56 protein-coding genes and 4 pseudogenes (2 of these 60 cut by a window edge) are annotated in these 54299 nt (G+C 74.4%); 28 read left to right on the forward strand and 32 right to left on the reverse strand.

Annotated features, from left to right (window positions below):
- Both ABT263_RS05550 and pip read left to right on the forward strand, forming a co-directional pair.
- Positions 1 to 736: the 3' portion of a phosphatase PAP2 family protein gene (locus ABT263_RS05550; protein WP_352287882.1), read on the forward strand. The gene continues 1148 nt to the left of window position 1, outside the view; 736 of the gene's 1884 nt are visible here — the last part of the coding sequence; the start codon falls outside the window, past its left edge; its stop codon occupies positions 734 to 736.
- A gap of 116 nt (positions 737 to 852) precedes the next feature.
- Positions 853 to 1811 (forward strand): annotated as a pseudogene (gene pip, locus ABT263_RS05555) (prolyl aminopeptidase).
- 96 nt (positions 1812 to 1907) lie between these two features.
- Here the strand turns inward: pip and ABT263_RS05560 are convergent.
- Positions 1908 to 2555, reverse strand: coding sequence for an NADPH-dependent F420 reductase (locus tag ABT263_RS05560; protein WP_352287885.1), 648 nt, complete (start codon positions 2553 to 2555; stop codon positions 1908 to 1910).
- 78 nt (positions 2556 to 2633) lie between these two features.
- Here ABT263_RS05560 and ABT263_RS05565 point away from each other — a divergent pair, with 78 nt between their 5' ends.
- A complete protein-coding gene (locus ABT263_RS05565; protein WP_352287887.1) occupies positions 2634 to 3005 on the forward strand; it encodes a winged helix-turn-helix transcriptional regulator in 372 nt (123 codons plus the stop codon).
- A 23-nt stretch (positions 3006 to 3028) separates the two neighbouring features.
- On the opposite strand, the gene ABT263_RS05570 is transcribed toward ABT263_RS05565, so the two are convergent.
- Positions 3029 to 4159: an FAD-dependent oxidoreductase gene (locus ABT263_RS05570; protein ID WP_352287890.1), complete on the reverse strand. Its 1131-nt coding sequence runs from the start codon at positions 4157 to 4159 to the stop codon at positions 3029 to 3031.
- A 459-nt stretch (positions 4160 to 4618) separates the two neighbouring features.
- Here ABT263_RS05570 and ABT263_RS05575 point away from each other — a divergent pair, with 459 nt between their 5' ends.
- Positions 4619 to 6466 (forward strand): RICIN domain-containing protein, encoded by a 1848-nt coding sequence (locus ABT263_RS05575; protein ID WP_352287893.1) that lies wholly within the window; start codon positions 4619 to 4621, stop codon positions 6464 to 6466.
- A 57-nt stretch (positions 6467 to 6523) separates the two neighbouring features.
- Here the strand turns inward: ABT263_RS05575 and ABT263_RS05580 are convergent, their stop codons facing one another.
- From ABT263_RS05580 to ABT263_RS05590, 3 genes are read right to left on the reverse strand one after another with little or no spacing between them, the layout of a single operon-like run.
- On the reverse strand, positions 6524 to 6913 hold the full coding sequence (locus ABT263_RS05580; protein ID WP_352287895.1) for a roadblock/LC7 domain-containing protein: 390 nt from the start codon (positions 6911 to 6913) through the stop codon (positions 6524 to 6526).
- Positions 6910 to 7878 carry a hypothetical protein gene (locus ABT263_RS05585; RefSeq protein WP_352287898.1) on the reverse strand — a complete coding sequence of 323 codons (969 nt, stop codon included), beginning with the start codon at positions 7876 to 7878 and terminating at the stop codon, positions 6910 to 6912. Before ABT263_RS05585 ends, ABT263_RS05580 begins: the two co-directional genes overlap by 4 nt.
- Before the next feature lie 41 nt (positions 7879 to 7919).
- On the reverse strand, positions 7920 to 8279 hold the full coding sequence (locus tag ABT263_RS05590) for a hypothetical protein (RefSeq protein ID WP_352287900.1): 360 nt from the start codon (positions 8277 to 8279) through the stop codon (positions 7920 to 7922).
- Between the two features lie 144 nt (positions 8280 to 8423).
- Between ABT263_RS05590 and ABT263_RS05595 the strand changes: the two genes are divergently transcribed.
- On the forward strand, positions 8424 to 8789 hold the full coding sequence (locus ABT263_RS05595; protein WP_329485690.1) for a hypothetical protein: 366 nt from the start codon (positions 8424 to 8426) through the stop codon (positions 8787 to 8789).
- A 323-nt stretch (positions 8790 to 9112) separates the two neighbouring features.
- Here the strand turns inward: ABT263_RS05595 and ABT263_RS05600 are convergent, their stop codons facing one another.
- Both ABT263_RS05600 and ABT263_RS05605 read right to left on the reverse strand, forming a co-directional pair.
- Positions 9113 to 10438, reverse strand: coding sequence for a hypothetical protein (locus ABT263_RS05600; protein WP_352287903.1), 1326 nt, complete (start codon positions 10436 to 10438; stop codon positions 9113 to 9115).
- 63 nt (positions 10439 to 10501) lie between these two features.
- A complete protein-coding gene (locus ABT263_RS05605) occupies positions 10502 to 11272 on the reverse strand; it encodes a TetR/AcrR family transcriptional regulator (RefSeq protein ID WP_502885759.1) in 771 nt (256 codons plus the stop codon).
- A gap of 162 nt (positions 11273 to 11434) precedes the next feature.
- Between ABT263_RS05605 and ABT263_RS05610 the strand changes: the two genes are divergently transcribed.
- Entirely contained in the window at positions 11435 to 12136 is a 702-nt protein-coding gene (locus tag ABT263_RS05610) for an NAD(P)-dependent oxidoreductase (RefSeq protein ID WP_352287906.1), read from the forward strand.
- Positions 12137 to 12215: 79 nt separating this feature from the next.
- Here ABT263_RS05610 and ABT263_RS05615 read toward each other — a convergent pair whose 3' ends face one another.
- Entirely contained in the window at positions 12216 to 12806 is a 591-nt protein-coding gene (locus ABT263_RS05615; protein WP_352287909.1) for a TetR/AcrR family transcriptional regulator, read from the reverse strand.
- A gap of 374 nt (positions 12807 to 13180) precedes the next feature.
- Between ABT263_RS05615 and ABT263_RS05620 the strand changes: the two genes are divergently transcribed.
- Complete coding sequence (locus ABT263_RS05620) at positions 13181 to 14104, forward strand: alpha/beta hydrolase family protein (RefSeq protein ID WP_352287912.1); 924 nt, start codon at positions 13181 to 13183, stop codon at positions 14102 to 14104.
- A gap of 21 nt (positions 14105 to 14125) precedes the next feature.
- On the opposite strand, the gene ABT263_RS05625 is transcribed toward ABT263_RS05620, so the two are convergent.
- The 3 genes from ABT263_RS05625 to ABT263_RS05635 form a co-directional block, all read right to left on the reverse strand.
- Complete coding sequence (locus ABT263_RS05625; protein WP_352287915.1) at positions 14126 to 15496, reverse strand: erythromycin esterase family protein; 1371 nt, start codon at positions 15494 to 15496, stop codon at positions 14126 to 14128.
- Between the two features lie 172 nt (positions 15497 to 15668).
- Positions 15669 to 15965: a hypothetical protein gene (locus tag ABT263_RS05630; protein WP_352287918.1), complete on the reverse strand. Its 297-nt coding sequence runs from the start codon at positions 15963 to 15965 to the stop codon at positions 15669 to 15671.
- Positions 15966 to 16081: 116 nt separating this feature from the next.
- Positions 16082 to 16642, reverse strand: a complete 561-nt coding sequence (locus ABT263_RS05635; protein WP_352287921.1) for a DinB family protein — start codon at positions 16640 to 16642, stop codon at positions 16082 to 16084.
- A gap of 285 nt (positions 16643 to 16927) precedes the next feature.
- Between ABT263_RS05635 and ABT263_RS05640 the strand changes: the two genes are divergently transcribed.
- From ABT263_RS05640 to ABT263_RS05650, 3 genes are all read left to right on the forward strand, one after another.
- On the forward strand, positions 16928 to 18499 hold the full coding sequence (locus tag ABT263_RS05640; RefSeq protein ID WP_352287923.1) for a threonine/serine exporter family protein: 1572 nt from the start codon (positions 16928 to 16930) through the stop codon (positions 18497 to 18499).
- A 179-nt stretch (positions 18500 to 18678) separates the two neighbouring features.
- Entirely contained in the window at positions 18679 to 19158 is a 480-nt protein-coding gene (locus tag ABT263_RS05645; protein WP_352287926.1) for a flavin reductase family protein, read from the forward strand.
- Positions 19159 to 19304: 146 nt separating this feature from the next.
- Complete coding sequence (locus ABT263_RS05650; RefSeq protein WP_352287928.1) at positions 19305 to 20522, forward strand: PP2C family protein-serine/threonine phosphatase; 1218 nt, start codon at positions 19305 to 19307, stop codon at positions 20520 to 20522.
- A gap of 112 nt (positions 20523 to 20634) precedes the next feature.
- On the opposite strand, the pseudogene ABT263_RS38875 reads toward ABT263_RS05650, so the two are convergent.
- The 3 genes and pseudogenes from ABT263_RS38875 to ABT263_RS05660 form a co-directional block, all read right to left on the reverse strand.
- A pseudogene (locus tag ABT263_RS38875) lies at positions 20635 to 21003 on the reverse strand (NPCBM/NEW2 domain-containing protein); the annotation flags it as partial.
- An 84-nt stretch (positions 21004 to 21087) separates the two neighbouring features.
- Positions 21088 to 22728 (reverse strand): annotated as a pseudogene (locus tag ABT263_RS05655) (NPCBM/NEW2 domain-containing protein); the annotation flags it as partial.
- 164 nt (positions 22729 to 22892) lie between these two features.
- Positions 22893 to 24995, reverse strand: coding sequence for an alpha-galactosidase (locus ABT263_RS05660; RefSeq protein ID WP_352287932.1), 2103 nt, complete (start codon positions 24993 to 24995; stop codon positions 22893 to 22895).
- A 581-nt stretch (positions 24996 to 25576) separates the two neighbouring features.
- On the opposite strand from ABT263_RS05660, the gene ABT263_RS05665 reads away from it, so the two are divergent.
- Positions 25577 to 26428 carry an SAM-dependent methyltransferase gene (locus ABT263_RS05665; RefSeq protein WP_352287934.1) on the forward strand — a complete coding sequence of 284 codons (852 nt, stop codon included), beginning with the start codon at positions 25577 to 25579 and terminating at the stop codon, positions 26426 to 26428.
- A 79-nt stretch (positions 26429 to 26507) separates the two neighbouring features.
- On the opposite strand, the gene ABT263_RS05670 is transcribed toward ABT263_RS05665, so the two are convergent.
- The 5 genes from ABT263_RS05670 to ABT263_RS05690 all read right to left on the reverse strand — a co-directional run bounded on the left by ABT263_RS05670 (position 26508) and on the right by ABT263_RS05690 (position 29340).
- Complete coding sequence (locus ABT263_RS05670) at positions 26508 to 27068, reverse strand: DinB family protein (protein ID WP_352287936.1); 561 nt, start codon at positions 27066 to 27068, stop codon at positions 26508 to 26510.
- Positions 27069 to 27343: 275 nt separating this feature from the next.
- A complete protein-coding gene (locus tag ABT263_RS05675; RefSeq protein WP_352287939.1) occupies positions 27344 to 27535 on the reverse strand; it encodes a hypothetical protein in 192 nt (63 codons plus the stop codon).
- A gap of 175 nt (positions 27536 to 27710) precedes the next feature.
- The gene (locus tag ABT263_RS05680) at positions 27711 to 28346 is read right to left on the reverse strand and encodes a TetR/AcrR family transcriptional regulator (protein ID WP_352287941.1); all 636 of its coding nucleotides are present in this window, start codon (positions 28344 to 28346) and stop codon (positions 27711 to 27713) included.
- Positions 28347 to 28520: 174 nt separating this feature from the next.
- Complete coding sequence (locus tag ABT263_RS05685) at positions 28521 to 28724, reverse strand: cold-shock protein (RefSeq protein ID WP_329485672.1); 204 nt, start codon at positions 28722 to 28724, stop codon at positions 28521 to 28523.
- Between the two features lie 118 nt (positions 28725 to 28842).
- The gene (locus ABT263_RS05690) at positions 28843 to 29340 is read right to left on the reverse strand and encodes a pyridoxamine 5'-phosphate oxidase family protein (RefSeq protein ID WP_352287943.1); all 498 of its coding nucleotides are present in this window, start codon (positions 29338 to 29340) and stop codon (positions 28843 to 28845) included.
- A 146-nt stretch (positions 29341 to 29486) separates the two neighbouring features.
- On the opposite strand from ABT263_RS05690, the gene ABT263_RS05695 reads away from it, so the two are divergent.
- From ABT263_RS05695 to ABT263_RS05710, 4 genes are read left to right on the forward strand one after another with little or no spacing between them, the layout of a single operon-like run.
- Entirely contained in the window at positions 29487 to 30083 is a 597-nt protein-coding gene (locus tag ABT263_RS05695; protein ID WP_352287945.1) for a TetR/AcrR family transcriptional regulator, read from the forward strand.
- The gene (locus ABT263_RS05700; RefSeq protein ID WP_352287948.1) at positions 30080 to 30940 is read left to right on the forward strand and encodes an SDR family NAD(P)-dependent oxidoreductase; all 861 of its coding nucleotides are present in this window, start codon (positions 30080 to 30082) and stop codon (positions 30938 to 30940) included. The genes ABT263_RS05695 and ABT263_RS05700 overlap by 4 nt, the downstream gene beginning before the upstream one ends.
- Positions 30941 to 31000: 60 nt before the next feature.
- Positions 31001 to 31753 (forward strand): hypothetical protein, encoded by a 753-nt coding sequence (locus tag ABT263_RS05705; RefSeq protein WP_352287950.1) that lies wholly within the window; start codon positions 31001 to 31003, stop codon positions 31751 to 31753.
- The gene (locus ABT263_RS05710) at positions 31684 to 32043 is read left to right on the forward strand and encodes a hypothetical protein (protein WP_352287952.1); all 360 of its coding nucleotides are present in this window, start codon (positions 31684 to 31686) and stop codon (positions 32041 to 32043) included. Before ABT263_RS05705 ends, ABT263_RS05710 begins: the two co-directional genes overlap by 70 nt.
- Positions 32044 to 32096: 53 nt before the next feature.
- Here ABT263_RS05710 and ABT263_RS05715 read toward each other — a convergent pair whose 3' ends face one another.
- Both ABT263_RS05715 and ABT263_RS05720 read right to left on the reverse strand, forming a co-directional pair.
- Entirely contained in the window at positions 32097 to 32885 is a 789-nt protein-coding gene (locus ABT263_RS05715; protein ID WP_352287955.1) for a DUF4230 domain-containing protein, read from the reverse strand.
- 256 nt (positions 32886 to 33141) lie between these two features.
- Positions 33142 to 33909: an SDR family NAD(P)-dependent oxidoreductase gene (locus ABT263_RS05720; RefSeq protein ID WP_352287957.1), complete on the reverse strand. Its 768-nt coding sequence runs from the start codon at positions 33907 to 33909 to the stop codon at positions 33142 to 33144.
- Positions 33910 to 34133: 224 nt separating this feature from the next.
- Here ABT263_RS05720 and ABT263_RS05725 point away from each other — a divergent pair, with 224 nt between their 5' ends.
- On the forward strand, positions 34134 to 34844 hold the full coding sequence (locus tag ABT263_RS05725; protein ID WP_329485665.1) for a DsbA family oxidoreductase: 711 nt from the start codon (positions 34134 to 34136) through the stop codon (positions 34842 to 34844).
- Between the two features lie 75 nt (positions 34845 to 34919).
- On the opposite strand, the gene ABT263_RS05730 is transcribed toward ABT263_RS05725, so the two are convergent.
- Positions 34920 to 35531, reverse strand: coding sequence for a TIGR03086 family metal-binding protein (locus ABT263_RS05730; protein ID WP_352287960.1), 612 nt, complete (start codon positions 35529 to 35531; stop codon positions 34920 to 34922).
- A 647-nt stretch (positions 35532 to 36178) separates the two neighbouring features.
- Here ABT263_RS05730 and ABT263_RS05735 point away from each other — a divergent pair.
- A complete protein-coding gene (locus ABT263_RS05735) occupies positions 36179 to 37408 on the forward strand; it encodes a phophatidylserine decarboxylase associated domain-containing protein (RefSeq protein ID WP_352287962.1) in 1230 nt (409 codons plus the stop codon).
- A gap of 124 nt (positions 37409 to 37532) precedes the next feature.
- Positions 37533 to 38075, forward strand: a complete 543-nt coding sequence (locus ABT263_RS05740; RefSeq protein WP_352287964.1) for an ATP-binding protein — start codon at positions 37533 to 37535, stop codon at positions 38073 to 38075.
- Between the two features lie 18 nt (positions 38076 to 38093).
- Here the strand turns inward: ABT263_RS05740 and ABT263_RS05745 are convergent, their stop codons facing one another.
- Together ABT263_RS05745 and ABT263_RS05750 are read right to left on the reverse strand one after the other, a co-directional pair.
- Positions 38094 to 38732, reverse strand: a complete 639-nt coding sequence (locus ABT263_RS05745; protein ID WP_352287965.1) for an endonuclease — start codon at positions 38730 to 38732, stop codon at positions 38094 to 38096.
- 190 nt (positions 38733 to 38922) lie between these two features.
- Complete coding sequence (locus ABT263_RS05750) at positions 38923 to 40026, reverse strand: carboxylate-amine ligase (RefSeq protein WP_352287967.1); 1104 nt, start codon at positions 40024 to 40026, stop codon at positions 38923 to 38925.
- A gap of 235 nt (positions 40027 to 40261) precedes the next feature.
- Here ABT263_RS05750 and ABT263_RS05755 point away from each other — a divergent pair, with 235 nt between their 5' ends.
- The 4 genes from ABT263_RS05755 (at position 40262) to ABT263_RS05770 (ending at position 42150) form a co-directional block, all read left to right on the forward strand.
- On the forward strand, positions 40262 to 40735 hold the full coding sequence (locus tag ABT263_RS05755) for a hypothetical protein (protein ID WP_352287969.1): 474 nt from the start codon (positions 40262 to 40264) through the stop codon (positions 40733 to 40735).
- Positions 40736 to 40901: 166 nt separating this feature from the next.
- Positions 40902 to 41498: a TetR/AcrR family transcriptional regulator gene (locus ABT263_RS05760; protein ID WP_352287971.1), complete on the forward strand. Its 597-nt coding sequence runs from the start codon at positions 40902 to 40904 to the stop codon at positions 41496 to 41498.
- Positions 41495 to 41842, forward strand: coding sequence for a nuclear transport factor 2 family protein (locus tag ABT263_RS05765; RefSeq protein WP_352287973.1), 348 nt, complete (start codon positions 41495 to 41497; stop codon positions 41840 to 41842). Before ABT263_RS05760 ends, ABT263_RS05765 begins: the two co-directional genes overlap by 4 nt.
- Positions 41839 to 42150, forward strand: a complete 312-nt coding sequence (locus tag ABT263_RS05770) for a TfoX/Sxy family protein (protein ID WP_352287974.1) — start codon at positions 41839 to 41841, stop codon at positions 42148 to 42150. Before ABT263_RS05765 ends, ABT263_RS05770 begins: the two co-directional genes overlap by 4 nt.
- Positions 42151 to 42310: 160 nt before the next feature.
- On the opposite strand, the gene ABT263_RS05775 is transcribed toward ABT263_RS05770, so the two are convergent.
- Entirely contained in the window at positions 42311 to 42709 is a 399-nt protein-coding gene (locus tag ABT263_RS05775) for a hypothetical protein (RefSeq protein WP_352287976.1), read from the reverse strand.
- A 324-nt stretch (positions 42710 to 43033) separates the two neighbouring features.
- On the opposite strand from ABT263_RS05775, the gene ABT263_RS05780 reads away from it, so the two are divergent.
- Positions 43034 to 43570, forward strand: coding sequence for a hypothetical protein (locus tag ABT263_RS05780; protein WP_352287979.1), 537 nt, complete (start codon positions 43034 to 43036; stop codon positions 43568 to 43570).
- Between the two features lie 46 nt (positions 43571 to 43616).
- Here the strand turns inward: ABT263_RS05780 and ABT263_RS05785 are convergent, their stop codons facing one another.
- Together ABT263_RS05785 and ABT263_RS05790 are read right to left on the reverse strand one after the other, a co-directional pair.
- Entirely contained in the window at positions 43617 to 43979 is a 363-nt protein-coding gene (locus ABT263_RS05785) for a DoxX family protein (protein WP_352287981.1), read from the reverse strand.
- Positions 43980 to 44051: 72 nt separating this feature from the next.
- Positions 44052 to 44546 carry a cupin domain-containing protein gene (locus ABT263_RS05790; protein WP_352287983.1) on the reverse strand — a complete coding sequence of 165 codons (495 nt, stop codon included), beginning with the start codon at positions 44544 to 44546 and terminating at the stop codon, positions 44052 to 44054.
- Positions 44547 to 44626: 80 nt separating this feature from the next.
- Between ABT263_RS05790 and ABT263_RS05795 the strand changes: the two genes are divergently transcribed.
- From ABT263_RS05795 to ABT263_RS05805, 3 genes and pseudogenes are all read left to right on the forward strand, one after another.
- The gene (locus tag ABT263_RS05795; protein WP_352287986.1) at positions 44627 to 45478 is read left to right on the forward strand and encodes a LysR family transcriptional regulator; all 852 of its coding nucleotides are present in this window, start codon (positions 44627 to 44629) and stop codon (positions 45476 to 45478) included.
- Positions 45479 to 45614: 136 nt separating this feature from the next.
- The gene (locus tag ABT263_RS05800; RefSeq protein ID WP_352287988.1) at positions 45615 to 46505 is read left to right on the forward strand and encodes a S41 family peptidase; all 891 of its coding nucleotides are present in this window, start codon (positions 45615 to 45617) and stop codon (positions 46503 to 46505) included.
- Positions 46506 to 46559: 54 nt separating this feature from the next.
- A pseudogene (locus ABT263_RS05805) lies at positions 46560 to 46796 on the forward strand (MmyB family transcriptional regulator); the annotation flags it as partial.
- A 48-nt stretch (positions 46797 to 46844) separates the two neighbouring features.
- Here the strand turns inward: ABT263_RS05805 and ABT263_RS05810 are convergent.
- The 5 genes from ABT263_RS05810 to eccB form a co-directional block, all read right to left on the reverse strand.
- Complete coding sequence (locus tag ABT263_RS05810) at positions 46845 to 48008, reverse strand: AI-2E family transporter (protein WP_352287994.1); 1164 nt, start codon at positions 48006 to 48008, stop codon at positions 46845 to 46847.
- Positions 48009 to 48241: 233 nt separating this feature from the next.
- Complete coding sequence (gene mycP, locus ABT263_RS05815; protein WP_329487700.1) at positions 48242 to 49468, reverse strand: type VII secretion-associated serine protease mycosin; 1227 nt, start codon at positions 49466 to 49468, stop codon at positions 48242 to 48244.
- Positions 49469 to 49580: 112 nt separating this feature from the next.
- Entirely contained in the window at positions 49581 to 49871 is a 291-nt protein-coding gene (locus ABT263_RS05820; RefSeq protein WP_329487701.1) for a WXG100 family type VII secretion target, read from the reverse strand.
- Between the two features lie 73 nt (positions 49872 to 49944).
- Positions 49945 to 50244, reverse strand: coding sequence for a WXG100 family type VII secretion target (locus ABT263_RS05825; protein ID WP_329487702.1), 300 nt, complete (start codon positions 50242 to 50244; stop codon positions 49945 to 49947).
- Between the two features lie 181 nt (positions 50245 to 50425).
- A complete protein-coding gene (gene eccB / locus ABT263_RS05830; RefSeq protein WP_352287997.1) occupies positions 50426 to 52114 on the reverse strand; it encodes a type VII secretion protein EccB in 1689 nt (562 codons plus the stop codon).
- A 170-nt stretch (positions 52115 to 52284) separates the two neighbouring features.
- On the opposite strand from eccB, the gene eccE reads away from it, so the two are divergent.
- Both eccE and ABT263_RS05840 read left to right on the forward strand, forming a co-directional pair.
- Positions 52285 to 53682 (forward strand): type VII secretion protein EccE, encoded by a 1398-nt coding sequence (eccE, locus tag ABT263_RS05835; protein ID WP_352288000.1) that lies wholly within the window; start codon positions 52285 to 52287, stop codon positions 53680 to 53682.
- Positions 53682 to 54299: the 5' portion of a hypothetical protein gene (locus ABT263_RS05840; protein WP_329487705.1), read on the forward strand. It continues 153 nt past the right edge of the window; the window shows 618 of its 771 coding nt (coding positions 1-618); it begins with the start codon at positions 53682 to 53684; the stop codon falls past the right edge of the window. Before eccE ends, ABT263_RS05840 begins: the two co-directional genes overlap by 1 nt.

The raw sequence follows: 54299 nt of genomic DNA on the forward strand, positions 1-54299 counted from the left end.
CCCGAACCCGGTGCTGGAGCTGCTCTTCGTCCAGGTCGGCTACGGCGTCTACTCCTACATCCGCAACGTCGCGCCCGAGCGCGTCGCCACCGCCACCGGCCACGCCCGCAGCGTCTTCCGGCTGGAACAGCTGCTGCACGTGGACATCGAGCCGGTCGTCAACGCCTGGGCCCTGCGGACCGGTGACTGGCTGCTGGACGCGGCCCAGGGGTACTACAAGGTGCTGCACTTCGTGGTGCCGCTCGGCGTGCTGGTCTGGCTCTACGTCTGGCACCCGGACCGCTACCGCACGGCCCGGACCGTCCTGTTCGCCGCGACCGGCCTGGCGCTGGTCGGCTTCTGGGGCTACCCGCTCGCCCCGCCCCGGCTCGTCCCGGGGCTCAACCTGCGGGAGGACCCGTCCGGCATCCCCGGCGAAGCCCCGCTCGGCGTGCTCACCTCGCTCTCCAACCAGTACGCGGCGATGCCGTCGCTGCACATCGCCTGGTCCTGCTGGTGCGCCCTGGTCGTCATCACCACCGCCGGCCACCGCCGGCTGGCACCCCTGGCGGCGGTCTACCCGCTGCTCACCTTCCTCGTGGTGGTGGCCACCGCCAACCACTGGGTGCTGGACGCCGTCGGCGGCGTCGCCGTCCTGCTCGCCGGCGCCCTCACCCAGTACGCCCTCACCGCCCGACTCCTCACCGACCCCGCCCCGGCGCCCCCGCCCGCCGTCCTGACCCGGGAGGGCGCGTAGCGGGACGGGGCCCCTGGCGGCTCCGCCGAACGTCCTGCCGCCGTGCCGCGGAGCCGCCCAACCGGCCTCCGTCACGGCCTGGTTCGAGCACGACCGCTCCCGTAGGATCGGCGGCCATGGTCGACCTCTACGCTCCCACCCACCCGTACAGCCACGGCTTCCTCGACACCGGGACGGCAACCGGATCTACTACGAGGAGCTCGGCAACCCCGAAGGCAAGCCCGCCCTCTCCGTCCACGGCGGCCCGGGGGCGGGTGCCCCGCGCCGGCCGACGCGGGCCTGGGACCCGGAGCGCTACCGGCTCATCCGCTTCGACCAGCGCAACTGCGGCCGCAGCACCCCGCACGCGAGCGACCCGGCGGCGGACATGCGCCTGAACACCACCCGGCACCTCATCGACGACATCGAGCGACTGCGCGAACACCTCGGTGTCGAACGGTGGTTGCTGAGCGGCGCGTCCTGGGGCTCCACGCTCGCGCTGGCCTACGCGCAGCGACACCCGGAGCGGGTCACCGGGATCGTCATCCAGGCGGTGACGATGACCCGCCCCGCCGAGACCGACTGGCTCTACCGGGGCGCCGGGCGGTTCCAGCCCGAGGCCTGGGACCGGTTCCGCGACGGCGTCCCGGAGGGCGAGCGGGACGGCGACCTGCTCGCGGCCTACGCCCGGCTGATGGAGAACCCCGACCGGGCCGTCCGCGCGAAGGCCGCCGCCGACTGGCTCGCCTGGGAGGACGCCGTCGTCTCGAACGAGCCCAGCGGCATCCCGGGGATGTACAGCGACCGCGAGGTCGACGAGCAGATCGCCTTCGTACGGATCTGCGCCCACTACTTCAGCAACGGTGCCTGGCTGGAGGAGGACCAACTGCTGCGCGACGCCCACCGGCTGGCCGGGATCCCGGGGGTGCTGGTGCACGGCCGGCACGACATGGGGAGCCCGGTGGAGACGGCGTGGGCGCTGGCGAAGGTGTGGCCGGACGCGCGGTTCCACATCTTCGAGGACTCCGGGCACGTCGGGAGCGAGGCGATGGCCGAGGCCTCCCGGGCGGCCATCGAGGAGTTCAAGGACCGGTGACCCGCGCGGGGTCCGAGCACCCGGCCACCACGTGGTCACCGAGGGCGGGCACGTCCCCCGGCGACCACGTGGCGGCCGGTCCGGCCCGCGCGCGGATCAGGAGGGCCGGCCCCCCGCGTACGCCAGCGGTGGGGCGATCGCCTGGGCGTCCGCGCCCTCGCCGACCCACAGGCCGATCAGGAACGCCGCCGTCGCCTCCAGCAGGCCCGCCCGGTCGAGGCCGCCCCCGTCGACCGGTGTGCAGCCGAGGTCGCGGACGAGGCCCCGTACGGTCTCCAGGGCCGACGCGTCGTCACCGCAGAGCGGCACCGCGAGCGGGCGTCCGTCGAAGACCGGCGGCGTCCTGCGCCACACGCTCTCGTGGCAGAGGTTGAACGCCTTGACCACGGAGGCGCCGGACGCCGCGGCCGCGATGCGCTCGGCGGCCGAGGGGCCGCCCCGGGTTTCGAGGACGAAGCCCGGGGCCACCGGGTTGGTGCAGTCGATCAGTGCCCTGCCCCGCAGAGCGCCGGCCAGACCGGACACCACGCCGACCGCCGCCGCGTACGGCACGGCCAGCAGCACCGCGTCCCGGCCGTGCTCGGCCGCCTCCCGCGCGGTCCCCGCCCGTGCGCCGATCCGGTCGGCGAGGGCGCCGGCGCGGTCCGCGTCCCGCCCGCCCACCAGCACCTCGTGGCCGACCCGCGCCCACTGCTCACCCAGCGCCCGCGCCATCGTTCCGGTGCCGACGATCCCGATCCTCATCGTGCTCAACCCCTCTGTCGCGACCCGTCCTTCAGAATCGGGACGACACTACGAAACCGCTGGGGCACCATCTGGTAAGTGACCACCGACCACGGCTTCCTCGCCGACTGCCGAGCCCGGCTCGCCTTCGATCTGCTCGCCAACACCTGGAACGCCGTCGTGGTGTGGGCGCTGCGCGATGGGCCCGCCCGGCCCGGCGAACTGCGCGAGCGGATCGGCGGCATCAGCCCCAAGGTCCTCACGGAGACGCTGCGCCGGCTCCACTTCAACGGGCTGGTGGAGCGCCGCGCGTACGCCGGGTCGCCGCCGCACGTGGAGTACACCCTCACCGGGCTGGGGCGGACGCTGCTGGAGCCGGTCGAGGCGTTCGGCGCCTGGGCCTTCGAGCACGGCGAGGACGTGATGGCGGCCCGGGAGCGGGCGGAGGCGGCCGAGGACGGCCGCGGCTGAGTCGGCCGCTCCGGTGCGGGCGGTCAGCGCCCCCGGCCGGCCCCGAGGGCGAAGCGGCGCGCGGCCGGGCGGCCCTCGACCAGGTCCGCGGCGAGGGCGCCGAGCACCGACGCGAACTTGAACCCGTGCCCGGAGAAGCCGGCCAGGACCGTCACCGGGCCCCGCCGGTCGACCACGAAGTCGTGGTCCGGGGTGGTGGTGTACAGGCAGGTGGTGGCGGTCGGCGCGGTGTGGTCGACGCCCGGCAGCCAGCGCCGCGCGTACGCCCGCACCCGCTCCACCGCGCGCGGGTCGGGGCCGTCCGCGCGGTGGTCCGGGTCGACGACCGGGCCGACGCCGTGGAAGCCGACCTTGATGCCGTCGACGCTCCCGAGGCCGTACACGCCGACGTCCGAGACCAGTTGCGCCCCGCCGTGGTGGATGAAGCTCGGCCAGTCCAGCGGTGCGGCGGCCGGGAAGTGCACCGGCCGCTCCTCGGTGACCCGCATCGGCGGCAGCCCGGGCACGAGCCCCGACAGCAGGCCCGGCGCCCACCCGCCGACCGCCACCACGACCTGCTCGGCGAAGATCACCTCCTCCTCGGTGGTCACCAGCTCGACGCCTGCGCCGCCGTTGCCCCTGCCGTTGCCCCCGCCGCCGCGTACGGCGATCCGGGCGATCCGGACGCCGTGCCGGACCTCGGCCCCGTGCGCCGCGGCCGCCCGCTGGAACGCCGCCACCGCGTGGTCGGCGTGCAGCCGCCCGGCCTCGGGGTGGAACAGCGCGGAGGTGTCGGCCCGCAATCCCGGCCACCGCTCGGCCACCCGCGCCGGGTCGAGCAGCTCGGCGGGTCGCCCGGCGGCGGCCAGCGCGGCGTGCAGGGCCGAGGTCGCGGCGGCCGGGCCGTGGTCCACCGCCCCGGTGAGCTCCAGGAGGGCGGTGCCCGTCTCCTCCTCCAGCCGCCGCCACAGCGGCAGCGCCCGTACGGCGAGGGCGACGTACTCGGGCTCCGGGTAGGCCAGCCGGAAGATCCGTGAACTGCCGTGCGAGCTGCCGCGGTCGTGCCCCGGGGCGAACCGCTCCAGGAGCGTCACCCGCCGGCCCCGCGCCGCCAGGTGCCAGGCCGCCGACGACCCCATGACCCCGCCACCGACGACTACGACCTCACCGGTCATGCCCACTCCGTACGTTGTCGCCACGGTCCGCCTCCCGGCCGCGCCGCGCCCGGCCGTTGACAGCGGAGACTACCGGAGGATCTGCGGCCCGGGTGGAGGGGGCGACGGTGCCGGTCGCCATCGACGGAGAGCTGCGCGGGAGCGGTCGGCCTCCACCTGTCGGGTGCTCAGGGAGTGTCTTGCCGACAGAAGTTCAGTCTTCGCACCCGGCCCGGTGGTGTACTGACGGAACCGGGAAGTTGTCCGAAGAACCGGTGGAGGTCCCACGGCGCGCCATGTTGGATTGTCCGGCTACGAGGAATCGGCCGAGGGCCGACCGAGCGGCGGACAGCCCGGATCGTCCGCGTACACGGGAGGGGGCAAGAGGTGGGTAGTGCTGGACGCCCGCAGGGGCGCCTGAAGGGGGAGACCGAACAGGCGGACGCCCTGGCACGGTTCGTGCGGGAGGTGACCTCGGGGGTGACCCTCCGCAGGCTCGCCCAGCGCTACCCCGCCGGTCGGACGAGCTGGAGCGCGTACCGCTCCGCGGAGAAGGACATCCCGTGGCACCTGCTCCAACGGCTGGTCCACGACCAGGTGGAGGACCCGCGGGCCCGGGCGGCGCTGCTGGCCCGGGCCGCCCAGCTGCACGAGCAGGCCACCCGGGCGGCCGAGGGGATCCAGCCGCCCGCGGCCCGGCGGTCGGCCGCGCAGCAGGCGCTGGACCGGGCCCGGGACGCGCAGCGGCAGGCCGAGGAGGGCATGGCGGAGGCGGAGGACCTGATCCGTGTGCTGGTCGCGATCGTGGCCGAGCTGCGGAGTGAGCTGGCCGGTGGTGCCGGTGGTGCAGATGGTGGCGGTGGTGCAGATGGTGGCGGCGGTACCGGCGGTACCGGCGGTACCGACGACCCGGAAGGTGCCACGACCGACCCGGTGGCAGCGCCGCGCCGGCAAGACCGGCAGGTCCGGCAGGTCCGGCTGCGGGAGGCGACCTGGTGTCTGGCCGAGGTACGGCGCATCAGGGAGAGCGCCCGTGAGGCGCGGCACACGGCCGGCCGGGAGCAGGAGGCCGTCGGGCTCCTGGTCGACCAGGAGCGGTCACGGGTCGGGGCGGAGCCGGCGAGCCACGGGGTGGACGCGCACCTGCCGGTGCTGCGGCGGCTGGAGGCCGACCTCGTGGGGGTGCGGGAGGCGCTGGCCGACCAGTACCGGGAGGTGCGCGGGATGGCTCTCGTCCCGGCCGGGCCCCGGATCGTCCGGGGGGAGCTGGTCCGGGTTGTGGACCACGGCCGGCGCGGCCCGACCGACCCCACCCGCGAGGTCGCGATCGGTGCGACCGTCCTGGGCCCGCCGCGCGGCGGGCCCACGGGTGCGCGATGGCGCCGTACGGCCGGGGCGGGGGCGGTCGTCGGGGCGACGGGGGCGGTGCTGGCCGGGATCCTGGTGCTGGCCGGGGTGTTGGTGGGCGTCCGCCTGGGCGCGGCGGCGCACGGACCCTTCGACGCCGTCCCGCAGGCGGCCGGCGCCTGGGGCAGGCCGGGCTCCGGCGCCCCCTCACCGGCGGCCGGGAGCCCCTCGGCACCGGCTCCGGGTACGGGGCCGGTCTCGTCGACCCCCTCCGCTCCTGCCACCCCGAGCAGTGCGCCCGACCGGTCCGGCGGGACGCCGACCGCACCGCCGGTACCGCTGCCGTCCGCTCCGGTGGCACCCGAACCGGGCGGGACGGCCGCACGGAGTACGGGAGCCGGCCAGCCGCCGGAGCCCGCCGTCCCCGCCGCCCCCTCGGCCGAGGCCACGCCCGCCGGTACGCCCTCGGCGCCCGCCAGCTCCACACCGACGGCCGAGGTCCCGGCACCGGGCCGGCTCGGCGGCGCCCCGGTGGTTCCGCCGACGGGATCGGTGGAGATCAGGAACGGGAACAGCCAGCAGTGCATCGCCACGCCCGGGGGCACCCGGGAGGACGGCCGGGAGGTCCAGCAGTACCCCTGCGGGGACTTCCCCGACCACTTCTGGGAGGCGCAGAAGGCCTACACGGACCCGGACGGCGACACCTACTACCGGATCGTCAGCTACAACAGCGCCCTCTGTCTGTCCGTCCGGGACTCCAGTACCCGGGCCACCGCCGAGGTGGTCCAGTCGGAGTGCCGGAGCAGCCCCGGGCAGTCCTGGAAGATCGAGAAGTGGCCGCGCGGCATGCGGTTCGTCAACGACAACAGCCACCAGTGCCTCGCCGTCACCTACCGCAGTACCGCTCCGCAGGCGCCGCTGATGCAGTACCCGTGCGGCGACTACCCCGACCACTACTGGGACTACGGCCCGCGGCGGTAGCCCCGGTCCGGGCCCCCGTCGGCGGCCCGGGCCGCGCCGGCGGCCCCGGTCCGGGACCTAGCGCGTCGGGACCAGTCCGAGGAGCTCGCCCAGCCGCTGGATCGTGGCGGGAGCCTCGCGGTGCAGACCGGCGACATCCATGCCCTCGTCGCCCAGGATCATCAGCAGCGCCTGCTCGCCGATCGCCAGCACCACGACGTAGCCGCCGTTGCAGCGGGTGACCACGTCGCGCAGGCCGCCCAGGCCGACCTCGGCGGCGGTGCGCCGGCCGAGGCCGAGCATGGCGGCGGACAGCGCGGAGGCCGACTCGGGATGGACGGCGGCCGTGTCGGCGGCCACGAGCAGGCCGTCGGCGGTCGAGATGACGCTCTCGGAGATGCCCACGACCCGGTCACGGAGGGACTTCAACTCGTCGACGAGTGCTGCGGATGACGTCTGGCTGCTCATGGTGCGCTCTTCTCGGTCTCTTCGGTCTTCTCGGTCCGCTCGGCGCGGTGAACGTTCGATGGCTGGCCGGAGGCGGCAGCCGGGCCCTCGGGCCGGGTGGGCAGGCGGGTGAGCCCGCCGGCCGCGGCCGGTCCGTCCAGGACCTCCGGGCCGCGCCGCACGGGGACCCGGCGGGGCAGCGGCCCGGTCGTGGCCGGCGGCGGGCCGGTGTGCGGCGCGCGCGGCGCCACGCTCGGCACGGCGGCGGGCGGGACCACCGGCTCGCGGTGGAGCAGCTGCCGGGCGTCCATCCGGGCGAGGTCGAGCAGCACGGCGAACAGTCCGCGCCCGAGGGCGAACCCGATGTCGCGCGCGGTGCGCCGCCCGGTGGCGGCGACCAGGATCTCCCGGTAGCGGTCCGGGATCCGCAGGGCCGTCGACCCGGCCGGGGTGGCCGGGCGGATCCGGCTGCGGGCGAGCTGTCCGGGCGGCCCCCAGAGGCGGGTCAACAGGGCCACCCGCCGGCCGGTTTCCTCGAACAGCCGCTGTGGCTCGATGCCGGGGCGCAGCGCGATCCTGGCGGGGGCGGCCGCTTCGGCCACCTCCCAACTGCCGGGCGGGCTCAGGACCAGGGCGAAGGCGCCGTCGAAGGCGGCGGCCGCGCAGACCAGTTCGAGTTCGGCGGCGCCGATCGACCCCTGGGCCACCAGTGCCGCGCCGAGGTCGCCGCCCTGGAGGCCGGTGAGGCCTTGGGCGTTGGCGGCGGCGGCCGTCTCGGCGGCGGACCAGTCCGCCTCGCCGACGCGCCGCGACTTCAGCAGCAGGGTCTCGACGGTCGGGGCCCCGGGCGTCTCGATCGCGGTGACCAGCCCCCGCTCCAGGTGGATGGTGCCGCCCGGCGCGCTGGAGACGGTGACCGAGCCGGTGAACTCGCCCTGGCGCAGCGTCAGCAGGAGCGCGGGAACGTTGCGTGCGGCGGGAGACACGAGTGGGGACGCGGGCGCGGCCGGGTCGTGGAGACGGCCCGTCATGCCAGCAGGGCCTCTGCCCGGTCGGTGCTCTGGCGGATCGCCAGGGCGAGGTTGGTCTGCCCGCGGTCCAGCACGGTGGCCAGCAGCAGCGGGTCGCCCTGCCGGGGGACCACCTGGACGACGTGGTGGTGGCGGGTGCTGGTGACCACCAGGCTCTCCAACTCGCCCTCCGCCCCGGCCTCGCACAGCCGTTCGCCGATCAGGTTGGCCAGCTCGGCGAGTTCGGCTCCGGTCCCGAGCAGTCGGTGCTCCCCGGCGGACCGATAGGTGAGGCCCGTGACGGCGTCGACGAGCGCGGCGCCGACCACTCCGGGGGAGTCGAGCACATCGGAGAGGGAAGCTTCGAGCGCGTGCACCGGTACCCCTTCGCTTTCTGAACCGCTGGCAGCGTACTTTATTTCACCATTTCCGTGCGGTGGCCACACCTGATGACCTTCTTGCTACTTTGATTCCTGCACACGGGGGTTCCGCCCGGATGGCACGCAAAGGACGAACAGGCCATGAACATTGACAGCGCACTCACGGACGCGATGGGCATCGAGGGCGCCATCGGCGTGGCCCTGGTCGACTACGAGAGCGGTATGTCGCTCGGGCATCTCGGGGGGAACCAGCAGCTCGATCTGGAGGTCGCGGCCGCCAGCAACACCGAGGTCGTCCGGGCGAAGCTGAGGGCCATGGCGGCGCTGTCGATCGACGATGTCATCGAGGACATCCTGATCACCCTCGGCGGCCAGTACCACCTGATCAGGCCCCTTGCGGGCGCGCGTGGTTCGCTCTTCCTCTACCTGGCCCTGGACCGCTCGCGGGCCAATCTGGCACTCGCCCGGCACAGCCTCAAGCGCATCGAGGCCGGGCTGGACGTCTGAGCCCGCCCCCCGGAACCGGCCACCCCGGCCGGGCGAAATGCGGCGGACCGCGCTCCGCCCGGCAATTGCCTGGCGGAGCGAAAGCGATGCGTGATGAACCGACTACCGCCGGCCGCCCGTAGAAGAGGGTCCGGTATCCGTTCGGGGAAATGCGTGACATTCCGATGACTGGGCGTCATATCCACTCCCGGCGGAACGCACAGTAATTCGGCGGTGACGCAGTACCAGCGAAATGCCACCCACCCACCGGAGTTCGCCCGCGCCGTCGGCACCGGCCATCCCCGGGGAGCGGAGCAGCAGTACCCAGACCGGGCCGAGTGCTTTCATCCGGCAGTGAAGCGGTGCCACCACGGCCGGGGCGGGCGGGGTGCTTCGGTCGTGATCGGCTCGAAGTGGGTCTCGATCGGGGCGTTCCATTCGACGAGGGCGGCCGGGAACCAGGTGACGGGTTTGGTGTCGCCGAGGCCGTTGGCCCAGGTGGCGACGCGCTCGGCCGCTTCCCGGCCGGAGAGCAGTCCGCGGTCGTCGGTGTCGACGCCGAGGGCGTGCACGGCTTCCCGGTACAGGTCGTTGCAGAGCCAGCTGTGCAGCAGGCCGTGGTCGTAGCCGAGCACCTCCCAGCCGAGTTGGTGCCCGCGCTCGGGTGTGGCCGGGTCGTCGGGGTCGTCGGCTCGGCCGTCGAGTCGTGCGAGCAGGACCGGTTCGTGGCCGTCTGCCGCGCGGATGTCGGTGGCGAGGGCGGCGGCATGGCCGGCCGGTACCAGCAGGGCGTAGAGCCGGGCCGCCGCCGGTACGTCGAGCGGTGCACAGGCTGCCAGGGCGTCCTGCGCGGTGGGGAACCAGCAGCCGTCCTGCGGCAGCCGGTCGATCAGGCAGTCGGACGCCGTGGTCAGCAGCTTCGTCCGGGGCAGGCCCGAGCCGGTCACCGGTTCGGGGACCGCCACGAAGTAGCTGGCGAGCACCGGCTCCCCGGCCGTGGCTCCTGCCCCGGGTGCGGGTGCGGGTGCGGGTGTCGGTGCCGTGCCGACGGTCGGGGGCAGGGTCGCACCGGGCCGGGGCCGCTCCAGAAGGGGCAGCGACTCGCCTGGGCGGCGCGGGCGGCGCTCGGCGAGCCAGAGGAGGTAGCCGCGCAGGTACTCCTCCAGACCGTGGTCGAGGTGGGCGATGTAGTCGCGCAGGCCGCCGGCGGCGTCCCGGTAGTGCTCGCGGTGCTCGCCACGCGCGCGCGACCAGCGGTCGGCCGCTTCGACGGCCCATTCGCGTACCCGCCCGCGCTCCTGCCACCACTCGCGCACGGCCGGGACGGTCCAGTGGTCGTCGCCGTCCATCGCGAAGCCGCCGTGACCGAGGGCGCAGCCGTCCAGCAGGTCTCGCGTCTGTGCCGCGCCGACCGGTTGGCGGTAGACGAACTCCCGGCCGGAGAACGGGCCGTGGTCGTCGTCGTGGGCGAGGTGGAAGGGTGCGTCGCGGCGGCCCAGTTGCAGGCTGTCGGTGTCGGCGCCGTAGAACGGGCCCGGGACGTTGCGCCAGTTGCGCTCGTCCCAGTGGCCGCTGAACCGGTCCAGGTGCGGCTGGTCGGTGAGCAGTCGCCGGGCGGTGGGCAGCGGGTCCCAGTAGGTGCCGAGCCCGTCGTGGTTCCCGTCGTCCACCGGGTGGAGTCCTGTCCTCTGGTGCGGATCGGTGGGGCGGAGCGGTGCCGCGACCCGTGAGGGTCACCCCCGCGGGGGGATGCCCAGGGAGCGGACGAGCTGGGTCAGTTCCTCGCGGAAGAGTTTCCCGGGGCTGAGGGTCTGGGTCCGCAGGTGGCCGTAGATCTCCAGTGACACCAGGCCGTGCAGGTGGCTCCAGGTCCGCAGGGCGAGTGCCACGGCGGCGGGGGGCAGGTCGGGGAAGGCCGGGCGGACCTTGTCGAGCAGGCCGGGGTCGAAGTCGGACCACGCGAACTCGCTGTCGGAGTACCGGGGTTCGGCGTACGGCCAGGCCTCGGCCGCGAGTGCGGTGATGCCGGTGCAGACCCGGTGGGCGGCGTCCGGGGCGGCGCCGCCCTCGGGGGGCCGGTAGCCGGGGACGGGGTCGCCGTAGACGAGGCGGAAGCCCTCGGGGTTGGCCAGGGCCCAGTCCCGGAAGGCGTCGGCCCAGGCCCGGATCCGGGCCGCCGGGTCCCCGGTGGGGGCGGCCGCCCAAGCGGCCTCCACGGCGTCGGCCAGTGAGCTGTAGACGTTGTCGATCAGCGTGGTGACCAGGTCGTCGCGGGTGGCGAAGTACCCGTAGATGGCGTTGGCCGTCATGCCCATCTCGCGGGCGATGGCCCGCAGCGTGATCGCGTCGGGGCCGCCCGATGCCATCAGCTCCAGCGCGACCTTCTTGATCTCGGCGGTGGTCTCGGCCCGCAGCCGCTCGCGGCGCCCCGTGGTCCGTCCCGCGCCCGCGGTCGTCGTGTCAGGGGTTCCGGTGCCGGTCTCTCCCGCGTCTGTGCTTGCCACGCCGTCACTCTACCGCGCGGCTCTACAGCGTCTCCGTGCTGGTTGCCATATCAAAACTGCACGCCGTATAGTTTTGCTACGCCGTGAACAACCGGCGTTCGCAAGTGCGGCAGCACGAGGCAGCAGCATGAGCCGGGCCGCAGCATGAGACAGGGGAGAGCCATGCACATCGGAGTGATCGGGGCCACGGGCACCATCGGCAGCCGCGTCGTCGCCGAAGCCCTCGGCCGGGGGCACCACGTCACCGCCTTCAGCCGGGACGCCACCCGGATCGAGGAGGCCCGGGCGAACGTCACCTGGAAGAGCGTCGACGTCCTCGACGCGGCCGGCGTCGCCGACGTCCTGCCCGGCCTGGACGTGCTGATCAGCGGGTTCCAGCCCGGGAACGGCGCCCGCGACATCGCGGACACCGTGCGCCGCTCGATCGCCGACCCGACGGTCTACGCCACCGCCGCGCGGGCCCTGGTGAAGGCCCTGGAGAGTCACCCCCGGACCAGGCTGATCGTCATCGGCGGAGCGGGCAGCCTGGAGATCGAGCCGGGGCTGGTGCTGGCCGACTCCGACGAGCGCCTGCACGGGATCCTCGCCGCACTCGGACTCCCGGAGGAGTACGCCGCCTCCGTGCGCGGAGGCCGGGACGCCCTGAACGTCCTGCGCCAGTCCAATCGGCTCTGGACGTACTTCAGCCCCGCGCAGGACATCGCCCCCGGCGAGCGCACCGGCCGGTTCCGGATCGGTGGCGACCAGCCGGTGGTCGACGCGGACGGGCGCAGCCGGATCTCGGCGGAGGACGCCGCCGTCGCCCTGGTCGACGAGGCGGAGCTGCCGCGCTTCGTGCAGCGCCGCTTCACCGTCGGCTACTGACCGGTGCCGACGACCGCGCCTCCCGGCCAGTGGCGGGAGGCGCGGTCGTCGGGCGTGGGGAGCGGGGGCGGGCGGCCCCTCAGGGCCGGCGGCGCAGGCCGGCGACGAGGAGCGCGGCCAGCGGGCGCGCGTCGTAGCGGGGGTCGCTGTCGGCGCCGATGCAGAGGTTGCCGATGCCGCGCATGAGTTGGTACGCGGTGAGGTCGGAGTCGGTCTCGCCGGCGGCGGCCGCGGCGTCGAGGAGCAGGGTGCACACCGGCAGGAGGCGGTCGAGGAAGTAGGCGTGCAGGGTCTCGAAGCCGGCGCTGTCGGTCTGCATCGCGGCGGCCAGGCCGTGCTTGGTGACCAGGAAGTCGACGAAGAGGCCGGCCCACCGCGCGAGCGCCGCGTGCGGTGACGGGCTGCTCGCCAGCAGGGCGGGGCCGGCCTCGGCGCACGCCTCGACCTGGTGGCGGTAGACCGCGATGACGAGGTCCGCCCGGGTGGGGAAGTGGCGGTAGATGGTACCGATCCCGACGCCGGCGGCGGCCGCGATGTCGCGCACCGGCGCCTCGACCCCCGAGGTGACGAAGGCCGCGGCGGCCGCGTCCAGCAGGGCCTGCTGGTTGCGCCGGGCGTCCTTTCGCCTGGACCCGGCTGCGCTCTCCGCGCCCTGGTCGCTGTCGTTCACCACGGCACTCCTCCCATGACCGACCCGGGCCGTGACGGACCTGGTCGACGACTGACGATCGACGACTGACGATCGATGGCTCTCGATCGATGACCGACGGTCGATGACCGACGATCGATGGCTCTCGGTCGGTGACCGACGGTCGGTGACCGACGCTTGTAAAGCGGAACGCTGTTCCGTATCGTTTGCGGAGCGAGGTTCCGTTTCGGCCATGATGGCAGAACACGGGGCCACCGACCATGCCGTCCACCGGCTGTCCCGTCTCCACCGGACGGCGGAGCGCCCACGATCGCCGATTCCCGGCCCCGCGGTGCCACCCGCCGCCGGGCCCACCGAAGCCACCTGCGCAGCGAACCCGAACGGAAGGCCCCTCCATGTCAGTCCCCCACAGCACCGACGCACCCGCCACGGTGCTCTCCGCCAAGCCGGTCGTTCTGCCCGCCCCGGGCCGCGGCGAGGACCTCCAGGTCCGGGTGTCCGCCCCGGCGACCGGCCGCGGCCTGCCGGTGGTCGTCTTCTCGCACGGCTTCGGCTGGTCGATGGACGGCTACGCCCCGCTCGCGGACTACTGGGCCGCCCACGGCTTCGTCGTCCTGCAGCCCACCCACCTGGACTCCCGCACCCTCGGCATCCCGGCCGACGACCCGCGCACCCCGCGGATCTGGCGCCTGCGCGTCGAGGACCTCACGCGCGTGCTGGACGGGCTCGACGTCCTGGAAGCCGCCGTGCCGGGCCTCGGCGGGCGCGTCGACCGCGGCCGGGTCGCCGTGGCCGGCCACTCCTGGGGCGCCCAGACGGCGAGCGCGCTGCTCGGCGCGCGCGTCCTGGACGCCGACGGCGTTCCCGGCGCGTCCATGGCCGATCCCCGGGTGAAGGCGGGCGTCCTGCTGGCGGCGGCCGGTCTGGGCGACGACCTGACCCCGTTCGCCGCCGAGCACCTGCCCTTCCTGAAGCCGTCCTTCGAGGCCATGACCACACCGGCCCTCGTGGTCGCCGGGGACCGCGACCAGTCCCACCTGTCCACCCGCGGCCCGGACTGGTTCACCGACCCCTACACCCACAGCCCGGGCCGCAAGAGCCTGCTCACCCTGTTCGGCGCGGAGCATTCGCTCGGTGGAATCGTCGGGTACGAGGTCGCCGAGACGACCGACGAGAGCCCCGCGCGGGTCGCCCTGATCCGGCGGCTCACCACGGCCTTCCTCCGCAGCACCCTCCAGGCCGACGACGCCGACTGGCAGGCGGCGCTCACCGCCCTCGGGGCGGACCCCGAGCCGCTGGGCAGCGTCCGGAGCAAGTAGCCGGCCCGGCCGGCCCCGGACCTACGGCGTCCGGTCGGCCTCCCGGATGTCGTGGAGGTGGACCAGGACGTCGAAGGACGTGCCGAGCGCGACGTTCCCGGGCGGGTACGGGTACTGCGTGCCGTAGGTGCGGACGGGCCGGGTGCCGCTCAGCCAGGCCCTGGCCGCGGCCGGGGCGGTGCGGACGTCCAGGTAGAAGTCCCGGTAGCGGACCTGGTCGAGGGTGTACTCGCTCAGGTCCGAGGTGGGCGGCCCCGCGGTGAACGTCTTCCAGGGGCCGCCCAGGGCGGCGTCCTTGGAGAGGAGCGATCCCTGGTAGAAGGTGAAGCCGACCGGCAGGTAGTCGCGGCCCATCGTGTCGTTCAGGTAGGCGCCCTGCGTCCTGGGGTACAGCGCCGGGTCGCCGGCGAGGCGGCCGACGTGGTCGTTGTGGGCGGACAGCAGCACCTTCCCGCCGGTGCGCCGCTGCCACCAGATGACGTTCTGCGCCATCACCTCGTCCCGGAAGCGTTCGAACTCGGGCAGCGTCGTGGCGTCCCCGGGATCGAGGGAGAGGAAGGTGGCGGTCTGGGCGACCGAGCGGGCGTTCTGCTCGGCCCAGGCGGCGGCTTCCGGGTCGCTGCCCCGCAGACCGCCGACCAGGTCGAGGGCCTGCTGGGCCTGCGCGGCGAGTCGCCGGCGCTCGGCGAGCGGCCGGCCCAGGTAGGCGAAGACGTCGTCGATCGGGCGCAGCCCGGTGTAGAACGCGTCGAGCCGGGCGAGGGCCTGCGGGTCGGTCCGCCGCACGTAGTCGGTGATCCGGGCGAAGAACGCGTCGTCGAGCGAGGGCGCGCCGATGTCGTCGCCCATGAAGTGGACGGTGCGGTCCGGGTGGTGGCGGTTGTAGTCGCGCATCCACTCGATGAGGCTGACGAACTCCTCGCGGTCCCACGGGGAGTCGGCCAGGGCCGCCTTGGCGACGCTGCGGGCGTCGCCGCCCCGGCCGGTCTGCAGGTAGTCGTCGATCCGGAGCCCGGCGGACCAACTGAGTTCGAGGGCGAAGGTGGTGAAGCCCTTCTCCTCGACGAGGTGGCGGAAGACCCGCTCCTTCATGGCGAAGAACTCGTGGGAGCCGTGGGTGGCCTCGCCGAGCCCGACCACCTTCGCGTCGCCGATCATCGCCCCCAGGGCGCGCAGGTCGGCCGTGCCGCGGCCCGGTTCGGTCGAGCGCAGCGGGTGGGCCGCCCGGTCCAGCGCGCGGACCACACCGCTCGTCCCGGCCGCTTCGACGGGCGGTGCCGCCGATGCCGCCGGCGCCGCCTGGGCCGCGACCGGAGCGAGGACCGCTCCGATCGCGACGGCCGCCGCGGCCAGTAGCCCCCGTCGGCCGATGTGCTGGTGATGCCGTGCCATGTCTATGACCCCTCAACTCGCCTACCGTGTCGTGGGATCGATCATCGCCTGCGATTCCATGGCGGCGCGCTGCGGATGGCCTCCGATTGATGCGGGGGTTTACCCCCCGTGGGACGAGCGCCAAAGGGGCAGCCCAGGCTGCCCGGACGGCCCGGCCGCACCCCCGCCGGGTTCACCGGGGCAGGGTGATCGGGAGGCCCTCCTCGATGTGGCGCAGCAGCCGGCCGCCGTGGACCTCCGGGGCGTCGAAGCCGCGGTACTCGTCCGGGCCGTCATCCGCCTCCGTGCGGAGGACCTCGGGGACCAGGACGGCGGCCGGGTCGATGTCCTGGGCGTAGCCGTCGAGGTACGGGGGCGCGATCACCGGGCCGTGCGGCGCCCCACCGACGAGCTCCGGGGCGAACTCGGCGGACAGCACCGTCACGCCGGCGCGCAGGTCGCCGTGGATCATCACCAGCTTGTCCGTCATGTTCCCGGTGAAGGCGCCGACCCGGACGCTCCCGCGGCCAGGAGTCTGGCGTCGCCCCCCAGGCAGACGCCCGCGCGCGTGTCGGCGGGGGCCCCGGGCTTCGGTAGGAGGGGGCGCTACTGGCCCACCCGGCCGTCGACGCACTCGCGCAGCAGGTCGGCGTGCCCGCAGTGCCGGGCGTACTCCTCGATCCGGTGCACCAGCAGCTCCCGGACGGCGATCCCGTCCTTCTCCAGGCGCGCGCCGAGGTCGGGGTGCCCGGCCAGCGCGGCGTCGGTCGCCGCCTGCTCACGCGCCAGGTCGGCGTACGCGGCGTCGACGGCGGACCGTTCGCCGACCACGTCGTCGAAGTCCGCGTCACGCCTGCCGTACAGCTTGGGCAGCGGCTCGGCGTCGTCCAGCCAGTTCCGCCAGTCCCGTTCGACCTCGGCGAGGTGGCGGACCAGGCCGAGCAGCGACATCGTCGACGGCGGGACCGACCGGCGGGCGAGCTGCTCCGGCTCCAGGCCCTCGCACTTCATCAGCAGGGTCGCACGGTAGTCCGCCAGGTAGCCCATCAGCGTCGCGAGTTCGCCGTCCGGCGCGGGTCCGTCGCCGTTGCGCGGGTCGTTGTCCGGATCGACCCACATGTCGGGGTAGACGGTCGCCTGGGTCCATCGCACGGGTTGATCGTTCATACCGCCGATGATCGCCAATGGGGGAGCGGGCCCGCCAGCGGATTTCTCGACGGCGGGCCGGCCGTGCTCCGCAGGCGGCGGGGCCACCCGGTCGGCCGAGCGTACGGGACCGGCCGAACGCCGGGCAGCGGCCCGCGCGCCGCCCTGGGCGTTCCCCCGCAGGTCACTTTGGGTAGCAGGGTCATGACCATCCGTAGTGGAACGTGATGGTCCCGCACCGCCGCCGAGCGGCCACCCCGCCGCAGGTGACCGCTCCGGTGCGCGGCACGACGATGAGGAGCGGCGGTGTCGGAGCAAGGTCACCCGGGCCGGCGGCCCGACGCCGGCGACCCCGGGCCGGAGCCGGGCGCGACCCCCGCCCCGCACCCGGCGGCGCCGGGCGGCCCCGGGCCCGAGGACGCCCGCGGCGGGCTGGTCGCCCCCCGGCCGCCCGCCGACGGGGAAAGCGTCCCGGGGCGCGCCGGTCGCGGGGACACGCCCTGGCCGGACCGGATGCGGCCACTGGTGCGCATGCCGATGGCCGAACGCCCGCTCGCGGCCGGCGGAGAAGCGCGGCAGCGGCCCGGCCCGGCGGAGGCGTCGGGCGTCCTGGACCTCGCCCTGCGGGTGGGCGAGGCGCTGCTCGCCAGCGGCGAGTCCGCGGAGGACGTGGAGGGCGCGATGCTGGGCGTCGCCCACGCCTACCGCGTGTACCCCTGCGAGCCGCAGGTGACCTACACCCTGGTGGCGATCTCCTACCAGCCGACGCCGGACGTCGCGCCGCTGACGGCCGAACGGGCGGTCCGCCGTCCGGCCAGCGACTACACCCGGCTCGCCGCCGTCTTCCGCCTGGTCACCGCCATCACGGCGGGCGAGGTGGCGGCCGAGGACGCCCGGCACCGGCTGACCGTCCTGCTCGGCCGCCGGCCCCCGTACCCGGGCTGGCTCCTCGTCCTCGCCTCGGGGCTGCTGGCCGGCTCCGCGACCCTGCTGGTCGGCGGCCGGGCCGACGGCCGGGCCTGGCTGGTCTTCGGGACCGCCTTCGTCGCCGCCCTGACCGGTGACCGGCTGGCCGCCCTGGTCGCCCGCCACGACCTGCCCGAGTTCTACGGCTTCGTGGCCGCCGCGACGCCGGCCGCGACGATCGGCAGCCTGCTGTCGCTGAACGGGCTCCACCTGCGCGGCTCCGTGGTCATCACCGGCGGGCTGTTCGCCCTGCTGCCGGGCCGCCCGCTGGTGGCCGCGGCCCAGGACGGCCTGACCGGCTTCTACCTCACCGCGGCCGCCCGGCTGCTCGAAGTGCTGTACCTGATGGCCGGCATCGTGATCGGCGTCATGACGGTGCTGTACCTGGGCGTCAGCAACGACGCCGACCTGACCCCCGACGGGGCGCCGGGCAGCACGGTGAACCCGCCGCTCCAACTCGCGGCCGCGATGCTGCTGGCACTGACCTTCGCCGTCCTGCTGCGCACCGACCGGGCCACCCTGGCCCCGGTCGTCCTCAACAGCGCCGTCGGCTGGACCACCTACGCCGTCCTGGCGGGCGCCCGCGTCGAGCCGATCGTGGCCACCGGGCTCGCCGCCGGGCTGGTCGGCCTGTTCGGCCAGCTGATGGCCCGCTACCGGGCGATGTCCGCGCTGCCGCACGTCACGGCGGCGCTCGGGCCGCTGATGCCCGGCTCGGTGCTGTACTTCGGCATGCTCGCCTTCGTCCAGGGCCGGCCCGAGGCCGGGTGCAGCTGGGTCGGCCGGGCGTGCGCCACCGCGATGGCCCTGGCCATCGGCGTCAACCTCGGGGGAGAGGTGGCCCGCCTCTTCCTCCCGGCCTCGCGGCCGGCGTTCACCTCCCGGCGCCCCACCGGCCGCCACCGCCGCTGAGGGCCGCCGTCCTCCCGGCGGGCGCCGCCGGACCGACCGACGTAGGTTTCGGCCGGGGGCGCGCGTGCGAGGGCCCGACGAACGGCCGCCCGGGAATGGCGGCCGCGGGAGCGGGCAGCGAAGGACCGGACGCACCCCGCCGCCGCCACCGCGGCCTCCGCACGGAAGGAGCGACACCCATGCCCGACTTCGACGCCTTCGCCGCCCTGCTGGACTACCCGGTGTACGTCGTCACCACGGCCGTCGGCCGGGAGCGCGCCGGGTGCCTGGTCGGCTTCGCCGGTCAGTGCTCGATCCGGCCGGTGCGCTTCGCGGTGTGGATCTCCAAGGCGAACCACACCCACGCCGTCGCGTCGCGCGCGGAGTTCCTGGTGGTCCACCTGCTGCCCCGGCACCGCCACGACCTCGCCGAGCTGTTCGGCGGGCGCACCGGCGACGACACCGACAAGTTCGCGGACGTCCGCTGGACGCCGGGCCCGGGCGGGGCGCCCGTCCTGGCGGACGCGGCGGCCCACTTCGCCGGCCGCGTCCACGCCCGGACCGACGGCGGCGACCACACCGGCTTCCTCCTCGACCCCGTCGACACCCGGACCACCGCGGACGGTGCGCCGCTCACCTTCCGCGACGTCACCGACATCGACGCGGGGCACCCCGCCTGACCGCCCCCCGGTTCGCCCCCCCCGGCGTGCCGGGGACGGTCCCGGTCCACCGTCCGGCCGACCGCGCGGCCCACGTGCGGGTGACTCCGGCCCGGTTCCCTCCGCGTCGGCTGGACGGCGCGGTCCGGCCCGGCTCGGCTGGAGCGATGACCGACGAGACCCTGCCGCTCAACCTGGGTGAGCAGCTGATGGAACAGTTCCTCACCACGCGACGCACGCTCGACCCGGCCGACGTCCCGGTACTGGCCCAGCAGTACGCCCAGACCCTCGGCATCGGCGTGAGTACCGTGTACCTGGCCGACATCCAGCAGAACCACCTGTTCGCCCTCGGCGGCGGTGCCGCCCTCCCGATCGAAGGCACGCTGGCCGGCTGGACGTACCGCACCGGGGGGCTGCGGGTGGCGGAGAGCGACGACGGCAAGCTGCTCGCCTGGTTCCCGCTGGTCGACGGCGCCGAGCGGCTCGGCGTCCTGGGCGTGCGGACCGCCGCGCTCGACAACGCCGCGGTGCGCCGCTGCCGGCTCCTCGCCGCGATGCTGGCGATGGTGATCACCTCGAAGCGCGACACCAGCGACAGCTACGCCCGGGGGACGCGGGTGGAGACGATGAGCCTGCCGGCCGAGATGCTGCGGGCCTTCCTCCCCCTGCGGACCGTCTGCAACGGCCAGGTCATCTCGACCGCCGTCCTGGAGCCCGCCTACGACCTCGGCGGTGACGCCTTCGACCACTCGCTGGCCGCCGGCGTCCTGCACGCCGCCGTGCTGGACGCGATGGGGCACGACCTCGCCTCCGGTCTGACCGCCGCGGTCGCCCTGGCGGCCTGCCGCAACGCCCGTCGCAACGGCGCCGACCTCCCGGACCTCGTGGACACCATCGACGACGCCCTGCAGCGCTGGTTCCCGGACCGCTTCGCCACCGGCATCTTCGCCCGGCTCGACCTCGCCACCGGCACCCTGCACTGGTCCAACTGCGGCCACCCGCCCCCGCTGCTGATCCGGGGCCACGAGGTCGTCGCGGACGCCCTGACCCGTACCGCCGAGCCACCGCTGGGGCTGTCGGGTCTGTCGGGCGGTCCGCGCGCCGTGCACACCTTCTCGCTCCGGCCGGGCGACCGGATCCTCCTCTACACCGACGGCGTCATCGAGGCCAAGGGCACCAACCACGAGATGTTCGGGCTGGAGCGCTTCGCCGACTTCGTCATCCGCGCCACCGCGGCCGGCGAGGCGGCCCCCGAGGCGCTGCGCCGTCTCATCCACGCCCTCCTGGAGAACCAGGACAGCACGCTGACCGACGACGCCACCATCATGATGATCGAGTGGCAGCCGTCCGACCTGCCGGCCTCCGACCCCGACCGGCTCCCGTGACACCCGCCCCGGCGCTCCCGGCACGGGGTCGGCCGGTGCTCCCGGCGGGGGAACGGCCCGGGCGCGGCGCCGGACCAGGTCCGGCGCCGCGCCTTCGAGCCGTGCGGGTGGTTCAGCAGCTGAGGACGGGGCCCGCCCAGTCGGCGTGGTCGCTGATGGTGCCGTCGCCGCCGTCGGTGACCACGAGGCGCAGTTCCTCGGCGCCCGTCAGGTCGGCGGTGAGGTGCCTGGGGGCCGACGTCACGGTCATCAGGCCGCTGTCGGCGACCTTGACGGCGTCCTTGTAGATCTCGAACGAGACGCTCGCGCGGCCGCTCGCCTCGGCGTCCACCCCCACGTCGGTGGTGAGCGAGGTGCAGGAGCCGCCGAGGAAGTAGACCACCTGGCTGAGCGCGTTGACGCCCAGACCCTTGGCGTACGTGGTGCCCGCGATGGTGATGGTCCGTCCGTCCCGGGCCCGGTTCTCGCCGTTGCTCATGTCCTTCTCGACCGGGCCCCAGCTGTTGCCGGCGGAGGCCCAGGCGAGGTCGGAGAGCTGGTGGGCACCGGCGGCCGGACCGCTGCCGCAGGCGAGCCGCGGGCCCGCCCAGTCGGCGTGGTCGTAGCTGGTGCCGTCGTTGGCGTCGGTGACCACCAGACGGACGGTGGTGGCGCCGGTGAGGTCGGCGGTGAGGTGTCTGGCGGGGTCCTTGCCGGTCATCGGCCCGCTGTCGGCGGCCAGGGCGGCGTCCCTGAAGATCTGGAACCTGACCGAGCCGTTGCCGTAGGTCTCGTCGTCGATCCCGACGTCGGTGACCAGGTTCCGGCAGGCGCCCCCGAGGTGGACGCCGACCTCGCTGGGCGCGTGCACGCCCAGGCCCTTGGCGTACGCGGCGCCGCGGATGGTGAGGGTGTGGCCGTCAGCGGGCCGGATGTCGCCGTTGCTGCGGTCCCGCTCGACCGGTCCCCACTGGTTGGTGGCGGTGCCGAACGGGAGGTCGCTCAGCTGGGTGACCCCGGTGGGCGGGGGGACGGGCGAGCCCGGGGTGACCCGGAACATCGCGGTCCCGTGCCCCGGCACGACGGCGCTGACGGTCCCGTCGCCCGTGCTGGACTTCTTCGACCAGAGGTCCTTGACCTTGTAGGTCTTCGCTCCGGCGATGCCGAGGGTCCGTGCGGTCGCGGTGATGGTGGCGTCGTAGGAGCCCTCGTTGGTCAGGGTGACCGCCCGGCCGCCGTCCGCCAGGGGCTTGGACATCACCACCAGACCGTTCTCGCTGGAGACCACCGAGCCCTGCCGGCCGAGCGGGTCCTGGTCGACCGCGATCACATCGGTGTTGGTCAGTATGGCCAGGGTCTCCGGGGAGGCGGTGCGCAGATCGGTGCCGATCATCAGGGGCGCGGCCATCTCGGCCCAGAGGCTGAAGTGGGTGCGGTACTCCGTCGCGGTCATGCCGCCGTTGCCGACCTCCAGCATGTCGGGGTCGTTGAAGGCCCCGGGCTTGGCGTAGTCGGCCAGGCCCTGGTTGGCCTGGGCGATGGCGATCATGCTGTCCCAGGTGTCGTCGATGTCGCCGGTGGTGCGCCAGGAGTTGCCGACCGGCGGGGCCCACTCCCACGGGCCGGTGCTGCCCCACTCGCAGATGCTGTAGAGGATCGGGCGGCCGGTCGCCTTCAGCGCGTCGCCCATCGCCCGGTAGCGGGTCCGGGCGTCGACGCCCTGGTTGTGGCAGTTGTCGTACTTGAGGTAGTCCACTCCCCAGGAGGCCCAGAGCCGGGCGTCCTGCTGCTCGTGGCCGAGCCCGCCGGGGAAGCCGTTGACGTCGCAGGTGTGGTCGCCCGCGCTGGAGTAGAGGCCGAACTTGAGCCCCTTGCCGTGGACGTAGTCGGCGAGCGCCTTGATGCCGTGCGGGAAGCGGACCGGGTCGGGGACGAGGTCGCCCGCGCCGTCGCGCTGCGGCTGCGCCCAGCAGTCGTCGAGGTTGACGTACTGGTAGCCGGCCGCCTTCAGGCCCTTGCTGACGAAGAGGTCGGCGATGCCCTTGATCATGGCTTCGTCGAACTGGGCACCGCAGTGCGTGGAGTTCCAGTTGTTGAAGCCCATCTGCGGCGTCAGGTTGAGGCCGTTGTCCAGGGCGAGCGCGGGTGGTGCGGTGGCGAGTTCGAGGCCGACGGCGAGGGCGCCGCCACCGGTGAACAGGGTCAGGGCGGTCAGCGCCGAGGCCATGCGGCGCGGCAGTTCCGTGCGACGCGACCGTGCGGTGCGGCGCGGTGGTGCGGTGCCGGGGGAGCGCAAGGGTCCTCCAGAGAAGGGGTGTCGGGTGGGACGGGGCCCCGGCTCCGGCGCTGCGCCGGAGCCGGGAGACGGGGGAGTCTCCGGCGGACGGCGCGTCAGGAGAGCAGGCTCCAGGACTGCCCGACCAACGATCCGTCGGGCGGGCCGGTCACGACCGGGGAGGTCGCGGCGGTCTGCGGCGCGGAGAGGACGAGACCGGTGGCGACGTTGGTGATGGTCAGCGCGCCGGTCGCGGTGCTCTGGACGACGCGCCACTTCTGGGCCGGGTCGGCGGGGTCCCAGGCGTTCCGGACCCGGGCGGGCTGACCGGCGGCGGCGCCGGTCAGCGTGCCGTGGCGCTGCGTGTCGGTGTAGCAGTTGTCGGTGATGCGCACCGTGCCGTCCGGGTTCGGCGCGAAGTTCCACTGCTCGGAGGTGTGCCAGCTCCACCAGGTGTTGATGTCGGTGGGGGAGCCGTCGGGGGCGCTGCAGGTGCCCTGGACCTCCAGGGCCTGGCCGCCGGTGCCGCCGGCGCTGATGCCGTGGTAGCGGCCGTCGCCGATGACCGCGGCCGGCCCGGTGCCCGGCAGCGGCTTGAGGCGGTACAGGACGACGCCGTGCGGCTCGACCTGGGCGCCGAGCGCGCCGGTGACGTTGCCGGTGGCGCCGGTCCAGAGGTCCTTGGCCGAGTAGCCGGGGCCGGTCAGGCCGAGTTCGGCGAGCGTGGTGGAGACGTTCCGGTAGCCCGCCGGGTCCTGGTTGACCAGCAGGACGGCGGTGTCGCCGTCGGCGAGCTGCCGCTTGAGGACGATCGGGGCGGTGCTGCCGGCGGGCGGGGCGCCGACCAGGGTGGCGGGCCTGGTCAGCCGGTCCTGGTCGATCGCGATGACATCGGCGTTCTTGTAGACGGCGAGCTGCTCGGCGGTGATGCCGGTGGACCAGGTGAGGCCGTCCCGGGTGTGCCGGGAGTCCGCGGCGGTGCGCAGGTCCGCGCCGGAGATGAGCGGGGAGGCCAGCATGGCGAGGATCGACATCTCGCCGCGCGACTCGGTCACGGACATCGGCTTGTGGCAGGGGCAGGTGTCGGTGACGCCGTACACGCCGTACGGGTTCTGCCAGCCGGCGAACATCATGTCCAGGTCGTTCCAGCTGCCCGGCCGCACGTTGCCCGGGTACTTCAGGGCGGTCTGCAGCTGGCCGTCGTAGAGCACGCCCTCCAGGTCCGGACCGCGGTCGCCGCCGATCCGGCAGAGGTTGGCCACCTGTCCGCACCAGACCCCGGTCGGGGCGTAGCCGGGGGCCTCGAACGCGGGGGTGCCGGCCGCGACCACCACCGGGTCGGTGCGGGCCGGGTCGTCACCGGCGAGGAGGTAGGGGACCCCGCTGTGCACCGGCTGCGCGGAGACGCTGAGGGTCACCCGCGGGCGGCCCTGGGCCCGGGAGGCGGCGTCGAGCGCCTGCTGGAAGTCGCGCACCCGGGCGTAGATCGACCGGGTCAGCTCCCTCCCCTCGCCCTGGGTCCAGTAGTTGTGGCCGTCGGGCCCGATGATCTGCGGTCCGTAGGGGCAGTCGTCGTACTTGACGAAGTCCACGCCCCAGGCGACGAAGTCGGCGGCGTCGGTGGCCTCGTGCCCCAGGCTGCCGGGCCGGCCCTGGCAGGTCGTGTAGGTGTCCGTGGCGTAGAGGCCGAACTTCATGCCCTTGCTGTGGGCGTACCAGGACAGGTACTGGATCCCGTTCAGGGTCTGCCCGTTGACGGTGTGCGCGGGGTAGCGGGCCGGATCGGGGACGAGGTGGCCGGTGGTCAGGTCGAATCCGGTGCCGTCCGTCCCGCTGGTGGGGTTGCGGTTGGCGTCGTAGAGCTGCATCGCGCCGTAGGCGGTCTTCACCAGGTCGGTGGTCTGGCCGTCGCGGTGGCCGAGCGACCAGCCGTCGTCGATGGTGACGGTGTCGTAGCCGGCCTGGACCAGCCCGTTGGCGGCCATGAAGTCGATGGTCTGGAGGACCTCCTCCTGGGTCACTCCGGTGCCCAGGGTGTTCCAGGAGTTCCAGCCCATCGGCGGGGTGAGGGCGAGGCCGTTGTCCAGGGCCGCCGCGGGGGCGGCCGTCCCGAGGACGACGGTGCCGAGCCCGGTCGCCGCGAGGGACAGCGCGACGAGCGCACGGGGCAGCGCGCGGCTCAGTGCTCGGGGCACGGCTCGGCGCAGGGGTATCCGCATGGGGCGCTCCAGGGTGCGCGAGGGGGGTGGGGGATCGGCAGTCCGCTGCCGTTCGTTTCTGTTCGAAAGTCTCAACAGAAAGCAACGCAGCAAAGAGAAGCACACGTGCTGGCCGTCCTCAAGTGCCTTGCCCAAAATCGTTTGTGACGGTCACTCGGCGGGGCGCGGCGCGGGATAACCCCTTGCGCGCCGCGTCGAGTCACAGGTTGATCTCGGCGTGACGGAGCTCTTGACGGGAGGATGCCAAGGCATGTGACATTTCACATGACGTTGAAATCCGTTTGGTTCTGATTACTTGTCAGGCGTCCGCTCGCCCCCGGCGTGCTCGGCGCCGCCCTCGATTCCCGCCTGCGCCGACACCGGGTTTCCCGGCCGGCCCGAAGGAGCGTTCCATGAGTCGACACACCGTCGACAGGCTCTCGGCCTCCAAGCCGAACGGCCCTGACGCGGGCGCGCGTCAGGGCCGTGAGCACCGTGCGGGCGACCGGGGCCGCCGGGCCGGTCGCGCGGCCGGGGCGGGGTGGGGGATTCCCGGTGTGCTTAGGATGAGATGACTTGCTGTCAGGACGAGTGGGGATTTCATGCGGGACGATGCGATGACCGGCTGGTCGGGGCCGGTGGCGGCGGGGGAGTGGCAGCCGCCGGCGGAGCTGAACACCGGCACCCCGCACCCGGCCCGGATGTACGACTACTACCTCGGCGGGAAGGACAACTTCCCGGCCGACCGGGAGGCCGCCGAGAAGGTCATCGCGGCCATGCCCGACGCCCGGCTCGGGGCCCGGATCAACCGTGAGTTCCTCGGGCGCGCGGTGGAGTTCGCCGTCGGCCGGGGCGTCCGCCAGTTCCTGGACATCGGTACCGGGATCCCGGCCGTGGGCAGTACCGCGGAGGTCGCCCACCGGGTGGCTCCGGACGCCCGGGTGGTCTACGTCGACAACGACCCGATCGTGCTCACGCACGCCCGCGCCCTGCTGGCCTACCACCCGGCCGGTCACACCAGCGTCCTGCACGCGGACCTGCGGGACCCGGAGGCGATACTGGGGGATCCGGGCCTGAAGGAGGCGCTCGACCTCTCCCGGCCGGTGGCGCTGATGCTGGTGGCGGTGCTGCACTTCGTCCGGGACGAGGAGGGCGCCGCCGAGACGGTGGCCCGGCTGCGGGACGCGCTGGCGCCGGGCAGCATGCTGATCCTCTCGCACGGCACCCAGGACTTCATGACCGCCCGGGCGGCCGCCGAGACCACCGAGGTCTACAGCCGCGCGAGCTCGCCGCTGGTCCTGCGGGCCCAGGAGGAGGTCCGGGAGTTCTTCGGCGACTTCGAGCTGGTCGACCCCGGCCTGGTCCAACTGCCGCTCTGGCGGCCGCGGGCGGAGCTCCCGCCACGCTGGCAGGAGGCGGCCCCCGCCTACGCCGGAGTCGCGGTCAAGCGCTGACCGGTCCCCGGGGCCGCACGGTGTCCCCCGCGTCGAGACGCGGGGGACACCGGCGTTTCCGGGCCCGGCGGGGCGCCCGTCAGCCCATGCTCTTGGAGCCGTCCAGGGCCTCGCGGAGGATGTCCGCGTGGCCGGCGTGCTGCGCGGTCTCGGCGATCAGGTGCAGCAGGACGCGGCGCGCCGACCAGCGTGCGGAGGCCTCGAACCAGGGAGCCTTCGGCAGCGGCTGCGAGGCGTCCAGGTCGGGCAGGACGGCGACCAGCTCGTCCGTGCGGCGGGCCGCCTCGGCGTAGTCCTCCAGCACACCGGCCAGCGTCTCGCCGGGCAGCAGCCGGAAGTCGTTGTTCCGCCGCTCCCAGTCGGCCTCGGTCATGGTGGTGAAGTCGCCCATCGCCGAGGGCCCTTCCAGGATGAAGGCCGTCCAGGCGCGCTCGACGCTCGCGACGTGCTTGATCAGACCGCCCAGGCAGAGCTCGCTGACGGTGGTCCGGCGCCCGGCCTGCTCGTCGGTGAGGTCACGGGTGGTGAAGCGGAGGAAGTGCCGCTGCTTGCCCAGCGCCTCCAGCAGCTCCGCCCGCTCCCCGCCGGCGGCGGCCGCCGCGGCCTGCTCGGGCGTGGTCGCGGTGGTGGTGTCGGTCATGGTGTCCGCCTTCGTCGTTCGTTCTCCGTTGCCGAGAACCAAGGTAGGAGCCATCTGGGTCAGGTCCTGTCCTAGTGCCGCACCGGAGTGGGGCCAGTTCCGCGGAGCGGCGCACGGGGCGCGCGTGGCAGCCCGCGCCGATACGGGGACGTAACGCCTTTACCGGAACCTGACGGTATCGATGAAGGGATGAAACCCCTTCCTGACCGCGGGTGACGCGGGGAGGGTGCTCCGGTGAACGCGGGCCGTCCGTCCGGCCCCGGCCCGACGGTCCGTCAGGGTATGGGGCCATTCGCGCCGGTGGCCGGTCCGGTCCGGCGGCCCGCGGGGGGCACCTGGGCGGGCCGGAAGCGGGTGACCTTGTCGATGGAGCCCACCGGCACCTCCTCGCCCGGCAGCTCGGCCATGGTGGCGGCGGTGGCCATCGGCAGGCCGCCGTGCCGGTCTGCCGGGGCACGGCCGTCCATCGGGTCAGGCCGCCCTGCCGTGCGCGCTCCGGGGTGCGGCGTCGTCGGGGTGCGGCGTGGTTGGGGCGTGGCGTCGCCGGGGTGCGTCGTCGGGGTGCGGCGTGGTGGGGTGCGCCGGACGGGCCCCGCTGCCGGAGCCGTCCGGCGCCGCCTGAGGGCCCGTCACCTCGGGCGGTCAGGGCCGTTCGGCGGGCGGGAGCAGCGTGGCGATACCGGCGCAGATCAGCTCCAGACTGCGGGCGAACTGCCCGTCCTGGTCGTGGACGGCCGCGGCGACGGTGCGGGGAAAGCGCCGGTGCAGGGCGGCGACGGCCTCCGGGTCGGGCGGTACGACCGGCGATTCGCTCTGCTCCTGGAGGACGTAGCCGGTCACGTGGCTGAGCACGGTGTCGGCGGCGGTGCCGCACTGCTCCGCCGGGACGCCCGCCGCCGCGAGGGTGTCGAGCAGCCGTTCCATCACGGACAGCGCGCCGGGGCTGAGCGTCTTCGGGCTGTCGGCGAACATGATCGCCCCGCCGGGGTGCTGCCGGATGCTCCGGCGCAGGGCGACGGTCTGCGCCGTCACCCGGGCCTGCCAGCCGCTGGAGGCGTCCAGTGCGGCGAGTGCCTCGGTGCCCGCGTCATACGCCTGGCGGGCCACCCGGTCGGCCATCAGCTGCAGTAACGCGGCCTTGTTGGGCACGTGGTAGTAGAGGCTTCCGGCGTGCGCGTCGAGCCGCTCCGCCACCCGCCGCATGGAGAGGCCGTGGTAGCCGGACTCGGCGAACACGGCCATTCCGGCGTCGATGATCCGGTCTGCGGTCAGCTTCACCCCGGCAGTCTAACGATCACCCCGGAGTATTCGAACGCCGTTTGAAACCGGCCCGGCGGCCTTTCGGCCACGAGCGGGCCGGGAGGCTGGGTCGGGAGCGGGCCACGAGCGGGCCGGGAGCGGGCTGATGCCGGCATCCCTGGGCGGGGTGCCGGCACGGTGGTTCAGCTCCGGTCAGACCTTGACGACGTTCTCCGCCTGGGGGCCCTTGGGTCCCTGGGTGACGTCGTACTCGACCACGTCGTTCTCGTAGAGCTCCTTGAAGCCGGTGGTCTGGATGGCGGAGAAGTGCACGAAGACGTCCGGGCCGCCGTCGTCCTGGGCGATGAAGCCGAAGCCCTTCTCCGCGTTGAACCACTTGACCTTGCCAGTTGCCATGCCGATCTCCTTCACACGTGTTGGGCGCGGCCACGATACCGCCACTGAGCAGTGTCGATGGCGGAAGGTGTCCGGGCTGTCACCCCGAGTGGTGCGAGCGGGTGATCCGGCGGCGGGGTCAGGTCCGGTCGCGCTCGTCCCGCCGGCGGATCAGCTCCTCCACCGCGCTCGGCAGGGTCGTCTCGAAGTCGATCAGCTTCGCCCAGGTCGGGGTGACGACGATCCGCACCATGCCGTCGTAGAGCGAGCGGACCTCGGCCTCCCACGCGGCCCGCTGCTCGGGCGTCATCTCGTAGGCGCCGTTCCCGCGCAGGTACTCGTCCGGGATGCCCTCGACGACGTCGAGCTCGGCCCGGCCGCGGACGAGCAGGATCTTCGGCGGGTGCGCCTCGGTGTCCATGGTCAGCGCCACCGCCGGGTTCCGGCGCAGGGACGCCAGCTTCGGGGCGTTCTTGACCGTGCACATCACGATCTCCGAGCCGTTCCAGGCGTACCCGATCGGTACGACCCGGGGCGTGCCGTCCTTGGCGACATAGGCCAGCCGGGTCAGCGCCCGGGCCAGGAGCTCCTGGCTGAGCGGCCGGTTCAGGACCTCGTTGATCTCGGTCGGCTGCACGGTCGATCCCACCTTCCAGCGGTAGTCCAGCAGAGCCGTTCCAGCTTAGGAAGGTTCCGGGGCCGGGGTCTCGTCGGGCGGGGACGGGGCCGAGCGGGCGGGGGAGGGGATTGACAGGGCCCAGGAGAGGAATGAATATTCATTCCGTGGCACCCAGGAAGCCCGACCTCGACCGCCTGCTGATCGACACCGCCCTCGCGCTCTTCGCCGAACGCACCTACGAGGGCACCCAGATGCCCGCCGTCGCCCAGCGCGCCGGAGTGGGCGTGGGCAGCATCTACCGCTACTTCCCCAGCAAGGAGGCGCTCGGCAACGCGGCCTTCCAGCACGCCAAGCGCGCCCTGCTCGACCACCTCGCCGGCGCGCTCGCCGAAGGGGGACCGGCCGGTGGCATCCGGGCGGAGTTCGGCCGCTTCTGGCGCGGCTTCACCCGCTACGCCGGCGCGTACCCGGACGCCTTCGTCTTCCTCGAACACCAGCAGCACGACACCTTCCTCGCCCCCGAGAGCCGCGCCCTCGCCGAGGAGATCGACCGCGTCGCCGCCGACTTCATCGAACGCGGCCAGCGGGCCGGCGAGATCCGCGAAGGCGACGCCGCCCAGCTCGTCGCCCTCGCGCTCGGGGCCTTCACCGGCCTCGTCAAGCTCCGCCGCCCGGGCGGCCTGCACACCCTCCCCGCCGAGGACCTCGACCGCGCCGAAGCCGCCGTCTGGGACCTCCTGCACCGAAAGGTCTCGCCATGACCGACGCCGCACGGACCGTGCTGATCACCGGCTGCTCCTCCGGCCTCGGCCGGGAGACCGCGCTCGCCCTCCACCGGCTCGGCCACCGGGTCCACGCCACCGCCCGGCGCCCCGAGACCCTCGCCGACCTCGCCGGCCTGGGCATCACCACGCTGGCGCTCGACGTCACCGACGAGGCCTCGATGGCCGCCGCGGTCGCCGCCGTCGAGGCCGCGCACGGCCAGGTCGACCTGCTGGTCAACAACGCCGCGTACGGCCTCCACCTGCCGGTCGAGACCGCCGGCCGGGAGGAGATCCGCGCCCAGTTCGACACCAACGTCTTCGGGCTGGTGCGGATGGCCCAGCTGGTCCTGCCCGGCATGCGCCGCGCCGGGCGCGGACGCATCGTCAACATCTCCTCCATGGCCGGCCGCTTCTCCCCGCCCGGCGGCGCCTTCTACCACGCCAGCAAGCACGCGGTGGAGGCGATCAGCGACTCGCTGCGCCTGGAGGTCGCCCCCTTCGGCGTCGAGGTGGTGGTCGTCCAGCCCGGCCCGACCATCACCGGGTTCGCCGCGACGGCGGTGGCCACCATGCACGGCGAGGCCGACCCGGCCGACCCGTACGCGGGGTTCCGCAGCCGCCTCGCGGAGATGTACGGCGGCCGCACCTTCACCCGCCGCAACGGCGCCGTGCCCGCCGAGGCCGCCACCCGGGTCGTGGTCCGGGCCGCCACCGCCGCGCGCCCCCGCGCCCGCTACGCCGTCGGCGCCCTGGCCCGCTCCACCATGCTCGCCAAGCGGCTGCTTCCCGACGCGGCCTTCGACGCCCTGATGCGCCGGAGCTTCCCGCTGCCCGAGCCGCTCCGAGCGGCCTGACCCGTCCGAGGGGGCCGGGCGGCGGGCCGGCCCGCCGCCCCGCTGGGGCAGAATCTCCCCGTGCTCGAAGAACACTTCACTCCCGTGGACGAACCGCTCGCCGGCCTGGCCCGCCGGCTCCTCGCGGCGCGGACCGGCGGCTGGACCGAGGACGGCGCCCGGGCCCTCGTCGACGGCCTCGGCCTGCGCCGGGCCGGCCCCGCCGACGGGGCGTCACCCGACGGACCGCGGCTGCGCCCGGTCGGGCCGTCCGAGCGCCGCTACGCCGAGGGGCGGGCCCATCTCGAACTGGCCGTGCCGGCCGGACGGGGCGGCCCCGACGCCGCCGGCCACGTGCTGGCCTTCGGCCGGGCGCGGACCGAACTGACCGACGAACTCGGCGAGGCGTCGGTGATCGGTTCGTACGGCTCGCTGGGGCCCTACTACGGCCCGACCCCGGCCTGGGGCGCGCCGTTCCTGCGGTGGCGCGGTCCGCACGACACGCTCGAACTGCGGGCGGGCCGCCGGGGGCCGGAGCTCGTCCTGCGGCCCACCGCTCCGCTGGAGGACTGGTACCTCGGCCTCGGCCACGGTGAGGAGAACGCCATCGGCGGCTTCCTCGGCACCCGCCGGGCCCCGTCCACCGCCGGGATGAGCCTGCCCGGCCGCTGGTCGGCGCGGAGTTGGGAGACGGTGACCGAGCGCTCGCCGCGTTCCTCACCACGCTGCCGGCCGAGTTCGCCGCGCTCGGCATCGCCAAGGTCATGCGGCTCTACGGCCGGACGGGCGGCGGGGCGCCGCGCCTGTTCGACATCGACGCGGACAGCCGGCTGATGCTGGCGTCCTTCGCCGAGCACGACGCCGACCCGGCCGCGGCGGGCTGGGGCACCGTCGCCGAGCACCCCGGCACACGGGAGACCTGGGCGGACGACCACGAACCCAGGTGGCGCCTCGACGCGGGAGGCCCGGGGGAGCCGGACGGCCGGGCCCTGGCCGGGACCCTCGTGGCGACCGCGCGCGCGGCGGGCGTCGCCACCCCCGGTGACCTGCTGCTGGGCAGCGAGGCGGAGGACATCGGCCCCTACCGGGTGACCTTCCACGGCCTGGGCCTGGCCACCGTCTGACCGGCCGGCCGGGGCTTTCGGCGGCGACCCCGAAAGCCCCGGCCGGCCCGACGTCAGCGGACGACGGTGACGGTCACGGTGGTGAAGCCGAGCGAGGTGAGCAGGTTCTGCAGCATCGCCCGGGTGTTCTTCTCCGCCGTCGCGGTGAGCGCGGTCTGCTCGGCGGCCGCCTTGATCTTGTCGGTGGCCAGGATCTCCAGCTTCTGCTGGTCACCGGGGTTGCCGGAGAAGAAGTCCCCGAGCCGGTCGAAGAGCCCGCGCTGCTGGGAGAACACGTAGGAGCGCTTCACGTCCAGCGCCGGGTCCGCGAGGCGGGCGTGCGGCAGCGTGACGGTGGCCGAGCGCCGGTCGTCGGAGACCGTCACCGCGCCGTTCGCCAGCTCGCCCAGGTCCACGTACGCGTCGACGGTGCCCGCGGCCACGTACAGGGTGCGTTTGCCGAGGATCTGGGACGGGAGGAACTTCGCGTCCTGGTCCAGGTCGACGATGACCTGGAAGTTGCCGCCGGCCGCGGTGTAACGGCTCATGTCCTGGATGGACTTGAGGACGGCGGGCTGGCTCCGGTCGATCTGGCGCTCGGCGAAGGGATTGGGCAGTCCGGGCAGCAGGTCCAGCTTGGCGGCGGCCAGGAAGACCGCGAGGATCGCCGCCAGGGTGACCGGCAGACCGACGTACCAGGGGACCCTGCGGGGTCGCGACCGGGCGTCCGGCGTGCGGCGGGGCGCCGCCGTCTTCCGCTCGGTCCCTTCCGTCCCTTCCGTGCGCTGTTCGTCGGATTCGTCGCTCCGTTCCGTGTGCCGTCTCTCGGGTTCGTGCCGTCGACCGTTCGTCGGCCACCGCATCGCTGGACCTCCTCGACGGGCCCGCGCCGGGTCGGCCCGGGCATCGGGGCCCTTCTGCCCGCTCGGGCGCGGGGCAACGGTTCCGTCGTGTGCGGATCTGTTCCCGGGCGCTCCGGCGGCCGCGCCGGGGGCGGGACCGGTCGGCGGCCTGCTGACGGCGGCCCTGCCGACCCGATCCCGCGCCCGGCATGCCGAACTCCCGCGCCTGCGGAAGGTTTTGGCCCGGGATGCGGCCGGGCGGGCGCCGGCGGACCGGTCAGGTCCGCAGGTGGGAGGCCCCGTTGAGGTCGAGGATGGTGCCGGAGGACCACTCGGCGGCGGGGGAGGCGAGCCAGAGCACCGCGGCCGCGACCTCGGCGGCGGTGGCGACCCGGCCGAACGGGCTCTGCGCGCGGATCGCCTCCCCCTCCGGGCCGTTCAGCCGCGGGGCCACCCGCTCCGTCTCGAAGAAGCCCGGGGCGACGGAGGCGACGGCGATGCCGTGCGGGGCGAGGGAGACGGCGAGCGACTGCCCCAGGGCGTGCACGGCGGCCTTCGTCGCCCCGTACGCCGGGTGGTCCGGCTCGCCCCGGAAGGCGCCCCGGGAGCCGACGTTGACGATGCGTCCGCCGCCGCCCCGCTCGATCATCGCGTGGGCGGCCCGGTGGCTCAGGTAGGCCGTGCCGAGCAGGTTGACCGAGACGTGCCGCTGCCAGCTGTCGACCCACTCATCGTACGGCGTCCCGGGCAGCGGGTGGCGCAGATTGACGGCCGCGTTGTTCACCAGCACGTCGATGCCGCCCAGCGCCCGCACCGCCGCGTCGGCGACCCGGGCGGCCTCCGCCGGGTCGGCGAGGTCACCGTGGACGAGCGCGTGGCCCGAGCCGTCGAGCGAGGCGAGCGTCTCGGCGGCGTCGTCCGCACGGGTGCCGTAGTGCACGGCCACCCGGTCGCCGTTGGCGGCGAAGGCCTGGGCCACCGCGCGGCCCAGGCCCCGGGAGGCCCCGCTGACCAGCACGCGACGGCCGGTGGAGGGCAGGTTCATGGCGGGATGCTCCCGGGGTCGGGCCGTCGGGCACGGCCGGCTGTCCAGCACCCTACGGCGGGCCCCACCGGGGCGGCCGACCGGGCCGCCGACACGGTCGCGGGCCTACTGGCCTGCGGGCGCCGGGGTGAACATTTCACTGCGGGAAATATTTACCTCATCACGCATGTTGGAGGTCGGGCGGTGCGGGAAGGACCCGCCCGGCTGAGGACAGGAGCAGCGCCGTGCGCGTCGAGATCTGGAGCGACATCAACTGCCCGTGGTGCTACATCGGCAAGGCACGGTTCGAGAAGGCCCTCGAACGGTTCCCCCACCGGCAGGACGTGGAGATCGTCCACCGCTCCTTCGAACTCGACTCCCGGTCGCCCGCCGAGGCGCGCCCGGTGGTCCCGCTGATCGCCGCCAAGTACGGCCTCGGGCTGGACCAGGCCGAGGCGGCCGAGCAGCGCATCGCCGCCAGTGCCCGCGAGGAGGGGCTGGACTACCGCACCGAGGGGCGCGACGCGGCGAACTCCTTCGACATGCACCGCATGCTGCACTTCGCCGAGGAGCACGGTCGCCAGGCCCGACTGCTGGACCTGCTGTACCGGGCGAACTTCGCCGACGAGCGCTCCGCCTTCGCCCCGGGCCGCCTGGTGGAGCTGGCCGTCGAGGCCGGGCTGGACGCCGGGGAGGCGGCCCGCGTGCTGGCCGACCCCGACGCGTACGCGGAGGCCGTGCGCGAGGACGAGGCGACGGCGACGGCGATGGGCGCCACCGGAGTGCCGTTCTTCGTCTTCGACCGCCGGCTGGGGGTGTCCGGCGCGCAGCCGCCGGCGACCTTCACCGCCGCGCTGGAGCAGGCCTGGGAGAGCCGGGTCGTCCTCCTGCCGACGGCCGGCGCCGAGGCGGGAGAGGTGTGCGGACCGGACGGCTGCGCGGTCCCGCAGGGCTGAGCTGCGCGGAGTGGGACGCCGGCCGGTCCGACGCCCTGCTCCGCACCCCCGGCCTCCGAAGGCCGGCGCCCCCGGTCAGAGCCGCTGGGCCGACCAGGCCGGGTCCCGCCCGGTGAGGGCGATCAGCTGGTCCTGGGCGTCGGCGCCAGGTGCCGGGCTGCGGGCGGGGGCGAACTGCCCGGTGCCGGCGAGATCGTGGCAGCTCCGGAACTCGGCGAGTGCGTACCGGGCCGCAGCCTCGGGTATCCGGCCGTCCCGGCCCAGCGCCCGGGCGAGGTCCCAGCCGTGCACGACGGTCTCGGCGGTCAGCTCGCGGGCGTAGCCGCCGACATCGCGCAGCCCGTACGGTACGTGCGCCAACTGGTCCGGCGCGCCCGGCCGGTCGAGGGCGCGGACGGCGCTGCCGAGGGCCATCGTCCAGACCCCGACCGGGTTGCGGCCCAGGACGTCGCCCTCGAACCGGTGGCCGATCTGCGCCGGGGTGTAGCCGGCGACCGCCTGGCCGACCCACAGGTGCTGGGCCGTGAGGTGGTTCAGCAGGGTGCGCACGTCCCAGTCGTGGCAGGGGGTGGGCGCCGTCCACCGGTCCTCGGGCACCGCCCGGACCAGCCGGGTGACTTCCGCCCCGGCGGCGGCGTAGCGCTCGCGGACCTCGGTGTGGAACCCGAGTGTGTGGGGACATCCCATGGCCGGGCCTCCGTTCCTGCCCTGGTGACTCCCAGTGAACCGCGACCGGGCGTGAGAAGCCAGATCTACGCGGGCTGATTCCGGCGACGGTGCCGGAAGGTGACCGCGGGGTCGCCGAGCGGACCCGGGGGTGCGGTCCGCCGGGCGGGTCGGCAGCTGTGCCGCCGGGCGCTCGGGGCCGGCCGTCCCGGGAGGGCCGCCGGCTGCCCGAAACGGGCCGTACCCGGTACGGGCCTTACCGCGGCTGATTGGTTCGTCCACGTGCTGGCGTGTCGGCGACCGGCCGGTGGCCTCCCCCCGCCATGATGACTCCGCGGGCACCCGAACTCCCCTGCTCGGGCGGTCCCGTGGCCGGTCTCCCCAGCCGGCCGGGTGGTGAAGTCCCCGCACACCGCACCGGGAGCACGTGTGACGAACCTTCGGCCGTGGCACCGGCCCGCACCGAAGGCTCCTTCGTGGCACCCGGCCTGAGCACCCGTCGGCGGTCGCCGGGGGCGGTGTGCGGTGTGATCTTCGAACCCGTCTCCGCGTTCGCCTGTCCGCGCCGGAGAACCCGCCCTTCCCCGCGTCGACGTTCATCCAGCCGGGGAGGCCCACGGGCCGGGCGACCTCCTCGCCGTGGGGCCGTCACCGACCAAGGAGACCTCGTGACCGACCTCGAAGACCACCTCGACGCCCAGTACGAGAGCAGTTTCCCGCGCCTCGCGGGCTACCTCCCGGAGAGCCGGGAGGCCGTCGACAGGTGGCAGTCGGAGTTCGTCGCCCGGCTCGCCGACGGCCCGACCGAGCCGGCCGGCGCGGTGCTGGACCTCCGGACGCTGCTCAGGAACGACGCGATCGTCCGGATGTACGTGATCCAGATGATGGAGCAGGTGCAGCCGCCGCACAACCGCGTCCGCACCGTCGACCAGTTGCTCCGGGCCCTGACCCGGATCATCCACGACGTGCCCAGGTACGACCCGGACCCCAGGCAGCGGATCGCCTTCCCGATGTCGGCGCTCTTCGTCTACATGATGATGACGCCGGCCGGCCAGGCGGTGTTCCGCAACGAGAAGTTCAACAGCGCGCTCCAGAAGGTCCTGAAGGACTGGTGCGGCTACCTGGACTCCGCCGACAGCTGCCGCGTCCTGAACGAGGGACCTGAGGGCTGGCTGTCCCCGGAGGCCGTCAAGGAGTTCGACCTCGACGACTTCGAGATCGACCGCACCGAGCCGCACTGGGGCTTCACCTCCTACAACGACTACTTCCACCGCAGGATCCGGCCGGACCTGCGCCCGGTCGACCCGGACCCCAAGGCGATCGTCTCGGCCAACGACGGCACCGTCTGGAAGATCGCCCACCTCGTCCGGGAGTACGACCGGTTCTGGCTCAAGGGGCAGCCGTACTCGCTGGCCGACATGATGGCCGGCAGCCCGTACGCCGAGCGGTTCGTCAACGGCCACGTGCTGCAGTCCTTCCTCTCCGGCGCCGACTACCACCGCTGGCACGCGCCGGTCTCCGGCACCGTCCGCGGTGCCGAGGTCGTCTCCGCCCTGATGTTCAGCAACGCCGAGAGCGCGGGCCAGGACAAGACCGCCGGGACGCACTCGCAGGGCTACCAGTCCTCGGTGAACACCCGCGGCCTGGTGTTCATCGAGGCCGACGATCCGAAGATCGGCATGGTCTGCGTGGTGCCCATCGGGATCACCGAGATCTCCTCCGTCACCCTCTCCGTGACGCAGGGGGACACCGTGCGCAAGGGCCAGGAGCTCGGCTACTTCAGCTACGGCGGATCCAGCATGTGCCTGGTCCTCCAGCAGGGCGCCGTCGGGGGCTTCGGCACGTTGAAGGAGAAGGACGTCATCAAGGTCAACGCGAAGATCGCCCGGGCGGGCTGACCTCCGCCGCCCGCGGGGTGCCGCCGCCGAGCCGGCGGCGGCACCCCGCGGTGCGATCACCGTCCGTTCCGGGCAACCGGCGCGGGGCCCGTGTAGCGGCCACGGAGCGGGGCAGGCGCGGGTCATGGACGACACCGCGGCCGTACCGACCGGGCCGACCGCCGGCGCCGGTCCCCCCAGCTGCCCGCTCGACGCAGAGGCCGAAGAGGCGATGAGGACGATCGACCACACCACCGAACCCCGTGCGCAGCAGACCAGGCGGCTGTTCCTGGCGGAGCGAGCCGGCGCCGTACCGCGCTCCCGCGACTTCTGCCGCCGCGCACTGACCGACTGGCAGTGGCTGCCGGCGGCCGACGACGAACAGCTGGCCGCGGCCGAGGACGTCGTGCTGATGGTCTCCGAACTGGTCACCAACGCGTGCGTGCACGCCCCCGGAGGCCCGTACGAGCTGCGCCTCGCCTGGGACGGCAGCCGGCTGCGGATCGAGGTCGGCGACGCCGGCCGGGAGCCGCCACGGCTGCGCGCGCCCGCCGACCGGGGCGCGCCCGGCGGGCACGGGCTGCGGGTGGTCGACCGGCTCGCCCGTGCCTGGGGGTACCGGCCGGAGCGTGACGGGAAGACGGTGTGGGCCGAGGTGCCGGCCCCGCCCGGCCCCCGGCGGCCCTGACGCGGGGCCGGGTGCCGCTCAGCCGGCCCGCAGCCGCTCCACCGCCCCCGGCGCGCGGCCGGCACGCACCAGGCCGTCCGCGAGCCGGACGAGGTCCCGCGGCGCGACGAGGCCGGCCAGTGCCCCGGGGCTGCGGGGGAGGCCCAGTGCGGAGGCGCTCCGCCGGGCCCGCGTGTCGAAGAAGGGCCGGAGTTCCGGCCAGACGCCCTGGGTCTCGCGGCAGAAGATGTCGGCGGCGGTCGGGCCGATCCTGGGCACCTCCCGCAGCAGCCCCCGCAGCCGTTGGACGTCTCCGCCGGCCTCCCGGCGCAGCGCCCGCAGATCCCCGTGCCAGCGGTCGAGGACGAGCTCCGCGCCGTCGCCGAGAGCCGTGGCCGTGCTCTCGTCGTACCTGCGGTAGTGGGCGCGGCCCAGCGCGTCCACCCGGTCCTGCCACGTGGCACGCGCCATCGCCCGGGGCGTCCGCAGCCCGGCCGCGAACAGCTCGCGGGCGGCGGCGACCGCCGTCTCGGTCCGGATCGGGGCCGCGCACAGGACGCAGAGCACCAGCACCTGGTACAGCGGTGCCGGGGTGTCGGCCAGGCGGATGCCGGCCTGGTGGGCATAGGTCTCGCCGTAGTCGTGGAGCACCCGGCGGGCCGTCCGCTTCGCGTCCATCGGAGTCACCTCCGCTCGGCGGCGCCCTGCGCGGGGGAGGTACCCGGCGCCGGACGGGCGGTTCCTCCCACCGGCTCGGCTACCCGGCCCGGCGCGGGCGACACGCCGGGCCGGCGGCACTGATCGGCGCTCGGGCCCCGGAGGTCCCGCTCGGGCCCCGGTGGTCTCGCTCAGGCCCCGGTGGTCTCGCTCAGGCCCCCGTGGTCTCGTCGGCGATCGTCGCGACGAACTCCGCCCTGCCGCGGCGGCGCAGCGTGCGCCGCTGCCGCACGGCCCCGTTGCCCTCGCGGAGCAGCCGTTCCAGCACCGGCGTGACGTGGCGCTCGTCGTCGGTGGCGGTCAGCACCGGGTCCAGGTAGTCCAGCAGCGCGGCCACCGCGCGCGCGGCGGGCGCGAGGTGCCCGGAGAGCGGGTCGAGGACCGTTCCGGTGCAGCCGTGCCGGGCGCTGTGCCAGACGGCTGCCGCGAGCACTTCGGGGGTGACGGCGGGCACGGGCGGCCGCGCCCGGTCGTCGTCGAGCAGCCGGGTGGCGAGGGCGCGGAGGAGGCCCGCGAGCATCACCGCCTCGTCCGGGCGGAGCTGGACGTCCATGGCGCGGACCTCGACGGTGGGGTACCGCTCGGAGAGCCTGATGTGCCAGTAGAGCTGTCCGCTGTCACGGATGAGCCCCTCCCCGACGAGGTCCGAGGTGCGGCGGTCGTAGTCGTGGGTGTCACGGAAGGACGGGGGCGGTCCGCTGACCGGCCAGCGCCCGAAGACCACGGTGCGCCAGGACGCGAAGCCGGTGTCGGCGCCGTGCCACAGGGGCGAGTTGGCGGAGAGCGCGATCAGCAGCGGCAGCCACGGCCGCAGCCGGTTCAGCAGGGTGACGCCGGTCGCCCGGTCGGGTATGCCGAGGTGGACGTGCATCCCGGCGATCAGCTGTTCGTCGGTGAGGCGCCGGGCCTGGGCGTGCATGGCCCGGTAGCGGGCCGTCGGGGTCACCGGGACGGGGAGGCGGTCGGTGTCGGCGAACGGCGCCGCCGCGCAGGCGGTGAGGAGGCAGCCCTCCTCGCGGGCGGCCTGGCCGAGGGCGTGGCGCATCCGCAGCAGGTGGCCGCCGGCCTCGTCGAGCGCATGGCAGACCGGGGTGGCGATCTCCAGCTGGGCCTGGAGCAGTTCGTGCTGGACCTCCCCGTCGGCGAGCGCCGGGTGGAGCCCGGCGGCCCGGCGCACCTGGGCCGCGCGGGCCAGGGGCAGACCGGTCTCCGGGTCGAGCAGCAGGTATTCCTCTTCCACACCCAGGGTCAGCATGCCCTGCGACTACCCGCCGTCATCCGGATCACTCCGGGTCAGCGGCCTCCACCGCCATTCGCCCGGCCCACCCCCCCGCCGACCGGGGCGCCCTGCGGGTTCGACCCGGTCGGCGCGGGTACGTACGAGTCGAGGCGTACGGGGGCGGGCGTCCGCGACGGTCGTGGGTGCGGCGGGCCCGCTCGCCGTGGGCGCCGGGCCGGTGCGTCCGGCGCCGGCCGAAAGGGGCAGCAGCATGGGCGACGCGGCACCGGGCGGCGGGCAGGACCGGGACACCGCCGGGCACGCACGGTCGGCGGACTGTCGCAGGGCCTTCGCGGAGGTCTCCCCGGAGGACGCGGCCGCCCTTGTCACCCGGGTGCTCACCGGGCCGGACCCGGCGACGGCGAGCGACGCTGTCCGCGAGTACCTCGGCCGCCGGGCCGCCGAACTGCTCACGGACCCGGGCTACCCGGCCTGGTGCCTGGCGATGACCGGCCCGGTGGCGGCGGACGCCTCCGCCGCCCGGCGGCTGCGGGAGTGGACGCTGCTGCGGGCCGTGACGCTGGACGAACCGTGGGAGGCGGACGCCCTGCTCGCCGCCTCCGACTGGCTCCAGCTGCGCACCGCCGAGGAGTCCTCGGCGGTGATCGCCCTGGCCGTCCTCGCCGAGGGCGGCCGGACCAGGCGCATCCGCAACACCGCGCGGTCCCGGCTGACCGGCGCCTAGCCCGGGGGACGGGCGGCGAGCAACACCTGGACCTCGGCGAGCGCGGGCGAGTCCGTCCGGCGAGGGCGAGGGCGAGAGCGGCCCGGCCCCGGTGCTCGACGGCGGCGCGGCCCCGGGCGGCGGCGTGCTATTTTTGTGAGCGATCGTTCAACTAAGGGGGTCGCGGGTGGGGCGCAAGCAGCTCTGGGACCGGGGCGAGGTCCTGGCCCGTGCGATGGGGCTGTTCCGTCGCCGCGGCTACCAGGGGGCCTCGGTGCGGGACATCGAGGAGGCGACCGGGCTGCATCCGGGCAGCCTGTACCGGGTGTTCGAGAACAAGGACGGCCTGTTCCGCGCGGCGCTGGACGCCTACAACGACCAGGTGGTGCGGGGCCGGGTCCGGGAGCACCTCCTGGAGCCGGCGGACCCGGTGGCGGGTATCCGGTCGTTCTTCACCTCGACGTTCGAGACCGGCCCCGATCCCGACCCGGGGTGCCTGCTGACCAACACCGCCGTGGAGTGCTTCACCGTCCCGCAGGCCGCCGACGCGGTCCACCGGGGGCTGGAGACGATCGAGTCGGGCTTCGCCGAGGCCCTGACGCGCGCCCGGGCGCTGGGCCTGTCGTCCGCGGACCTCGACGTCGAGGTGTCGGCGGCCCAGCTGCTGGCGCTCTACCAGGGCCTGCTGGTACTGGTCCGGGCCGCGACCCCCGTCACCAAACTGCGCACGATCACCGACGGCGCGATGGCGTCGATCGGCCACGAGAGAGACGGACAGCGATGAGTGACTCACAGCAGCTCTGGACGGACTACGCCGCGTGCTGGTCGGCGGACGCCGGCGAGCGGCTCGCCGCGCTCGGCGAGGTGGCGGTCGAGGACGTCGCCTACCGGGACCCGGGCACCGAGGTCGCCGGCCTGGCCGGGCTGGCCGGCTACATGGCCGGGTTCGCCGGGGCCTTCCCCGGTCACCGGTTCCGCATCGACGAGGTGCTCGAACACCACGACCGCTCGCTCGCCCGGTGGACCCAGCTCGGCGAGCAGGGCGAGCCCGCCATGGCGGGCGTGAGCACCGCGCTCCACCGCGACGGCCGGCTCGCCGACATCACCGGGTTCTTCCTCCCCGCGTGAGCGGTTCCCGCAGCCTCGCCGAGCACGTCGCCGACCAGCTGGCGCCGCTCGGCGAGGTCACCCTCCACCGCTACTTCGGCGGCTGGGCACTGCGCAGCCGCGGCAGCCAGTTCGCGATGGTGATGGACACCCTCTACCTCCGTGTCGACGGCGCGTCCCGCCCCTCCTACCAGGAGGCGGGGTGCACGCCGTTCACCTACCACGCGGCGGGCCGCGAGGTGGTGGTGCGGGCGTACTACAGCGTCCCGGCGGAGGTGATGGACGACCGGGACGGGCTGTGCGCGTTGGCCCGCGCGGCCCTCGCCTGACCGCGCGGCCCTCGCCTGACCGCGCGGCTCCTCTAAGACACCGCCGCGCCACCCGATCGGGGCCGGCGGTCTCTCCGTCTCCCGCCGTCACGGCACTACCGTTTCAGGGCCCTGTACCGCTTGAGGAGAGCGGTGAGGCGCTCCGGGTCGGCCGCGCCGTTCAGCTCGGCGGTGAGGCCGTCGGGGCAGAGTACGTACGGGGCGCCCGACCATCGGCGTCCCCGGTTGTCCCGCCCTGCGGGGCAGGGGCCGCGGCTTCGCCCGGGGCCCCGCCGGCCTCCCGGTAGCAGTGGCCGGAGCAGAAGCTGTCCCGCCGCCGGACGCCGGGGTGCTCGTACGCGCGCCCGCAGCGCACGCAGGTGCGCGTACCGGGGCCGGCCGGCTCGGCCGCCAGCCCCAGGGCCTCCAGCAGCAGCCGGCAGTCGGCCTCGTCCAGGGCGTGCGCGGCCACCAGGGCACGGGCCCGGGTCGCGACGGAGGCCGGGGCGATCTCGGCGAGCGGCTCGATGGTCTCGCCCAGGGTCATCAGGTCTCGTTCGGCGTGTTGCACGATCGCCACCCCCGTCGGACTGCGCGGTCGGGAACCTTCCACCCTACTGCGCCCGGTGCCGGTCCGGACGGGCGGTGCAGGGGCCGTCCCGACATCTCCGCGCTGCCCCGCCCGCCGGACGCGGCGGTACGACGCCTTCCCGACCGCCCCGGCCTCCGGTGGGCGCCACGAGGGTGCCCACCGGCCGATGTGCGAGACAGAGCCGGATCACGTGGCCGAGGATCGAGGTGATCGATCCGAGCGGTTCGAGAACGACGGCCAGGTGCAGGACCTGGCCGGGCCGTCGGCGCGGCCGGGCGGAACCGGGCGCGCCACCGAGAAGGGACATCCGTCATGGGCCTGCACGTCAATGCGAACGAGGTGGTGGCAGTGCTGCTGTCGGACGGCTGGCACGGGGTGAAGCCGGGCACCTTCGCGGTCGGTCCGTTCGCCTTCGGCAGCTCGATGGAGGGCGGGTCGATCGACATCGCGGGGCAGCCCGGCTTCCGGTTCACCACCCAGGACGGGCCCGTCATCACCGGGCCGCTGTCCTCGGTGCTCGCCGTCCAGTCGGAGAGCACCCAGGTGCCGGGGCGTACACCGCTGCACGAACTCGCCGACCGACTGGACGGCTCGATCGTGGTGGTGAACGGCACCGACACCGTCCGGTTCTCCTACGCGGGGGAGGACTTCGAGGTCTGGCTGGGTGCGACGAAGTACGGGCCGCGCTGGCTGTTCGCCGCGGCGGGCAACCGGGACGGCGCGGTCGACTACGGCTTCGGCGAGAAGGACCCCGTGGACCAGGTGGCGCGGGCGGCGATGAGCGACCTCAAGGCCGGCATGCGCCCGGGCCGGACGGCCGCTCCCGGCAGCCCGTCGGCCACGCCGTAGCGGCCGCGGGTCCGCCGGGTCGGACGGCCCGGGCGCGTGCCGGCGCTCACCGCCAGGTCGTCGCCAGGAAGGCGGTCACCGCCGCGACGGCCAGGAGCGTGAGGTTGAGCGCGACCCGGCGGTCGCCGAGGCGCAGGTGCACGGCGGTGGCGGCGGTCTGCAGGAGCACGAACCCGACGGCCGCGGCCAGGCCCAGCCACGGCGCGACCCCGGTCAGCGGGGGCAGGACCAGCCCGACCGCGCCGAGCACCTCGACCGCCCCGATGGCCCGGACGGCCGCCATCGGCGTGCTGTCCACCCACGCCATCATCGGGCGGAGCCGCTCCCGGCTCCGGAGCAGCTTCAGCCCGCCCCCGTAGAGGTAGAAGAGGGCGAGCAGGCCGGCGGCGGCCCAGTAGGCGGTGTTCACGGTTCCCCTCCGGAAGTGTGTGCGTGGTGGGGGCGGGCGCCCGCGGGGTCACGGCCGGCGCCCGCCCGGCGGTCAGGCGAGGTCGGTCGCGGGCTCGGTGGCGTAGCGGCTCATCACCCCGAGGTGGGCCCGCGGGGTCGGCGCCCCGCCGCCGGCGATCATGTCCTGGAGGTCGCGGAAGTACTGCACGTAGAGGTCCGGCGTGAACGTGCTGAGCATGACGGCCGGTTGGTCGGTCGGATTGGCGAAGGTGTGCGGGGCGCCGGGCGGGACCATCACCAGGGTGCCCGGCGTCGCGTCGTGCTCCCGCTCCCCGACGGTGAACCGCACCGTGCCGGAGACGACGTAGAAGCCCTCGTCGTGCTGGGAGTGACGGTGCTGCGGCGGTCCGGGGGTGTGCGGCGCGAGCACGGACTCGGCGATCCCGAGCCGGTGCCCGGTGGTGCTGCCGTCCTCCAGGATGCGCATCCGGGTACTGCCCAGGAGGATCGTCTCGCCCTCGCCCGGGCCGACCACCGACACCACGGGCTCCGCCGGCCGTTCGCCGGTCCTCGGTTCGTTCGTCATGCCCCGATTCCACCGCCGGGGCGCGGCGGCCGTCCAAGACCCGTTCCGGGCCGCCGATACCGCGCCGGTATCGTTGCACCATGGAGCTACGCACGCTGCGCTACTTCGTCGCCGTCGCCGAGGAACTCCATTTCGGCCGGGCCGCCGCCCGACTGCACATGAGCCAGCCGCCGCTGAGCCGGGCGATCAAGCAGCTGGAGACCGACCTCGGCGCCGTGCTGCTGTACCGCTCCGCCGCGGGCGTCTCGCTCGCCCCGGCCGGCGCCGTGCTCCTGGACGAGGCGCGGACGCTGCTCGACCGGGCCGAGCAGATCCGGCTGCGGGTGGCCGCGGCGTCGGGCGCCGCGACCATCACCGTCGGCATCCTCGCCGACAGCTTCGACCGGGGAGCGCGGCGGCTGGCCGCCACCTACGGCCGGCGGCACCCGGAGGTCGAGATCCGGATCCGCGAGACCGACCTGACCGATCCGACCTGCGGACTGCGCGCCGGACTGGTCGACGTCGCGCTGACCCGCGGCCCCTTCGACGGCGCCGGCCTGGCGGTGCACGAGCTGCGCGCGGACCGGGTGGGCGCGGTGCTGCGCGCCGACGATCCGCTGGCGCGGCGCGACCGCCTGGAGCTGGCCGACCTGGCCGGCCGGCGCTGGTTCCAGTTCCCGGACGGCACCGACCCCCTCTGGCGCTCGTACTGGAACGGCGGCGAGCCGCGCGAGGGCCCCGTGGTGCGCGCCGTCCAGGAGTGCCTGCAGGCCGTGCTCTGGAACGGCACCGTCGGCATGGCGCCGCTCGGCCACCGGCCGCCCGGGGAGCTGGCCGTGGTCCCGCTGGCCGACATGGCGCCGAGCCGGGTGGTGGCGGCCTGGCGGGAGGGCGACGCGAACCCGCTGATCCGCTCGTTCGTCCAGCTCGCCACGGCGGCCTACCGCGACTGACCTGCCGGGCCCGGCGGACCGGGACGGGAGGCGCGGGGCGAGGCCGTCCGACGGGCGGTCGGGCGGAACCGGCCGGTGTCCCGCACCGGCGAAAAGCTGTTGATCATGTCCCGGCCAGGCTCTAGCATCGCCCGCGATGCCTAACAACGAACAGATCATCGAGCAGGCCCTGGGGCGGATCGCCACCGGGTACGTCTTCGCCGAGAAGACCGAGTCCATCGACGCCGCGATCCGGCGTCGGCTCCAGGCCGGTGCGTACGACGGCCTGGACGGGCCGGCGCTGTGCGAGGCGGTGACCGCCGACCTCCAGGAGGTCTGCCCGGACAAGCACCTGCGGCTGCTCTGGGTGGACGAGCCCCAGTCGCTGGAGCCGGCGGACGAGGACGCCGGGCGGGCCGCGTTCCTCGCGATGCTCCGGGCCGCGAACCAGGGCGTGCGCCGGGTCGAGCAGTTGGACGACGGCGTCGCGTACATCGACGTCCGCCTCATACCGGACGCCGAGGGCGGCGCGGCCGTGGTCGGCGCCGCGCTGCAACTGGCCGCCGGCAGCCGCGCCCTCGTCCTGGACCTCCGCGCGTGCCGCGGCGGCGCGCCCGAGGGGGCCGCCATGTGGTGCAGCTACTTCTTCCCCGACGACCAGGTCCACCTCAACGACATCTACGACCGCGCCTCCGGGGCGACGCGGCAGTTCTGGACGTCCGCCCACCTGCCCGCGCCCCGCTACCTCGACCGCCCGGTGTACGTGCTCACCAGCGCCGTCACCTTCTCCGGGGGCGAGGACGTCGCCTACACCCTCCAGGCGCACGGCCGGGCCACCCTGATCGGCGAGACCACGCGGGGCGGCGCCCACCCCACGGACCGGTACCCGGTCACCGAGCACATCATGGTGACGGTGCCGACCGCCCGGACCATCAGCCCGGTGACCGGCACCAACTGGGAGGGCGTCGGGGTCGTCCCCGACGTCGCCGTACCCGCCGACCGGGCGCTCGACGCGGCGCTGGACGCCTTCCGGGCGTCGGCCAGCTAGCGGCCTCCGCCCGGGCAGCTCCTCCGACCGGTGGCGGGACCGGGCACCCGGGTGCCCGGCCCCGCCACCTGGTGGGCCGCCCGCCACGTCGCCGTCCGCGGCGTCGGCACGAAGGTGCTGCACCACCCCGAGGTCGGCGAGCTCACCCTCGACTGGGACACCCTCGCCAGCACCACCGACACCGACCAGCAGCTCGTCGTCCGGTCCGCCGAACCCGGTTCGCCGAGCCACGACGCGCTGCGCATCCCGGCCTCCTGGGCCGACGCCCCGGCCGACAGCCCGGCGGGCTGACGCGGTCCGGCGGCGCGGCCGACGGCGTCGGCCGGCCGCTGCCGGGCCTCAATGGCGGGGTGGCGGGTGGTCGGGTTCCGGGGGCGTCGGCCCTGGGGCCCGGAGCTCGCTGATCACCGCCCAGGCCACCGACACCGCCGGTACCGCGACCACCGCGCCCAGCACCCCGCCCAGCACGGCGCCGCCCGTCACCGACAGGGCGATCACCACCGGATGGATCCGCACCGACCAGCCCAGCACCAGCGGATGCAGCAGATGGCCCTCGATCTGGCCGATCACCACGATCAGCCCGAGCACCAGCAGGGCCACCACCGGGCCGCGCGCGGCCAGCGCGACCAGTGCGGCGACGGCCAGCGCGATCGGGGAGCCGATCAGCGGGACGAGGGCGGCGACGAACTCCAGGACGACCAGCGGCAGTGCCAGCGGCACCTGCAGCACGGTCAGGGCGATGCCGACCAGGACGGCGTTGGTCGCCGCGACGATCAGGACGCCCCGGGTGTACCCGGCGAAGGTGCGCCACGCGGTGCGGCCCGCCCGGCCCCACACGGGCCGGGCGCGGACGGGTAGCTGGCGCTCCGCCCAGGCCCACATCCGGTCGCCGGAGTGCAGGAAGAACACGGAGCAGAACACCGCGAGGGCGGCCGCGGTGACCAGTTCGACGACCCGGCCGGCGCTGCTGATGGCGGCACTGATCAGCGTCGAGCGGTGGGCGTCGACGAAGTCGCCGAGTTTCGCCCGGAAGTCGGTGACGGCGCCCTGCCGCAGGTGGAAGGGGGCGCCGGAGAGCCAGTCGTCGAGCCGGGCCAGACCGCCGTGCAGCTCGGTGTTCAGCCGGCTCCACTCGCCGGCGACGGTCGTGCCGACCAGTGTCAGGACGCCGGTGACCAGGGCGATCGCCACCAGGAAGGCCAGCAGGACGGCGAGCGGGCGGGGGAGTGCCCGGGCCAGCAGGTCGACGGCGGGCCGCAGCACGGAGGTGATGACCAGCGCCAGGAAGACCGCGACGACCGGCAGTTCGAGGCGGGCCAGCAGCATGACGACCAGGTAGGCGGCCACGCCGATCAGCAGCAGCCGCCAGGTGTAGCCGGCGGCCTTCCGCAGGCCCGGCGGGACGCCGTCGCCCTTCGGCGACGGCCGGGCCGGCGGTGTGCGGACCCGGGGCCGCCTGACTGCGGGCGGCCGGGGCCGCCGGGCCGGTCCGCGGGTGTCCATGCGCGAGGGCCGCCTTTCCTGCGGGGGCTTGCCCGTCCGTCGGGTTTCCGCTCCGGAGCAGGCGCCCGGAACCGGGCGGGGGGGGGGGGGGGCGCGGGGGGGGGGGGGGGGCCCCCCCGCCCCCGCCGGGGCCGCCCACCGCCGTTGCGCACGCGCCGGCCGCCCCGGGGTCGGCCGGTCGGACGCGGGCCGACCGGCCGGCGCAGGCTCGCGGCCGGGGAGAAGGCTCCGGATCAGTCCGTGGGGCGCCGGCGGTGGTCGCGGAGCACCACGCCGCCGCCGATGAGCAGCGCGACGAGCAGGGCGCCGACGCCCAGGACGTAGGTCGCGGTGCGGCCGTCGCGGTCGGCCTGGGTCTCGCCGAGGCCGAGCGGCTGCGGCACGATCGGGGCGGCGGCCAGCTGGACGGGCTCGTCCGGCTTCGCCTTGTACGGCGGGTCCTCGGGTGCCTTGGTGACGGCCTTCACCGGGTCCACCACGCCCCAGCCGATGTACGCGTTCGCCTCGTGCCCGGTGCGCTGCGCGGTCTGCTCGATCCGGGCGCGCACCTGCGCCGGCTTCCACTTGGGGTGGGCGCCGAGCAGCAGCGCGGCCAGGCCGGCGACGTAGGGCGCGGCGAAGCTGGTGCCGTTGTCCACGCACTGGCCGCCCCGGGGGACGGTGGAGAGCATGTCGACGCCGGGCGCGACGACGTCCACGAAGTCGCCGTACTGGGAGAACGGGGCGCGCTCGTTGTTGCGGTCGGAGGCTCCGACGGCGAGCACGGTCGGGAACGCGGCGGGGTAGGTGTCGCCCTCCTTGCCGTCGTTGCCGGAGGAGGCGACCACCACGATGTCCTTGGCCTCGGCGGCCTCGACGGCGGCCTTCAGCTCCGCGTAGCCGCCGAAGTCGGCGTTGCCGGCGCCGCGCACGTCCTGCGAGATGTTGATGACCTTGACGCCCCGCTGGATCGCGATGTAGATCGCCTCGACCAGGGTGTAGACGTCACCGTTGCCCTCGGCGTCGTTCTGCCGGATCGACAGGATGCCGGCGTCCGGGGCGATGCCGACGAAGCCGGTCTGGTCGTAGTGGCCGGCCGCGATGATGCCCGCGACCTTGGTGCCGTGGCCGACGAGGTCGTCCTTGCCGGTGCCCTCGACCTTCTTCTTGTCCTTGTCCTTCAACAGCGAGCCGCCGTCGACCACCCGGTTGGCCAGCTGGGGGTTCTGGTCGTTGACCCCGGTGTCGATGACCGCGACGGTCACCCCCGCACCGGTGACGGTGCCGCCCTGCCAGAGCTCGTCGAGCACCATGCGCTGCAACGACCACGGCACGGCCTGCACGTTCTGGGCGTCCTTGGCGCAGTCACCGGCGGCGGCGATGCCGGGCCCGTCCGCGTGGGCCGGGGCGGCCAGCGGGCCGCCGAGCACCGCGAGCGCGGCCACCGTCGCGGCCGCCTTCCGGTACCTGACTACGGACACCCTGCCACCCCTCTTGTCGTCCACCCGTGTTGCGCGCCAGGGGCGGGTGCCCGGACCGGGCACCCGCCCCTTCGGCGGAATCGATCGCCCCCACGACCGGGGGCGGGATCCGTCAGCCCCAGAGCTTGGCGTTGTTGTTCTCGGTGCTGTTGTAGCTCTCGGCCGCCTTGTCCAGCGAGCCGGCGATCTGGGACAGCACCTGCTGCAGGTGGCTGGCGCGGGAGTCCCACTTCGCCTGGTGGGCCTGGTAGCCCTGCTGAGCGGCACCCTCCCAGCTGGAGGCGATCTTGGTCACGCCCGCCTTCAGCTCCTCAAGCTGGGAGTTGATGCGGTTGGCGGTGGCGCGAACCTCGCTGCCGGCGTTCCGGACAGTTTCGAAGTTGACGAGAATGTGGTCGGACACGATGTCTCCTTGTCGAGGAACCGACGCGCTCCCTCACCAGGGGCCGCCGGTGAATGACCTGGCAGAGAGGGGATCAGATCTTGCCGGCGCCGAACGCCGCCTGCTGGTCCGCGTCGGTCGCCGAGTACTGCTTGGTCGTGATCTCGATCGCGCTCTTGATCGCCTTCAGCGACTTGTTGAGCTCGACCGCGTCCTCGTTGAACTGGCCCTGAAGGGTCTTGTAGGCCGTGGCCGCCTGACCCTGCCAACCGCCGGCGATCGAACCCACCAGGCTGTCGAGCTTGCGAATCTCGCCCTCGATCTGGCCGATGACCTCGTCCATGTGCTTGGCGAAAGCCAGCATCTCCTGAGCGGTCGTCTTGAACTGACCCATGCTCTACCGTCCCCCATGAGACAGACATTGTGTCCGGACCGCCGTTCCCGGCCGGTCCGCCGCATCACCGGTGTGATGTCCAGCAGCACTGTAGTCGGCACACGCAACTCGCCCAACACCGGGGAACCGCTAGTTACCAGACCATGACACTGGGGCCAATTCCGTTGCCGGAACGGGCCGGTCAGGCGTTCTGCTGCTGGGCCGCGGTCTTCGCGTTCAGCGCCGGACCGGACGGCACCAGGGCCGACCAGGCCAGCGGCACCGGCACCGGCTGCAGGCCCTGGTAGCCGAGCCGGGCCTGGTTGCCGCCGGCCTCGTCCTGCTGCTGACCCGGCTGCCCGGCGGCCGGGTCACCGGGCTGGACGGTCGGAGTCGCGGTGACGGTCGGGACCGGCTTGCCCGGCTGGGCGGACGGCGCGGCCTGCGCCCCCTTGCCGCCGGTGGTGTTGGCGGGGACGGCGTAGCGCAGCCCGGTCTCGGTGATCAGGTAGTCGCTGCCGGAGCCGCCCGCCCCGCCGTCCAGCGCGCGGTAGAAGAGGCCCTGACCGGGGGTCACATAGGCCGAACCGACGCCGCTGCTGTGCTTCGCCGGGAAGTCCGGGCCGGCCCAGACGCTGCGCCGCGGCGTCTTGCCGTCCTCGGCCATCCCGTCGAACGTGCTGCAGATCACCGGCTTCGCGTCCTTCGCCGCCTGCCAGTTGTTGGCCGGCGCCCCCGTCCTGGTCGGCCAGTCGTCGGCGTCCTTCAGCGGGGTGCTGGAGTTGAAGGCGGCGTAGTCGGCCGGCATCAGCTCGTCGATCCGCGGCGTCCGGTCGGCGTCCTGGTTGTAGAGCCCCTGCCACGCGGGGTTCTGCCGGATCAGCTCGGCCTGGAGCTGGGTGACCACGAACAGCTGGTCCTTGCCCACCACGAAGTTCCGGTCGCCGTACCGGACCAGCCGGCCGATCTTGCGGTCCTCCGGCTTCTGCAGCGCCACCGAGGAGTTGGGGCCCTTGACGTCCGGGACCAGCCCGTCGATCTTGGGGAACTGGATCACCGAGCCGGTGACCAGGGTGTCCATCCACTCCCTCTTCACCGGCTGCGGCTTCGCGCTCGCCCCGAAGATCGCCGCCATCAGCTGCTTCTTGTCGCTCTCGGAGGTCTGCGTCCCCCCGATGGCGTGCTTGCGGCCCTGCGAGTCGATCAGGTAGAGGTTCAACTTGCTCTGGTCGATCGGCGGTTGGCCCGGGCCGGGCTGCGCGGCGACCTGCTGGTCGTCGATCTCCTTCACCAGCAGCGCCTGGTCGGTGTCCAGCACCCGGTCCTTGGCGGCCAGCGTCTTGGCGTCGGCACCGCCCGCGAGGAACAGCGCCTGATTGGCCGTCTCCTGCTTGTCGTCCGGACCGGGACTGTCGCAGACGGACCACTTCATCGGCTTGCTCGCGTTCTCCTTGGTCGGCAGCCGGTCCGGCGCGTTCGGGATGCCGATGGTCGGGCCGTGGCTCGGGTACTTGTCGAGCACCTCGTCGGCGACCACCACCACCTTCGCGTCCACCGGCAGCACCAGCCGCGCCGAGGACATGTTCAGCACCTGGTGCAGCCGCTTGGTCTTGCCGTCCGGATCGGTCAGCACCACGTACCGGGTGGTGCTCTTCTTGCCCTGCACGATGTTCTTGCCGCTGTCCCAGCCCACCGGGGCGCTCGGCTTGAACACCCCCCAGACCCCGAACGCGCCGACCACCAGAGCGCCCACGATGACGCTCGGCAGGATCGCCTTCACCGGCCGCGGCGCGTCCTCGTCGCTGCCGCCCCCGTTGGGCAGCAGGAACGCGCCGACCGTTCGCTTCCGCGCGAAGGTGTAGGCGTTCAGCTCGTCCCGGCGTGATGCCATGCTCGTCGTCTCCCCTGTCTGACCGACATACCCCGTGGTCCGCACCCGCCGGGCGAGAGCGGCTTCGAACCCTCTACGATGCGGCAGCAGACGGTGAGTACGGTACGGGTACGGTTCGCGAACCGGCCAACCGGGCCGCGACAACTGATTCAGAGAGGGTCACTCGGGGGATGCCAAGCCAGACCGCTCCAGGGCGCCGCAGCACCGACGAGGGCAGGGGATCGCGCCGCTCCGGCCGACGGGCCCGGCCCGAACGGGGCCAGGTCGCCGAACCCGCGGCCGCCGTCGGGCCGACGGCCCCCGTACCGGTCCGCGTCCACCCCAGGCCCGGGCTGCTCGGCGGCCGGCTGAGGCTCCAGCAACTCGTGCTGGTCGAGGTCGCGGTGGCACTCGTGGCGGTCGGCTGGACGATCAGCAAGCCGGTGGCCGGCGGCTTCGGCGCCGTCGCCCTGGCGCTGGTCGTCCTCGCGGTCATCCCGCTGCGCGGACGCACCATCCCCGAGGCGCTGCGGGTGCGCGCCGCCCTGAAGGCCCGTCGCAAGCAGGCCCGGACGAACGTCCCGCCGGTCGGCACCGACCCGGCCATCGCCCCCGCGCTGGAGCTGGAACCCGCCCTGCGCACCTGCACCCACGCCACCGAGACCGACTTCGGCGGCCGGCCGATGCGCCGGGAGACCGGCATGGTCGGCGACGGCACCTTCCTCAGCTCGGTGCTGCTCGTCCAGGCCAAGGACCAGCCGCTGCGGCCGGTGCGCACCGCGCTGCCGCTGCCGCTGGACGTGATCTGCTCGGCGCTGCGGGTGGACGACATCACGCTGGAGTCGGTCCAGATCGTCCAGCACACCCAGCCGGCGCCGGCCCCGCACCTGCCCGAGCAGTCGCTGGCCGCCCGCGCCTACCAGGAGCTGCCCGACGGCACCGCCACCCCCGGCCTGCGGCTGACCTGGGTGGCGCTCAAGCTCGACCCGGAGCGCGCGGCCACCGCCGTCCGCGCCCGCGGCGGCGGCGAGGAGGGCGCCCGCAAGGCCCTGCAGCGGGTCACCGACCAGCTCGCCGGCCGGCTCAACAGCGCCGGCTTCAACGCCACCGTGCTGGACGAGCGCGAGCTGATCGCCGCCCTGGCCATCTCCACCTGCGCCAACCCGCTCGCCGTGGCCGGCCGCCAGGGGACCGGCAGCGGTGGCGGCAGCGGCCGCCGCACCCAGGAGAGCAACCGCTTCTGGCGGATCGACGACCGCTGGCACAGCACCTACTGGATCTCCCGGTGGCCGCAGCTCAGCCGCCCCGGCGGCGCCTCCGGCCGGATCGCCGCGCCGGACCTCGTCAACCTGATCACCGGCTCGCCCGCCCTGGCCAGCACCTTCAGCCTGACCGCCGGTCACGGCACCGGCGGTTCGGTGGCGATCAGCGGCCACGTCCGGGTGACCGGGCGCAGCGAGAGCGAGGTCGTCCAGGTCGGACGACTGGTGGAGGCCCGGGCGCAGAGCACCGGCCTCGGCCTCGCCCGACTCGACCTGGAGCAGGCCCCCGGCATGCTCGCCACCCTGCCCCTGGGAGGTGCTTCCTGATGGCGTACCAGACCTACCCGACGCCCGGCCCGCAGCCCGGTTCCACCGAGCAGCCCCGGGTCCGGCCGCGGATCCTGCCCGGCTTCGGACTGCGCGGCCCGCGCCGCGAGAAGCACGTGCTGACCACCGAGGACCTCGGCGCGCTCTCCTTCCCGGTCGGCGACGACGGCGTGCTGATCGGCGAGGACGTCCAGAAGCAGCCCGCCGTGCTCGGCCTCTTCCGGCCCAGCGCCTACGACCTGGTCCTGGTCGGCGGCGTCTGGACGGCCCAGGTCATCGCGTTGCGGGCGGCCGCCACCGGCGCCCGGATCGCCGTCGAGACCGCGCGCGGGCAGCTGTGGGGACCGATGGCGCAGGCCGCGGGCGGCGGCCAGCCGTGCGTGACCGTCCACCAGGTCGGCCGGCTCGGCCCGCAGGGTGCCTCGGTGACCTCGCCGGTGCTCGTGGTGCGCGACCTCGGCGCCCGCCCGCCGCGCAGCCGGCTCTCCGCCGCGCCCTGGCAGACCACCCTGACCCTGCTGCCCTACCTGGGCCCGAACGCGGCCCGGGTGCTGAACGCCGCCGACCTGGTCGGTGTGCAGCGGGTCTCGCCGCAGGAGGCCGAGCTGATCGGCCGG

The sequence above is a fragment of the Kitasatospora sp. NPDC001603 genome (assembly GCF_040298365.1).
Lineage (GTDB): Bacteria > Actinomycetota > Actinomycetes > Streptomycetales > Streptomycetaceae > Kitasatospora.

Excerpts from the sequence above, each read along its gene's own strand:
- ABT263_RS05560 (WP_352287885.1), bottom strand. The coding sequence starts at position 2,555 with ATGAGGATCGGGATCGTCGGCACCGGAACGATGGCGCGGGCGCTGGGT.
- ABT263_RS05570 (WP_352287890.1), bottom strand. The coding sequence starts at position 4,159 with ATGACCGGTGAGGTCGTAGTCGTCGGTGGCGGGGTCATGGGGTCGTCG.
- ABT263_RS05580 (WP_352287895.1), bottom strand. The coding sequence starts at position 6,913 with ATGAGCAGCCAGACGTCATCCGCAGCACTCGTCGACGAGTTGAAGTCC.
- ABT263_RS05595 (WP_329485690.1), top strand. The coding sequence starts at position 8,424 with ATGAACATTGACAGCGCACTCACGGACGCGATGGGCATCGAGGGCGCC.
- ABT263_RS05610 (WP_352287906.1), top strand. The coding sequence starts at position 11,435 with ATGCACATCGGAGTGATCGGGGCCACGGGCACCATCGGCAGCCGCGTC.
- ABT263_RS05620 (WP_352287912.1), top strand. The coding sequence starts at position 13,181 with ATGTCAGTCCCCCACAGCACCGACGCACCCGCCACGGTGCTCTCCGCC.
- ABT263_RS05625 (WP_352287915.1), bottom strand. The coding sequence starts at position 15,496 with ATGGCACGGCATCACCAGCACATCGGCCGACGGGGGCTACTGGCCGCG.
- ABT263_RS05630 (WP_352287918.1), bottom strand. The coding sequence starts at position 15,965 with ATGACGGACAAGCTGGTGATGATCCACGGCGACCTGCGCGCCGGCGTG.
- ABT263_RS05635 (WP_352287921.1), bottom strand. The coding sequence starts at position 16,642 with ATGAACGATCAACCCGTGCGATGGACCCAGGCGACCGTCTACCCCGAC.
- ABT263_RS05645 (WP_352287926.1), top strand. The coding sequence starts at position 18,679 with ATGCCCGACTTCGACGCCTTCGCCGCCCTGCTGGACTACCCGGTGTAC.
- ABT263_RS05650 (WP_352287928.1), top strand. The coding sequence starts at position 19,305 with ATGACCGACGAGACCCTGCCGCTCAACCTGGGTGAGCAGCTGATGGAA.
- ABT263_RS05660 (WP_352287932.1), bottom strand. The coding sequence starts at position 24,995 with ATGCGGATACCCCTGCGCCGAGCCGTGCCCCGAGCACTGAGCCGCGCG.
- ABT263_RS05665 (WP_352287934.1), top strand. The coding sequence starts at position 25,577 with ATGCGGGACGATGCGATGACCGGCTGGTCGGGGCCGGTGGCGGCGGGG.
- ABT263_RS05670 (WP_352287936.1), bottom strand. The coding sequence starts at position 27,068 with ATGACCGACACCACCACCGCGACCACGCCCGAGCAGGCCGCGGCGGCC.
- ABT263_RS05675 (WP_352287939.1), bottom strand. The coding sequence starts at position 27,535 with ATGGACGGCCGTGCCCCGGCAGACCGGCACGGCGGCCTGCCGATGGCC.
- ABT263_RS05685 (WP_329485672.1), bottom strand. The coding sequence starts at position 28,724 with ATGGCAACTGGCAAGGTCAAGTGGTTCAACGCGGAGAAGGGCTTCGGC.
- ABT263_RS05700 (WP_352287948.1), top strand. The coding sequence starts at position 30,080 with ATGACCGACGCCGCACGGACCGTGCTGATCACCGGCTGCTCCTCCGGC.
- ABT263_RS05710 (WP_352287952.1), top strand. The coding sequence starts at position 31,684 with ATGCGGCTCTACGGCCGGACGGGCGGCGGGGCGCCGCGCCTGTTCGAC.
- ABT263_RS05715 (WP_352287955.1), bottom strand. The coding sequence starts at position 32,885 with ATGCGGTGGCCGACGAACGGTCGACGGCACGAACCCGAGAGACGGCAC.
- ABT263_RS05720 (WP_352287957.1), bottom strand. The coding sequence starts at position 33,909 with ATGAACCTGCCCTCCACCGGCCGTCGCGTGCTGGTCAGCGGGGCCTCC.
- ABT263_RS05730 (WP_352287960.1), bottom strand. The coding sequence starts at position 35,531 with ATGGGATGTCCCCACACACTCGGGTTCCACACCGAGGTCCGCGAGCGC.
- ABT263_RS05740 (WP_352287964.1), top strand. The coding sequence starts at position 37,533 with ATGGACGACACCGCGGCCGTACCGACCGGGCCGACCGCCGGCGCCGGT.
- ABT263_RS05745 (WP_352287965.1), bottom strand. The coding sequence starts at position 38,732 with ATGGACGCGAAGCGGACGGCCCGCCGGGTGCTCCACGACTACGGCGAG.
- ABT263_RS05750 (WP_352287967.1), bottom strand. The coding sequence starts at position 40,026 with ATGCTGACCCTGGGTGTGGAAGAGGAATACCTGCTGCTCGACCCGGAG.
- ABT263_RS05755 (WP_352287969.1), top strand. The coding sequence starts at position 40,262 with ATGGGCGACGCGGCACCGGGCGGCGGGCAGGACCGGGACACCGCCGGG.
- ABT263_RS05765 (WP_352287973.1), top strand. The coding sequence starts at position 41,495 with ATGAGTGACTCACAGCAGCTCTGGACGGACTACGCCGCGTGCTGGTCG.
- ABT263_RS05780 (WP_352287979.1), top strand. The coding sequence starts at position 43,034 with ATGGGCCTGCACGTCAATGCGAACGAGGTGGTGGCAGTGCTGCTGTCG.
- ABT263_RS05790 (WP_352287983.1), bottom strand. The coding sequence starts at position 44,546 with ATGACGAACGAACCGAGGACCGGCGAACGGCCGGCGGAGCCCGTGGTG.
- ABT263_RS05795 (WP_352287986.1), top strand. The coding sequence starts at position 44,627 with ATGGAGCTACGCACGCTGCGCTACTTCGTCGCCGTCGCCGAGGAACTC.
- ABT263_RS05800 (WP_352287988.1), top strand. The coding sequence starts at position 45,615 with ATGCCTAACAACGAACAGATCATCGAGCAGGCCCTGGGGCGGATCGCC.
- ABT263_RS05810 (WP_352287994.1), bottom strand. The coding sequence starts at position 48,008 with ATGGACACCCGCGGACCGGCCCGGCGGCCCCGGCCGCCCGCAGTCAGG.
- ABT263_RS05825 (WP_329487702.1), bottom strand. The coding sequence starts at position 50,244 with ATGGGTCAGTTCAAGACGACCGCTCAGGAGATGCTGGCTTTCGCCAAG.
- eccB (WP_352287997.1), bottom strand. The coding sequence starts at position 52,114 with ATGGCATCACGCCGGGACGAGCTGAACGCCTACACCTTCGCGCGGAAG.
- eccE (WP_352288000.1), top strand. The coding sequence starts at position 52,285 with ATGCCAAGCCAGACCGCTCCAGGGCGCCGCAGCACCGACGAGGGCAGG.